This window comes from Rhizomicrobium sp. (assembly GCA_037200045.1).
Taxonomy (GTDB): domain Bacteria; phylum Pseudomonadota; class Alphaproteobacteria; order Micropepsales; family Micropepsaceae; genus Rhizomicrobium.
The window spans coordinates 1,028,668-1,084,694 of sequence record JBBCHM010000001.1; the positions used below are offsets into that span (position 1 = coordinate 1,028,668).

Annotated in this window: 58 protein-coding genes and 1 riboswitch (2 of these 59 only partly in view); of the genes, 30 read left to right on the forward strand and 28 right to left on the reverse strand. The window is 67.0% G+C overall.

Annotated features, from left to right (window positions below; all coding sequences use genetic code 11):
* Positions 1–229 carry the 5' portion of a GFA family protein gene (locus WDM86_04535; GenBank protein MEI9989285.1) on the reverse strand. The gene continues 125 nt to the left of window position 1, outside the view, so only the first 229 of its 354 coding nucleotides appear in the window; the start codon lies at positions 227–229; its stop codon lies beyond the left edge, outside the window.
* Positions 230–285: 56 nt separating this feature from the next.
* Entirely contained in the window at positions 286–1,689 is a 1,404-nt protein-coding gene (gene ahcY, locus WDM86_04540) for an adenosylhomocysteinase (GenBank protein MEI9989286.1), read from the reverse strand.
* Positions 1,690–1,890: 201 nt separating this feature from the next.
* On the opposite strand from ahcY, the gene WDM86_04545 reads away from it, so the two are divergent.
* Complete coding sequence (locus tag WDM86_04545; protein ID MEI9989287.1) at positions 1,891–2,406, forward strand: DinB family protein; 516 nt, start codon at positions 1,891–1,893, stop codon at positions 2,404–2,406.
* A 36-nt stretch (positions 2,407–2,442) separates the two neighbouring features.
* Positions 2,443–3,093: an ankyrin repeat domain-containing protein gene (locus WDM86_04550; protein ID MEI9989288.1), complete on the forward strand. Its 651-nt coding sequence runs from the start codon at positions 2,443–2,445 to the stop codon at positions 3,091–3,093.
* A gap of 38 nt (positions 3,094–3,131) precedes the next feature.
* On the opposite strand, the gene WDM86_04555 is transcribed toward WDM86_04550, so the two are convergent.
* The 5 genes from WDM86_04555 to WDM86_04575 form a co-directional block, all read right to left on the reverse strand.
* Complete coding sequence (locus WDM86_04555) at positions 3,132–3,407, reverse strand: HPr family phosphocarrier protein (GenBank protein ID MEI9989289.1); 276 nt, start codon at positions 3,405–3,407, stop codon at positions 3,132–3,134.
* Complete coding sequence (locus WDM86_04560) at positions 3,404–3,814, reverse strand: PTS sugar transporter subunit IIA (GenBank protein ID MEI9989290.1); 411 nt, start codon at positions 3,812–3,814, stop codon at positions 3,404–3,406. Before WDM86_04560 ends, WDM86_04555 begins: the two co-directional genes overlap by 4 nt.
* Before the next feature lie 55 nt (positions 3,815–3,869).
* The gene (locus WDM86_04565) at positions 3,870–4,334 is read right to left on the reverse strand and encodes an HPr kinase/phosphatase C-terminal domain-containing protein (protein MEI9989291.1); all 465 of its coding nucleotides are present in this window, start codon (positions 4,332–4,334) and stop codon (positions 3,870–3,872) included.
* Complete coding sequence (locus tag WDM86_04570; protein ID MEI9989292.1) at positions 4,331–5,902, reverse strand: stimulus-sensing domain-containing protein; 1,572 nt, start codon at positions 5,900–5,902, stop codon at positions 4,331–4,333. The genes WDM86_04565 and WDM86_04570 overlap by 4 nt, the downstream gene beginning before the upstream one ends.
* A 193-nt stretch (positions 5,903–6,095) precedes the next feature.
* Entirely contained in the window at positions 6,096–6,623 is a 528-nt protein-coding gene (locus tag WDM86_04575; GenBank protein ID MEI9989293.1) for a response regulator transcription factor, read from the reverse strand.
* A 497-nt stretch (positions 6,624–7,120) separates the two neighbouring features.
* Between WDM86_04575 and WDM86_04580 the strand changes: the two genes are divergently transcribed.
* On the forward strand, positions 7,121–7,387 hold the full coding sequence (locus WDM86_04580; GenBank protein ID MEI9989294.1) for a BlaI/MecI/CopY family transcriptional regulator: 267 nt from the start codon (positions 7,121–7,123) through the stop codon (positions 7,385–7,387).
* An 808-nt stretch (positions 7,388–8,195) separates the two neighbouring features.
* Here WDM86_04580 and WDM86_04585 read toward each other — a convergent pair.
* The gene (locus tag WDM86_04585) at positions 8,196–8,516 is read right to left on the reverse strand and encodes a hypothetical protein (GenBank protein MEI9989295.1); all 321 of its coding nucleotides are present in this window, start codon (positions 8,514–8,516) and stop codon (positions 8,196–8,198) included.
* Positions 8,517–8,566: 50 nt separating this feature from the next.
* Between WDM86_04585 and WDM86_04590 the strand changes: the two genes are divergently transcribed.
* A complete protein-coding gene (locus WDM86_04590; protein MEI9989296.1) occupies positions 8,567–9,070 on the forward strand; it encodes a hypothetical protein in 504 nt (167 codons plus the stop codon).
* Positions 9,071–9,296: 226 nt separating this feature from the next.
* Here the strand turns inward: WDM86_04590 and greA are convergent, their stop codons facing one another.
* The 7 genes from greA to WDM86_04625 all read right to left on the reverse strand — a co-directional run bounded on the left by greA (position 9,297) and on the right by WDM86_04625 (position 19,365).
* Complete coding sequence (gene greA / locus WDM86_04595; GenBank protein MEI9989297.1) at positions 9,297–9,770, reverse strand: transcription elongation factor GreA; 474 nt, start codon at positions 9,768–9,770, stop codon at positions 9,297–9,299.
* Positions 9,771–9,961: 191 nt separating this feature from the next.
* The gene (gene carB / locus WDM86_04600) at positions 9,962–13,300 is read right to left on the reverse strand and encodes a carbamoyl-phosphate synthase large subunit (protein MEI9989298.1); all 3,339 of its coding nucleotides are present in this window, start codon (positions 13,298–13,300) and stop codon (positions 9,962–9,964) included.
* 287 nt (positions 13,301–13,587) lie between these two features.
* Positions 13,588–14,664 carry an aromatic ring-hydroxylating dioxygenase subunit alpha gene (locus WDM86_04605; GenBank protein ID MEI9989299.1) on the reverse strand — a complete coding sequence of 359 codons (1,077 nt, stop codon included), beginning with the start codon at positions 14,662–14,664 and terminating at the stop codon, positions 13,588–13,590.
* On the reverse strand, positions 14,661–15,746 hold the full coding sequence (locus tag WDM86_04610; protein ID MEI9989300.1) for a DUF4340 domain-containing protein: 1,086 nt from the start codon (positions 15,744–15,746) through the stop codon (positions 14,661–14,663). Before WDM86_04610 ends, WDM86_04605 begins: the two co-directional genes overlap by 4 nt.
* A 7-nt stretch (positions 15,747–15,753) precedes the next feature.
* A complete protein-coding gene (locus WDM86_04615; protein MEI9989301.1) occupies positions 15,754–17,673 on the reverse strand; it encodes a Gldg family protein in 1,920 nt (639 codons plus the stop codon).
* A gap of 4 nt (positions 17,674–17,677) precedes the next feature.
* Positions 17,678–18,412 carry an ABC transporter permease gene (locus WDM86_04620; GenBank protein ID MEI9989302.1) on the reverse strand — a complete coding sequence of 245 codons (735 nt, stop codon included), beginning with the start codon at positions 18,410–18,412 and terminating at the stop codon, positions 17,678–17,680.
* Positions 18,409–19,365 (reverse strand): ABC transporter ATP-binding protein, encoded by a 957-nt coding sequence (locus WDM86_04625; GenBank protein ID MEI9989303.1) that lies wholly within the window; start codon positions 19,363–19,365, stop codon positions 18,409–18,411. The genes WDM86_04620 and WDM86_04625 overlap by 4 nt, the downstream gene beginning before the upstream one ends.
* A 267-nt stretch (positions 19,366–19,632) precedes the next feature.
* On the opposite strand from WDM86_04625, the gene WDM86_04630 reads away from it, so the two are divergent.
* The 13 genes from WDM86_04630 (at position 19,633) to WDM86_04690 (ending at position 30,459) form a co-directional block, all read left to right on the forward strand.
* Positions 19,633–19,995, forward strand: coding sequence for a hypothetical protein (locus tag WDM86_04630; protein MEI9989304.1), 363 nt, complete (start codon positions 19,633–19,635; stop codon positions 19,993–19,995).
* Between the two features lie 64 nt (positions 19,996–20,059).
* A complete protein-coding gene (locus WDM86_04635) occupies positions 20,060–20,425 on the forward strand; it encodes a hypothetical protein (protein ID MEI9989305.1) in 366 nt (121 codons plus the stop codon).
* 70 nt (positions 20,426–20,495) lie between these two features.
* Positions 20,496–21,152 carry a class I SAM-dependent methyltransferase gene (locus WDM86_04640; protein MEI9989306.1) on the forward strand — a complete coding sequence of 219 codons (657 nt, stop codon included), beginning with the start codon at positions 20,496–20,498 and terminating at the stop codon, positions 21,150–21,152.
* A gap of 22 nt (positions 21,153–21,174) precedes the next feature.
* Entirely contained in the window at positions 21,175–21,606 is a 432-nt protein-coding gene (locus WDM86_04645; GenBank protein ID MEI9989307.1) for a DUF2794 domain-containing protein, read from the forward strand.
* 80 nt (positions 21,607–21,686) lie between these two features.
* Complete coding sequence (locus WDM86_04650; protein ID MEI9989308.1) at positions 21,687–23,243, forward strand: acetyl-CoA acetyltransferase; 1,557 nt, start codon at positions 21,687–21,689, stop codon at positions 23,241–23,243.
* Between the two features lie 135 nt (positions 23,244–23,378).
* On the forward strand, positions 23,379–24,515 hold the full coding sequence (locus tag WDM86_04655) for a serine hydrolase domain-containing protein (protein MEI9989309.1): 1,137 nt from the start codon (positions 23,379–23,381) through the stop codon (positions 24,513–24,515).
* 40 nt (positions 24,516–24,555) lie between these two features.
* Positions 24,556–25,110, forward strand: a complete 555-nt coding sequence (locus WDM86_04660) for a histidine phosphatase family protein (GenBank protein ID MEI9989310.1) — start codon at positions 24,556–24,558, stop codon at positions 25,108–25,110.
* 130 nt (positions 25,111–25,240) lie between these two features.
* Positions 25,241–26,647, forward strand: coding sequence for an amidase (locus tag WDM86_04665; GenBank protein ID MEI9989311.1), 1,407 nt, complete (start codon positions 25,241–25,243; stop codon positions 26,645–26,647).
* Between the two features lie 77 nt (positions 26,648–26,724).
* Positions 26,725–27,468 carry an SDR family oxidoreductase gene (locus WDM86_04670; protein ID MEI9989312.1) on the forward strand — a complete coding sequence of 248 codons (744 nt, stop codon included), beginning with the start codon at positions 26,725–26,727 and terminating at the stop codon, positions 27,466–27,468.
* Entirely contained in the window at positions 27,468–28,079 is a 612-nt protein-coding gene (locus tag WDM86_04675; GenBank protein ID MEI9989313.1) for a 2-hydroxychromene-2-carboxylate isomerase, read from the forward strand. Before WDM86_04670 ends, WDM86_04675 begins: the two co-directional genes overlap by 1 nt.
* 117 nt (positions 28,080–28,196) lie before the next feature.
* Positions 28,197–28,721, forward strand: coding sequence for an invasion associated locus B family protein (locus WDM86_04680; protein MEI9989314.1), 525 nt, complete (start codon positions 28,197–28,199; stop codon positions 28,719–28,721).
* 165 nt (positions 28,722–28,886) lie between these two features.
* On the forward strand, positions 28,887–30,026 hold the full coding sequence (rlmN, locus tag WDM86_04685) for a 23S rRNA (adenine(2503)-C(2))-methyltransferase RlmN (GenBank protein ID MEI9989315.1): 1,140 nt from the start codon (positions 28,887–28,889) through the stop codon (positions 30,024–30,026).
* A 4-nt stretch (positions 30,027–30,030) separates the two neighbouring features.
* On the forward strand, positions 30,031–30,459 hold the full coding sequence (locus tag WDM86_04690) for a hypothetical protein (protein ID MEI9989316.1): 429 nt from the start codon (positions 30,031–30,033) through the stop codon (positions 30,457–30,459).
* A 25-nt stretch (positions 30,460–30,484) separates the two neighbouring features.
* Here WDM86_04690 and WDM86_04695 read toward each other — a convergent pair whose 3' ends face one another.
* A complete protein-coding gene (locus tag WDM86_04695; GenBank protein MEI9989317.1) occupies positions 30,485–31,174 on the reverse strand; it encodes a glutathione S-transferase family protein in 690 nt (229 codons plus the stop codon).
* 168 nt (positions 31,175–31,342) lie between these two features.
* Between WDM86_04695 and WDM86_04700 the strand changes: the two genes are divergently transcribed.
* On the forward strand, positions 31,343–31,915 hold the full coding sequence (locus tag WDM86_04700; GenBank protein ID MEI9989318.1) for an AAA family ATPase: 573 nt from the start codon (positions 31,343–31,345) through the stop codon (positions 31,913–31,915).
* A 39-nt stretch (positions 31,916–31,954) separates the two neighbouring features.
* Here WDM86_04700 and WDM86_04705 read toward each other — a convergent pair whose 3' ends face one another.
* On the reverse strand, positions 31,955–32,542 hold the full coding sequence (locus WDM86_04705) for a 2-hydroxychromene-2-carboxylate isomerase (protein ID MEI9989319.1): 588 nt from the start codon (positions 32,540–32,542) through the stop codon (positions 31,955–31,957).
* 192 nt (positions 32,543–32,734) lie between these two features.
* On the opposite strand from WDM86_04705, the gene WDM86_04710 reads away from it, so the two are divergent.
* Genes WDM86_04710 through WDM86_04725 form a run of 4 tightly spaced genes read left to right on the forward strand, consistent with a single transcriptional unit; the run spans position 32,735 to position 35,538 of the window.
* The gene (locus WDM86_04710; GenBank protein ID MEI9989320.1) at positions 32,735–33,970 is read left to right on the forward strand and encodes an argininosuccinate synthase; all 1,236 of its coding nucleotides are present in this window, start codon (positions 32,735–32,737) and stop codon (positions 33,968–33,970) included.
* Between the two features lie 34 nt (positions 33,971–34,004).
* Complete coding sequence (locus WDM86_04715; protein ID MEI9989321.1) at positions 34,005–34,325, forward strand: type II toxin-antitoxin system RelE/ParE family toxin; 321 nt, start codon at positions 34,005–34,007, stop codon at positions 34,323–34,325.
* Between the two features lie 10 nt (positions 34,326–34,335).
* Positions 34,336–34,650, forward strand: coding sequence for a transcriptional regulator (locus WDM86_04720; protein MEI9989322.1), 315 nt, complete (start codon positions 34,336–34,338; stop codon positions 34,648–34,650).
* Positions 34,651–34,704: 54 nt separating this feature from the next.
* Positions 34,705–35,538, forward strand: coding sequence for a class I SAM-dependent methyltransferase (locus WDM86_04725; protein MEI9989323.1), 834 nt, complete (start codon positions 34,705–34,707; stop codon positions 35,536–35,538).
* A gap of 16 nt (positions 35,539–35,554) precedes the next feature.
* Here the strand turns inward: WDM86_04725 and WDM86_04730 are convergent, their stop codons facing one another.
* The 7 genes from WDM86_04730 to aroQ form a co-directional block, all read right to left on the reverse strand.
* Positions 35,555–35,956, reverse strand: a complete 402-nt coding sequence (locus WDM86_04730; protein MEI9989324.1) for a DoxX family protein — start codon at positions 35,954–35,956, stop codon at positions 35,555–35,557.
* A 35-nt stretch (positions 35,957–35,991) separates the two neighbouring features.
* On the reverse strand, positions 35,992–36,726 hold the full coding sequence (gene eutC, locus WDM86_04735) for an ethanolamine ammonia-lyase subunit EutC (protein MEI9989325.1): 735 nt from the start codon (positions 36,724–36,726) through the stop codon (positions 35,992–35,994).
* Positions 36,723–38,108: an ethanolamine ammonia-lyase subunit EutB gene (locus WDM86_04740; GenBank protein ID MEI9989326.1), complete on the reverse strand. Its 1,386-nt coding sequence runs from the start codon at positions 38,106–38,108 to the stop codon at positions 36,723–36,725. The genes eutC and WDM86_04740 overlap by 4 nt, the downstream gene beginning before the upstream one ends.
* 46 nt (positions 38,109–38,154) lie before the next feature.
* Positions 38,155–39,135, reverse strand: a complete 981-nt coding sequence (locus WDM86_04745; GenBank protein ID MEI9989327.1) for an alpha/beta hydrolase — start codon at positions 39,133–39,135, stop codon at positions 38,155–38,157.
* Positions 39,102–40,454, reverse strand: a complete 1,353-nt coding sequence (accC, locus tag WDM86_04750) for an acetyl-CoA carboxylase biotin carboxylase subunit (GenBank protein ID MEI9989328.1) — start codon at positions 40,452–40,454, stop codon at positions 39,102–39,104. The genes WDM86_04745 and accC overlap by 34 nt, the downstream gene beginning before the upstream one ends.
* A gap of 150 nt (positions 40,455–40,604) precedes the next feature.
* Positions 40,605–41,099 (reverse strand): acetyl-CoA carboxylase biotin carboxyl carrier protein, encoded by a 495-nt coding sequence (gene accB, locus WDM86_04755; protein MEI9989329.1) that lies wholly within the window; start codon positions 41,097–41,099, stop codon positions 40,605–40,607.
* Complete coding sequence (gene aroQ, locus WDM86_04760) at positions 41,096–41,536, reverse strand: type II 3-dehydroquinate dehydratase (protein ID MEI9989330.1); 441 nt, start codon at positions 41,534–41,536, stop codon at positions 41,096–41,098. Before aroQ ends, accB begins: the two co-directional genes overlap by 4 nt.
* A gap of 160 nt (positions 41,537–41,696) precedes the next feature.
* Positions 41,697–41,801: riboswitch (TPP riboswitch) on the forward strand.
* Here aroQ and thiS point away from each other — a divergent pair.
* From thiS to WDM86_04775, 3 genes are all read left to right on the forward strand, one after another.
* Positions 41,794–42,792 carry a sulfur carrier protein ThiS gene (gene thiS / locus WDM86_04765; GenBank protein ID MEI9989331.1) on the forward strand — a complete coding sequence of 333 codons (999 nt, stop codon included), beginning with the start codon at positions 41,794–41,796 and terminating at the stop codon, positions 42,790–42,792. (Overlaps the previous riboswitch by 8 nt.)
* 40 nt (positions 42,793–42,832) lie before the next feature.
* Positions 42,833–43,108, forward strand: coding sequence for a hypothetical protein (locus tag WDM86_04770; GenBank protein ID MEI9989332.1), 276 nt, complete (start codon positions 42,833–42,835; stop codon positions 43,106–43,108).
* Positions 43,105–43,512, forward strand: a complete 408-nt coding sequence (locus tag WDM86_04775) for a type II toxin-antitoxin system VapC family toxin (GenBank protein ID MEI9989333.1) — start codon at positions 43,105–43,107, stop codon at positions 43,510–43,512. The genes WDM86_04770 and WDM86_04775 overlap by 4 nt, the downstream gene beginning before the upstream one ends.
* A gap of 6 nt (positions 43,513–43,518) precedes the next feature.
* Here the strand turns inward: WDM86_04775 and WDM86_04780 are convergent, their stop codons facing one another.
* On the reverse strand, positions 43,519–44,274 hold the full coding sequence (locus WDM86_04780) for a thioredoxin domain-containing protein (protein MEI9989334.1): 756 nt from the start codon (positions 44,272–44,274) through the stop codon (positions 43,519–43,521).
* 14 nt (positions 44,275–44,288) lie between these two features.
* Positions 44,289–45,608: a M48 family metalloprotease gene (locus WDM86_04785; GenBank protein MEI9989335.1), complete on the reverse strand. Its 1,320-nt coding sequence runs from the start codon at positions 45,606–45,608 to the stop codon at positions 44,289–44,291.
* A 208-nt stretch (positions 45,609–45,816) separates the two neighbouring features.
* Here WDM86_04785 and WDM86_04790 point away from each other — a divergent pair, with 208 nt between their 5' ends.
* The gene (locus WDM86_04790) at positions 45,817–47,274 is read left to right on the forward strand and encodes a gamma-glutamyltransferase (protein ID MEI9989336.1); all 1,458 of its coding nucleotides are present in this window, start codon (positions 45,817–45,819) and stop codon (positions 47,272–47,274) included.
* A 41-nt stretch (positions 47,275–47,315) separates the two neighbouring features.
* Entirely contained in the window at positions 47,316–47,654 is a 339-nt protein-coding gene (locus WDM86_04795; protein MEI9989337.1) for a metalloregulator ArsR/SmtB family transcription factor, read from the forward strand.
* A 419-nt stretch (positions 47,655–48,073) separates the two neighbouring features.
* Here the strand turns inward: WDM86_04795 and WDM86_04800 are convergent, their stop codons facing one another.
* The gene (locus WDM86_04800; protein ID MEI9989338.1) at positions 48,074–48,214 is read right to left on the reverse strand and encodes a hypothetical protein; all 141 of its coding nucleotides are present in this window, start codon (positions 48,212–48,214) and stop codon (positions 48,074–48,076) included.
* Entirely contained in the window at positions 48,211–50,973 is a 2,763-nt protein-coding gene (locus WDM86_04805) for an Rne/Rng family ribonuclease (protein ID MEI9989339.1), read from the reverse strand. Before WDM86_04805 ends, WDM86_04800 begins: the two co-directional genes overlap by 4 nt.
* A gap of 998 nt (positions 50,974–51,971) precedes the next feature.
* On the opposite strand from WDM86_04805, the gene WDM86_04810 reads away from it, so the two are divergent.
* The 3 genes from WDM86_04810 to WDM86_04820 all read left to right on the forward strand — a co-directional run.
* Positions 51,972–52,769 carry an N-acetylmuramoyl-L-alanine amidase gene (locus WDM86_04810; protein ID MEI9989340.1) on the forward strand — a complete coding sequence of 266 codons (798 nt, stop codon included), beginning with the start codon at positions 51,972–51,974 and terminating at the stop codon, positions 52,767–52,769.
* Positions 52,770–52,858: 89 nt separating this feature from the next.
* Positions 52,859–55,291, forward strand: a complete 2,433-nt coding sequence (locus WDM86_04815; GenBank protein MEI9989341.1) for a penicillin-binding protein 1A — start codon at positions 52,859–52,861, stop codon at positions 55,289–55,291.
* Positions 55,292–55,552: 261 nt separating this feature from the next.
* Positions 55,553–56,027 carry the start of a ParA family protein gene (locus WDM86_04820; protein ID MEI9989342.1) on the forward strand. 578 nt of this gene lie beyond the right edge of the window, so the window shows 475 of its 1,053 coding nt (coding positions 1–475); the start codon lies at positions 55,553–55,555; its stop codon lies beyond the right edge, outside the window.

Genomic DNA, 56,027 nt, shown 5'->3' on the forward strand with positions numbered 1-56,027 from the left:
AATGGGTGACGCAGCCGCATTCCGCGCAGCGATGGAAGGCGAGCGCGTGATCGTCCCAGCGATAGGTCTCAGTCGCCACCGCTTCGGTGATCCGTACCTGATCCGGCGTGTAGTAGGCCCAGAGCGCGCCATAGCGGCGGCAGATCGAGCAGTTGCAGTCGGTCACTTCGTCCGGCGCGGTATCGATCTCGATCCGGACCTTTCCGCAATGGCAGCGTCCTTCGACCATCGGGACCTCGCGAAGAAAATCGGGCGGCACGCCGCAGGCGCACCGCCCGTTTTGACTTAATACCGGTAGTGGTCCGGCTTGTAGGGGCCGGCCTGCGGCACGCTGATGTATTCGGACTGCTTGGGCGAAAGCTCGGTCAGCTTGGCGCCGATCTTCGCCAGATGCAGCCGCGCCACCTTCTCGTCCAGGTGCTTGGGCAAAGTGTAGACCTTCTTCTGATATTTGCCCTGGTTGGCGAACAGCTCCATCTGCGCCAGCGTCTGGTTGGTGAACGATGCCGACATCACGAAGGACGGATGCCCCATCGCATTGCCGAGGTTCACCAGCCGGCCTTCCGACAGAAGGATGATCTTGTGCCCGTCGGGGAACTCGATCTCGTCGACCTGCGGCTTGACGTTGCTCCACTTGAAATTGCGCAGGCCCGCGACCTGGATCTCGGAATCGAAGTGGCCGATATTGCACACGATGGCGCGATCCTTCATCGCGCGCATGTGCTCGACCGTCAGCACGTCGACATTGCCGGTCGCGGTGACGAAGATGTCGGCGCGGGGCGCCGCTTCGTCCATGGTCACGACCTCATAGCCTTCCATCGCCGCCTGCAGGGCGCAGATCGGATCGATCTCCGACACCATCACGCGGCAGCCGGCTTGGCGCAGCGAGGCCGCCGAGCCCTTGCCGACATCGCCGAAGCCCGCGACCATCGCGACCTTGCCGGCCATCATCACGTCGGTGCCGCGGCGGATGCCGTCGACCAGCGACTCGCGGCAGCCATAGAGGTTGTCGAATTTCGACTTGGTCACGCTGTCGTTGACGTTGATCGCCGGGAAAAGAAGCTTGCCTTCCTTCTCCATGATGTAGAGCCGGTGCACGCCGGTGGTGGTTTCTTCCGAGACGCCCTTGATGTTCTTGGCGAGCTCGGCGAACCAGCCCGGCTTTTCCTTCAGCGTGCGCTTGATCAGCGCGAAGAACACCTCCTCTTCCTCGTTGCCGGGCGTGTCGAGGAACGCGGTGTCGCCCTTTTCGGCGCGCAGGCCGTGATGGACCAGCATCGTGGCGTCGCCGCCGTCGTCCAGGATCATGTTCGGCGTGCCGCCGTCATGCCATTCCAGGATCTTGCGGGTGTATTCCCAATAGTCCTTCAGGCTTTCGCCCTTGATGGCGAACACCGGCGTGCCGCCGGCCGCGATCGCCGCCGCGGCGTGATCCTGCGTCGAATAGATGTTGCACGACGCCCAGCGGACGTCGGCGCCCAGCGCCTTCAGCGTCTCGATCAGGACCGCGGTCTGGATCGTCATGTGCAGCGAGCCCGCGATGCGCGCGCCCTTCAGCGGCTGGGCCTTGGCGAATTCGGCGCGCGTCGCCATCAGGCCGGGCATCTCGACCTCCGCGATCGCGAGCTCCTTGCGCCCCCAATCGGAAAGCGAAATGTCCTTGACGACGTAATCGGGAGCGGCAGCCATGGGGCAGGGGTCCTCTGTAAGAGCCGGGGCGATATAGCAGCGCGCCGAGGCCCCCGCAAGAAGCATATAAAGGAATATGCATGTCTTTATCTGCTGGCCGCCGGCGCGCGGCGGAGCGGCGGGCAAGCTGGCATTTTTTCGTCCTAGGATGAGGAAACGCCGTATGCGAATCGCGCGGCGTCGCAAGAGAGAGCGAACCGGATGTCGGCGAACTACCTGGCACGCCAGTTCGAAACGGCGTGGAAACTTGCCTTCTATCATCTCGACGGCCTGACCACGGCGGAGTGCCTGTGGCGTCCCGCGGACAAGGGCTTGCATGTGCGGCAATCGGCGGACGGCCTCTGGCGCGCCGACTGGCCGGAGCGCGAGGACTACGACATCGGCCCGCCCAGCATCGCCTGGCTGACCTGGCACATCGTCTTCTGGTGGTCGACGGTGCTCGATCGCTCGTTCGGCGAAGGGCGCCTGTCGCGCGAGGACGTGACATGGCCGGGCACCGCCGCGGAGGTGCGCGAGCGGATCGGCGGCTTGCAGGAGCGTTGGCGGGATGTTGTCACGCGGATCACGGATGAGGAGATGCGCTCGGACCGGCGGACGCAATGGCCGTTCAAGGATCGTCCGTTCGGCGATGTGATCGCCTGGGTCAATATCGAATTGACGAAGAACGCCGCCGAGATCGGCTATGCGCGCTTTCTCCACAGCCAGCGACCGCGCTAGCATCGTCGGTATGCCCCGCTGATGGAAAGAGCTGCGATGACCGGCGCGAACGACGTGTTTTCCCTTGTCACCGCCGGCGATATGCAGGCTCTTGCGGCGGCGCTGAAGGCTGCCGACCTGACGCGTCTGCACAACGACGCCGGCGAGTCGCTCTACCGTTTCGCGCTGTTCCACGGGCACGCCAAAACCGCCGAGGCGATCAAGGCGCGGGGCGGGCTGGGCCTTCACGACGCGGCGCTGGTCGGCGACGTGGACCGGCTGGACGAGCTGCTCGATGCCGCGCCCTGGGCCATCGATCTGCTGTCGCCCGACGGCTGGACGGCGCTCCACCTCGCGGCATTCGTCGGCGCCGATGAAACGCTCGGGCGCCTCTTGGCGCGCGGCGCCAATGCCCGCATCCTGGGCCGCGCCTTCGAGCAGAATTTGGCGATCCATGCCGCCGCCGCCGGCCGCCGCATCGGCAAGGCAGCCTACGCCGCGCTTGTCGCCGCGACCGGAAATCCCGATGCGTTGCGGAAGCAGGGCTACACCGCGCTCATGATCGCGGCGGCCAACGGCTTCGCGGACGCCGTCGACGTTCTCCTGGAGGCCGGCGCCGACCGCGCGATCAAGCAGGCGGACGGAAAGACCGCAGCGGACTTCGCGGCGGAACGCGGACATCCGGAACTTGCGGCGCGGCTTGCATAGCCGAAAGACCTGGACGCCGCGCCAAGCCGCCTGACGGCTTATTCCTCGCCGAATTTGGCTTCGGCGAGCGCGACGATGGCGATCATCGCCTCCGCCGCGTCGGGACCCTCGGCCGTCACCTCGATCTCGGTGCCCAGGCTGGCGGCCAGCATCATCAGTCCCATGATGGAGCGGGCATTCACCGCCTGGCCGTCCTTGGTCACGGTGATCTCGGATTCGAATCGCGCCGCGGCTTCGACGATCTTCGCCGAAGCGCGGGCGTGCAGGCCTCGCTTGTTCGCGATCCGGATGACCGCGGACTTTCGCGCGCTCATTCCTTGGCGACACCGGCGAGGTCGGACGAGCCGGCCCGCATGTATTTCCGCCCCGCCTCGATCGCCAGCCGCACCGCTTCGTCGAGCGGCAGCTTGTTGCGCACGTCGATCAGCTTGATCAGGCTGGGAAGGTTGACGCCCGCCAGCACCTCGATCTTGCCCCGTTCCAGGACGGTCAGCGCCAGGTTGCATGGTGTGCCGCCGAACATGTCGGTGGCGATCACGACGCCGCGTCCGCAATCGACGGATTTCGCCGCGGCCGCGATCTCGCGCTGGCGGCGCTCGATATCGTCCTCCGGCCCGATGCAGACGGCGCGCAGATGGGTTTGCGGCCCCACCATATGCTCCATCGCGGCAATGAATTCTTGCGCGAGGCGGCCGTGGGTGACGAGTACGATACCGATCATGGAATGCCCCAAATGTGGGTGGAACGATAGCAAGGTTCAAGACCCATGCCAGACCTCAATTCCGCTTGACAGCGCGCCGCCGCCGGCCTTTGCCGAAAAGGCCGAGCACTGCGGCGATTTTGTCGGGCGCCGACTCCTCGAAGGCATTGAGGACGATCAGCGGCGGCTGCGCGGATTGTCGCAAGGCGAGCGGCGGAACATAGCGCGCCGGTTCCGGCATGCGCACCATCTGTCCTGACAGATCGACGGCGAGCACAACCGGTGCGCTCGGCGCATGCGGAAGCTCGACAATGCCGATGCCGCGAACTTCGAGCAGTCCGGCGATCGTTGCCGGCGGCCTCGCCACGAGCAGGCCGTTCTCGATCGACAGATCGCAGCGGTCGTCGGCGACCAGCTTGGCGTCGCGCCCGATCAGCCTGAGCGCAAGGTCGGATTTGCCCGATCCGCTCTTGCCCAGCAGCAGCACGCCGCGGCGTCCGAAGCAGACGCAGGTCGCGTGGATGTTGACGCTTTCGCTCATGCGCGCGCCAGCGGCAGTTCGACGATGAAGCGCGCCCCGCCGCCCTCGCGGTTCTCCGCCCAGATGCGGCCGCCGGCCGCTTCCGCGATCTGCCGCGCGATCGAGAGGCCGAGGCCCGAATTGTTGCCGAAATTCGCGGTCGGCCGCTCGGTGTAGAAGCGCTCGAAGATGGTTTCGAGATTGTCCGGCGGAATGCCCGGTCCGTCGTCCTCCACAAGCACGCGCGCCACGCCGTTCTCCGCCGTCGCCGTCACGGTGACTTTCCCGCCCTCCTTGCTGAACGACACCGCGTTGTCGATCAGGTTGCGGAACACCTGGCCGAGCCGCTCGTCGCGTCCCAGCACGCGCGCCTGCGGCGGCAGCTCGACGGAGAGCGCGACGTCGATCCCCTTCGATATCTCGGTGAAGCGATAGACCTCGATGATGGTCTCCAGCAGATGCGCCAGATCGACCGGCTCGCTGGTCTCGCGGCTGAGTTCGGCGTCGAGGCGCGAGGCGTCGGAGATGTCGGTGATCAGCCGGTCGATGCGCTTGACGTCGTTGCGCACGATGCCCATCAGCCGCGCCCGCTGTTCGTCGGTGTCGGCGCGCGCCAGCATCTCGACCGCGCTCTTGAGCGAGGTGAGCGGATTCTTCAGCTCATGCGCCACGTCGGCGGCGAAGCGCTCGATGGCGTCGATGCGGTCGTAGAGCGCGCGCGTCATCGCCGAGAAGCTGCCGGCCAGCGCGCCGATCTCGTCGCGCCGCTCCTCCATCGCCGGGATCGTGCTGCGCCCGGCATGACCGCTACGCACCGCGTCGGCGGCGCGCGCCAGCCGCTGGATCGGCTCGGCGATGAAGCGCGCCAGGAACAGCGAGGAGATCACCATCACCGCCACCGCCACCAGGAACACCTGGATCAGCGTGGCGCGTTCCTCGCGCAGGATGTCGTCGATGTCGCCGCCCTCGGTGGAGACCAAGAGCACGCCATAGATCGCCTTGAAGCGCTGGATCGGCACCGCGACCGAGAGCACCAGCTTGTTGCGCTCGTCGACACGCTCGGCCGTCGCGCTGTCGCCGCCGAGCGCGGTCGTCACTTCGCCATAGACCCGCCCGTCGTCGCCGGCCTCGAAATAGGGCTCCAGGCTGGAGAAGGGCCTGACCCCCATCACGCCTTCATAGACGCGCGTCACCTCGTCCTTGAAATGGTCCCACCAGTCGATCGGCGGCAGGTCCTGGATCTGCACCACGTTGCGCGCCAAGAGGTAGCGCGAATCCACCAGCAGCCGTCCATTGGTGTCGTAGAGCCGCGCGCGCAGCCGCGACGGCGCGATGAGCTGGCGCAGCAGGGGCTTGGCCTGGCTGACGAACACCATGTGGTTGTACTCGTCGGTCGAATATTCGGCGAGGGTGGAGGCGACGATCTGCGCCTGCTGCTGGATGCCCGACAGCCGCTCGTCGACCAGGCTGGCGCGGTTGGACTGGACGGCGAGCACGCCGGCGATCAGCACCACCAGCGCGAAGCCGTTGAACAGGATGATGCGCCGCGACAGCGCGGAAAAACGGGGGCGCCGTTCAAAGGTTCTCACGGGCCGCCCGTACAGAGCGCAAAGGACAAACCCAACTTGTCATGGCCCGCGAATGCGGGCCACCCAGTTGAAAGCGGTAGCGTGCCCGCAATTTTCGTGACTCGATTTTGCAGGTCCATGCCGTCGTCATCTGGGTGGCCCGCATTCGCGGGCCATGACACCGAGAGGGGAATGGGCATGAGCGCCGCTACTTTCAGCCCTCCCGGTATCGATAGCCGACGCCGTAGAGCGTCTCGATGGCGTCGAAATCGTCGTCCACCACCTTGAACTTCTTGCGCAGCCGCTTGATGTGGCTGTCGATCGTGCGGTCGTCGACATAGACCTGGTCGTCATAGGCGGCATCCATCAGGCTGTCCCGGCTCTTCACGAAACCCGGCCGCTGCGCCAGCGCCTGCAGGATCAAAAATTCGGTGACGGTGAGTCGCACCGCCTTGCCGTCCCAGGTGCATTCGTGGCGCTGCGGATCGAGCGCCAGCTTGCCGCGCACCAGCGCTTCCTTCTTGCCCTCCGGCCCCGGCGCGATGCCCTTGTTGCCCTCGGCGCGGCGGAGCACCGCTTTCACCCGCTCCAGCAGCAGGCGCTGCGAGAACGGCTTTCGGATGTAATCGTCGGCGCCGGCGTTCAGGCCCATCAATTCGTCGATCTCTTCGTCCTTGGAGGTGAGGAAGATCACCGGCAGGTCGGCCGTCTGGCGCAGGCGGCGCAGCAGTTCCAGGACCATCCATCCGGGGCATTTTGATGTCCAGGATGGCGAGATCGGGCGGATTGGCCGACAGCGCGGTGAGCGCCGAGGCGCCGTCCGAGAAGGTGCGGACGTGATAGCCTCCTGCTCGAGCAGCATGCTGACCGAGGCGAGGATGTTCTTGTCGTCGTCCACGAGCGCGATATTGGCCATGATTCGAAAGCCCTAGCAGCGTCGCCTAGTATAAGGTGCCCGGAGCCAAAGCAAAGCCGGGGTCTCATGAGCCAGGACAGCTTCAATCCGCGCCGGTTCCGCACCACCGTGCCGTATTATGCGCGCTACCGGCTGGCCTATCCCGACGCATTGGTCGCGCGGCGGGCCTGACAATCGCCACGCTGGGGCGGAGTCCGGCGGGCGGCGCTTGCGTCCTCGAACATCCTGTAGTAATTACTACTACACATGTAGTAGTTCTGACGGATGACCGCGATGGCGCAGATAAAGCTCAGCAAGCTCGAACTTCAGATCATGGAGGCGCTGTGACGCACGGCGCCCTGTCGGTGCGCGAGGTGCTCGAACGCTTTCCGGAACGCAAGCGTCCCGCCTACACCACCGTCCAGACCCTCATCTATCGGCTGGAGGCCAAGAAGGCGCTGCGCCGGGGCCGCAAGATCGGCAACGCGCATATCTTCGAGGCCCTGATCTCTCGCGGCGCGGTACGCGCGCGGCTGGTGGATGAATTCCTGGAGATGTTCGGCGGCGGATGCAGCCCGTCATGGCGCATCTGGTCGAGACCGGGAAGCTGACGCTGGACGACGTGCAGGAAGCCGAAAAGCTGCTGCGCGATCTGGCCAAGCGGAGCGAGCGCAAATGATGGCGATGCTGCTCGATCATCTGTGGCAATCGACGCTGTTCACGGCGGCCGTGGGGTTGCTCACCCTTGGCCTTCCGCGGCCACGGCGCGGCCATCCGCCATGGCCTGTGGTTCGCCGCCTCGCTCAAATTCCTGGTGCCGTTTTCGCTGCTCGCCGCGCTGGGCGAGCGCTTGCGTGCGCGGCCGAGCCGGCGCTGTCGCCGATGCTGTTCGTCCTGCAGCCCGCGACGCGGCCGTTCGTCGCCGCGTCGTCTCTTCCGGTCCTGTCCGATGGCGGTCCGGATATCGCGCCATGGCTGCTCGCGTTGTGGGCGTTGGGCTCCGTGGCGGTGCTGGCGGTCTGGCTGCTGCGCTGGCTGCGCCTGCGCGCGAGCATCGGCGCGCCGATGGAGTTGGCGATTCCCACGCCGGTGCCGGTCAGGGCTTGCACACTTTCGCTGGAGCCCGGCCTGGTCGGAATCTGGAAGCCGGTGCTTCTGATGCCGCGCGGGATCGCAACCCATCTGTCGCCGCAGGAGACGCGCGCCGTCCTGGCGCACGAGCTTTGCCATCTGCGCCGCCGGGACAATCTGACGGGCGCGGTGCACATGCTGTGGAGGCGCTGTTCTGGTTCCACCCTTTGGTGTGGTGGCTGGGCGCGAGACTGGTCGCGGAACGCGAGCACGCCTGCGATGAAAGCGTGTTGGCCGAGGGCAACGATCCGCACGCCTATGCGAGGGCATCCTCAAGATCTGCCGCTTCTATCTGAGTTTACCGCTTGCCTGCGCGGCCGGTGTGTCAGGCGCAAACCTCAAGAAAAGGATGGAGACGATCATGGAAAACAAACGCATCTTTCGCCTGAATGGGCACGGAAATTCCTGCTGGGCGCGCTCGCCGCCGCGGCGCTCGCAACGCCGGTGCTTTGCGGCCTGGCGACGGCGGCGCCCGAAGGCGGTACGCCGGCCGAGGTCGCGCGCAATCTCGCCGAGCAGGCGCTGCCGCGCAAAGAGGTTTCGATCGACCCGCGCGCGTTCGACCGCTATGCCGGCTACTATCGCATGGCGTCGAACCTGATTTTCCACATCAGCCGCGACGGCGACCGCTATTTCGAAGGCGTCATCGGCGAGACTCCGTGCGGATGTATCCGGAGAGCGACAGCAAATTCTTCCTCAAGGGGCTTTCGCTGCCCGCGCAATTCAGCTTCGCGACCGACGCCGCCGGGCAGGCGACGGAAATGGTGCTGCACCAGAGCGGCGAGGAGCAGCATGCCGCACGCATCGACGACGCCATCGGCAAAGAGGCGGAAGCCGGCCTGGCACGCCGCATCGCCGCCAACGTACCGAGTCCCGGAACCGAAGCGGCGCTGCGCCACGACATCGAGGGTTTGGCGAACGGCCGGCCTGACTACGACAAGATGGTTCCGGTCCTCGCCGCGGGCACGCGCCAGATGCTGCCGGCCCTGCAAGCGAAGCTGACGAAGTGGGGACCGCTGCAATCGGTCGCCTTCACCGGCGTCAACCGCGACGGGATGGACGTCTACGTCGTGACGTTCCGCAACGCCCGCTCGGAATGGGAAATCGCGCCGCTGACGGAAGACGGAAGAATCGCCGGCATCTTCTTCGGCGAGAAATCCTGATCGCCCGGATCGCACTCCCGGCGGCCTTGGCCGCCGGGAGATGTGGCTCTAACGGTTCGGACTCTGGTGTCCTGAACCAGAAGTTCGCTGAATTCAAAACAAAGGTGTCATGGCCCGCGACTGCGGGCCACCCAGTTGAAATCTGCTGCGGCGGTGCAGATTTCAGCTGGGTCCGCCGCATTCGCGGCGGATGACACCGAGTGGGGTGAACTTCTGGCTCGAGACTCTAAACGAACTCGACCTTCAAAATCTCATACGACCGCGCGCCGCCGGGGGTGGTGACTTCCACCGTGTCGCCCTTGCCCTTGCCGATCAGGGCGCGCGCGATCGGCGAGGACAGCGAAATCCTGCCGCGCTTCACGTCGCTCTCCACGTCGCCGACGATCTGGTATTTGCGCTTCTCGTCGGAATCCTCGTCGACCAGCGTCACGGTCGCGCCGAACTTCACGGTGGCGCCGCTCAGCTTGGAGACGTCGATCACCTCGGCGCGGCCGATCTGGTCCTCGAGCTCCATCACGCGGCCCTCGATGAAGCTCTGGCGCTCCTTGGCGGCGTGATACTCGGCGTTCTCCGACAGATCGCCATGGGCGCGCGCTTCCGCGATCGCCTTGATGATCTCGTGGCGTTCGACGTTCTTGAGGTGGTTCACCTCGTCTTCGAGGGCCTTGTAGCCCGCGGCGGTCATCGGAATGCGTTCCATGTCACGTCGTCCTGCAATCGACAATAAAGCTCCGCCCGGACCCGCTTCTCGCGGATTGGCCGGTCGCGGAGGTTAAGGAGGTTTCCTTAAGTCCTTGTTACGCCTTGATTAACTCGTCCCAAACGGGGGCGCCAACACGCAAAGTGTAGGATCGGAAGAGGGCGACTTCAAGGCCACCGCACAACCCCAGGTCAGGCATAGCTCTGGAGCGGCCGCACATCGAGCTCGCCGTGCTGCAGCGAGGCGATGGCTTCGGCGGCGGCGGCGGCGCCGGCCATGGTCGTGTAGTAGGGCACTTTCAGCGTCAGCGCGGTGCGCCGGATCGACATCGAATCGGCGAGCGCCTGCGAGCCGTCGGTGGTGTTGAAGACGAGGTGGATCTCGCCGTTCTTCATCGCGTCGACGACATGCGGGCGCCCCTCCAGCACCTTGTTGATGCGCTTGACCGGAACGCCGGCGGCTTCCAGCGCGTCGGCGGTGCCGCGCGTCGCCACGATGTCGAAGCCGAGCGCGATCATCTGGCGGGCGGGACCGACCGCGTGCGCCTTGTCCGCGTCGCGCACCGAGATGAAGACGCTGCCGGACAGCGGCAGCTTGAGGCCGGCGCCGATCTGGCTCTTGGCGAAGGCGCGCCCGAAGCTCGCGTCCAGGCCCATCACCTCGCCGGTGGAGCGCATCTCCGGTCCCAGCACCGGATCGACGCCGGGAAAGCGCGCGAAGGGCATCACCGCTTCCTTGACCGAGACATGCGGCGACTTGGAGGGCGTCAAGTCGAACGCCGCGAGCTTCTCGCCCGCCATCACCCGCGCCGCGATGGCCGCGACCGGCAGCGCGATCGCCTTGGCGACGAACGGCACGGTGCGGCTGGCGCGCGGGTTCACTTCGAGGACATAGATGTCGTCGCCCTGTACGGCGTATTGCACGTTCATCAGGCCACGGACTTTCAGCGCGCGGGCCATCTCCACGGTCTGCCGCTCGATCTCGCGCACCGTCTCCGGCTTCAGCGAATGAGGCGGCAAAGCGCAGGCGGAATCGCCGGAGTGCACGCCGGCTTCCTCGATATGTTCCATGATGCCGGCGATGAAGACCTGGCCGTCGTGATCGCAGATCGCGTCGACATCCACTTCGGTGGCGTGGTGCAGGAAGCCGTCGATCAGCACGGGATTGTCGCCGCTGATGCGGAACAGCTCGCCGGATTGCACCTGGGTCTTGAGGCTCGCCTCGTCGGCGCACACCACCATGCCGCGTCCGCCGAGCACGTAAGAGGGGCGCAGGATCACCGGATAGCCGATGGTCCGCGCGGCCGCGATGGCGTCTTCCGCCGTCAGCGCGGTGGCGTTGCGCGGCTGGCGCAGGCCGAGCTCGTTGAGCAGGACCTGGAAGCGCTTGCGGTCCTCCGCGAGGTCGATGGCGTCGGCGCTGGTGCCCAGGATCGGCACGCCTTCCTCGACCAGCGTGTTGGCGAGCTTGAGCGGCGTCTGGCCGCCGAACTGCACGATCACGCCGGCGAGCGTGCCGTTGGACTGCTCGATGCGCACGATCTCCAGCACGTCCTCCGCCGTCAGCGGCTCGAAATAGAGCCGGTCGGAGGTGTCGTAATCCGTCGACACGGTCTCGGGATTGCAGTTGATCATGATGGTCTCGTAGCCCCGGGCGGACAACGAGAACGCCGCGTGGCAGCAGCAATAGTCGAACTCGATGCCCTGGCCGATGCGGTTGGGCCCGCCGCCCAGGATGATGATCTTCTTCTTGTCCGTCGGCTTGGATTCGCACTCGGCGGCGCCGCCGAACGGCGTCTCATAGGTCGAGTACATATAGGGCGTCAGCGCGGCGAATTCCGCGGCGCAGGTGTCGATCCGCTTGAAGACGGGATGCACGCCGAGCGCGATGCGCGCCGCGCGTACCTCCTTGGCCGTCTTGCCCGTCAGTTTCGCGAGCCGCGCGTCGGAGAAGCCCATCTGCTTGAGCAGGCGCAGCGCGGAGGCTTCGGTCGGCAGGCCGGTGTGCCGCACCGTCTCTTCCATCGCGACGATGGCCTCGACCTCGCCGAGGAACCAGGGATCGTAGCGCGTGATGCGCTCGATCTCCGACATCGCGAAGCCCAGCCGCATCGCCTGGGCGACCAGGCGCAGCCGGTCCGGCGTGGCGCGGCCGAGCGCGGCGCGGATCGCGTTGGGATCGTTGGCCAGCTCGATCTCGTCCAGACCGGTCAGCCCGGTCTCCATGGAGCGCAGCGCCTTCTGCAGCGATTCCGCGAAGGTGCGGCCGATGGACATCGCCTCGCCGACCGATTTCATCGAGGTCGTGAGCAGCGGCTCGGCGCCGGGGAATTTCTCGAAAGCGAAGCGCGGGATCTTGGTCACGACATAGTCGATGGTCGGCTCGAACGCGGCCGGCGTGACCTTGGTGATGTCGTTGGTGATCTCGTCCAGCGTATAGCCGACCGCGAGCTTGGCCGCGACCTTGGCGATGGGAAAGCCGGTGGCCTTCGAGGCCAGCGCCGAGGAGCGCGACACGCGCGGGTTCATCTCGATCACGACCATGCGGCCGTCCTGCGGGTTGACTGCGAACTGGACGTTCGATCCGCCGGTCTCCACCCCGATCTCGCGCAACACCGCGATCGAGGCGTTGCGCATGCGCTGATATTCCTTGTCGGTCAGCGTCAAAGCGGGGGCGACGGTCATCGAATCGCCGGTGTGCACGCCCATCGGATCGACGTTCTCGATGGAGCAGATGATGATGGCGTTATCGGCTTTGTCGCGCACCACCTCCATCTCGAATTCCTTCCAGCCGAGCACCGATTCCTCGATCAGCACCTCGTTGGTCGGCGAGGCTTCGAGCCCCTGGGCGACGATCTCGTAGAATTCCTCGCGGTTATAGGCGATGCCGCCGCCGGTGCCGCCGAGCGTGAAGGACGGCCGGATCACCGCCGGCAGGCCGACCAGCGTCAGCGCGTCCTTCACCCGCGCGGCGGATTCGGCGGCCAGTTCCATGATCGCCGCGCCGCGCGAGTCGAACATGAACTCGCCATAAGGGTCCTTCTTGTGGCGCAGCTCGCCCTTCAGCGTGACGCCCTTGGGGACTTCGAGGCCGATCTTGATCATGGCGTTGCGGAACAGTTCGCGGTCTTCCGCCTTGTCGATGGCGTCGGCGCTGGCGCCGATCAGCTCGACGCCGTATTTCTCCAGCGTGCCGCGCTTGCGCAGCGAGAGCGCGGTGTTGAGCGCGGTCTGCCCGCCCATGGTCGGCAGCAGCGCGAATACCCGGCCCTCCGGCACGTTGGGCTTTTCGCGCGCGATGATCTTCTCGACGAATTCCGGCGTGATCGGCTCGATATAGGTGGCGTCCGCCATGCCGGGGTCGGTCATGATCGTGGCGGGGTTGGAGTTCACCAGCACGACGCGGTAGCCCTCGGCGCGCAACGCCTTGCAGGCCTGGACGCCGGAATAGTCGAACTCGCAGGCCTGCCCGATGACGATGGGCCCCGCGCCGATGATCAGGACGGTGTGGATGTCTTGGCGTTTGGGCATCGTCTCTCGCGCGCGCAAACGGGCCGGCGCGGAAGTGCGCTTCGAGGCGGCCGGATTGCAGGTTAAGGGGACCGTTTAGCGAGGAGTCGGGGTGGGGGCAACCCTCGTGAATCGCATTCCATCTCCCCCGCAGGGGGAGAGGGTAGGGTGGGGGGGCGTTTCAGCGCGGGAAGCTGTGGATCGTGTGCTTTGCAGATGCCGTTGCGCAGGAAGGCGCGTTCGCCGCTTCGCTTTGCCGCCCCCTCACCCCGCCCTCTCCCCCACTTCGTGGGGGCGAGGGAGTTTCCTTAACTCCGCCAGCGCAGCGTCCGTGGCTTTACCGGGTTCACGAAGGGCGCGCCTGTCGCGACCGATTCGGCCCAGGCCTTCTTCAGCCGGTGGTACCACATCGCCGGCATGTCCGAATCCTGGATCAGCATCAGCGGCGGATTGAACTTCAATCCCTCCTTCTGGAGCTCCACGATCCGGCGGTCGTCGCCCAGGAAGGTCGGGCCCAGCGCCAGGAAGAACGGCTTGATGAAGCCCAGCCAGGCCGGCCAGTAGAAGATCTGCGTCACCTCGGTGGTGTCGGCGTCGCGCGGCGTGCAGGTGGTCAGCCCCACCACGGCGATGCGCCGCCCGAACAGCGTGCCCACGATGTTCTCGAAGCGGATCGAGGGCAGTTCGAAGGTGATCTCGGTCGAGACGTCGGCGCCCAGGATGCCGTACATCGGCTTGGTCGGCTTGTGCCGCGTCATCACGAAGCCGGTCGCCAGCGGGGCGTAGTTCTTGGTCTTCTCCTTCGGCCGCACCCGCCACCACCAGCGGCCATGGACGTAGGGCGCATGCGCCGGGTCCATCAGGCCGATGACGGCGTGGTCGATGCCGCAATGGAAGAGCTGGCTCTCGTGCCAGCGCGGGCGGGCGTCCGGCACGCCGACGCGCGGCGGCTCGCTCTTCGGCGGCGCCGTCTCGCGGCCGGGCGCCGCCATGTAGACCCAGATCAGCCCGTCCTGCTCGCGCACCGGATAGGACTTCACCTTGATGTTCGAGGCCTCGATCGGCTCGCCGCCGACCAGCGAGGGGATCGCCGCGCACACGCCGTCGCCGCGAAAGCGCCAGCCGTGATAGGGGCACTCGACCGTGTTGTCCGCCAGCACCTTGCCGGCCGAGAGCGGCACGCCGCGATGCGGGCAGATGTCCTTCATCGCGAACACCACGCCGTCGCGGCCGCGCCCGATCAGCACCGGCTCGCCCAGCATCATCTCGCGGCGCAGGCCGGCCTTGGCGATCTTCTCGGAGAGGCATCCCATGTACCAGCAGTCGCGCAGGAACAGCGGCACCGCCTCGGCGGTCCCCGGAACGGCGGCGGCTTCGGCGGTCATGGCTGGGCGGGAGCCGGCGGGGCCGGCGGCGGCTTGAGCAGGCTATCGAGCGTCGTCATGAAAAGCTGACCCTTGAACGCCGGCAGTTTATACGCCCATCCGGAGGCATGCGCATTGATCGCCGCCGCTTCTTTTGCGGCGTCTTGTGTGCTAGGCGCCAGCGCTTCGGCCGAAACCTGGGCCCAGTAATCCGCGCCGGTCTGGACGACGTGCACGGTCACGACCAGGCCGTCGAAGGTCTTGGTGACCAGCCGCGACGCCTTGGCGGGGTCGTTGAAATCCAGCTCGCGGGCGGGGCGCACGTCGTCGAAACCGAAATCCACCACGGCGGAGGCGACGCCGTCGGGAACCGTGGGATCGCTCACGGCCTTGCCGGCGGGGATGTCCGCCAGGGTGAAGTCCGGATCGCTCGGCCGCGCGCGGGAGACGACGAAGGAGGGGCCATCGGTCGGATCGGCGTCGACTTCGCGGATGCTGGCGCGGTCGACGTCCATCACATGCTTGTCGAGCCAGTCCGAGATCGCCGGGCGCGGATCCATGACCGAGCGCGCCAGCCAGCTCTGGTTCTCGCCGGGGCGGCGCACGAACAGTCCGGTCGCGCCGGTGGCATCGCCGATGTCCTCGCTCTTGCCGGCGATGACGGCGCCGAGCGGACGGCCCTTGTCGTCGCTGACCGCGATCAGGACGCCGTCGCCCTGCGGCGGGGTGTCCAGGTTCAGGAAATGGAGCCAGTCCGGCCGCGCCGTCTTGGGCTCGATTGTGCGCAGCGCGCCCAGCCCGACCAGCGTGCGATGCACCAGCTCGATCGACGCCGGATAGTCGTTGCGCTGGCGCACGACCCAGCCCTTTTCGGGACCCAGCACGACATCGAAGGCGCCGCTCTTGGACCCGATGTGGATGCGCGCCGCCTCGCTTTCATGGGCGGCGAAGCCGGGGAGGAATTCGGCCTGTGCCGGCGCGGCGCCTTCGCTCGATTCCTGCCACAGCGCGGCGATGGCGAGCAGCAGGCTCACCAGGGCCAAGGCGGCCAGCACCGCGAGGGTGCGGCGGCGGGGATCGGCGAGGATTTGGTTCAGGTCCATCGCGGCCTCACTGCGCCATCGCGCGGGCGCGGTGCCGGCGGCGCAGCACCGCCAGCAGGATCGCGAAGCCCGCCACGAACAGCGGCACCAGCGCGATGTTCACGAAGGCCAGGATGTCGCCCAGCGTGTCGACGTCCTTGCGCAGGCGGTGCTGCACGTCGCGCAGCCGGGTGCGGATATCCACCAATTGCTTCTTGAAGCGGTCGATCTCGGCCTGCTGCGCGGCGGAGAGGCCCTGCGCGTTGGTCGGGTTGGCGCCGCCGCCCTGTTCAAGATCGTGCAGCCGCTGCTGCACGGCGGTCATCTGGGCCTGCAAGGCTTCGGCCTCAGCCTGGAAATCGGCCTGGGCCTGGGCCTGCATGCGCTTGACCACGACGAACGGCCGGTCGTTGGTGGCGCGGGTGCGCAGCGAGATCAAATCGCTCGAGCCCGACAGGTTCTCGATCGCGTTCAGCACGAAGGCGCCGTTGTCGGCGAAGGGCGCGGCGACGCGCTTGCCGTAGAGATTGTCCGTATGCACCCAGAAACGGTCGTCGAAGATGTCGGCGTCGGCCATCACGATGACGTTGATCGGTCCCGCCGAGTCCTTGACCTGCGGCGGCAGTGGCGCCGGCGGCGGCTGGCCGGCGGCGGTCAGCGGCGCGGGCGGTCCCGCGGGGAAGGCGGTCTTGGCGGCGCCGGTGACGCGGGCCGCGATGATGAAGTGCTCGCCGGTCGGGTTGATCGCCGCCAGCAGATCCTCTGGGCGAGGATTGAAGCGGATGGATTCCACGTCCACCAGCGAGGCCTGGTCGGAAGAGATGACCAGCGGCAGGAAGGTCGTGGTCGCGCCCTTGAGCGGATGCAGCGCGCCGACGCTGGCGAGGTTCAGCGTCTGCATCGAGGCGGTGACCGGATCCTTGGCGTCGAAATCGGCCTGGGTCAGGTGAAGCCAGATCGGATAGCTCGCCACCGGGTTGCGCGGATCGGCGGAGACCTGCACGCGCTGCGCCAGTTCGCGGTCGGCGATCACCTTGGCCGGCGAGTAGCCGACGCCCCAGGCATGGAAAAGCTGCGGCAGGTCGGAGGTCGGATTGCCGCCGCCGCGCGGGTCCATGCCGCCGCCGGCCTGCGCCAGCTCGGCGTTCGGATCGACGAAGACGAGCGCGTGGCCGCCCTTCAGCACGAACTGGTCGATGGCATAGAGCGCCGCCGCGCTCAGATTGGTCGGATGCACCACCATCAGCACCGAGACGCCAAGCGGGATGCGATCCGCGGCGGGATCGAGCATCTGCGTCGCATAGGTCTGGGCAAGCTCGGAATAGATCGCATAGGGCTGCGCGTTGCCCTGCATCGCCGCCTGCACGCCGCCCGCGCCGGTGTCGAGCGGCAGGCTCGACAGGATGCCGAGCACCGGCTTCTGCGGCTGGATCAGGTGATAGATCAGCGTCGTCAGGTCTAGTTCGAGATATTGCTCGCGCTCGGTGCTGAAGTAGGGGATCGTCTCCTTGCCGTCGATGCGGTTGGTGCCGACCAGGCCGAAATAGACCGTGTCGCCGCTGTCGGTCGGCGCGCCGGACAGCCCGTTCGCCGTCGCCTCGTCCTCCGCCGCGGTGAACGGCTCGGGATCGACGGTCTTGAGGAGGATCTTGCCGTGGCTGATCGAGGCGTATTCCTCCAGAAGGTCGTGCACCCGCGTCGCATAGGCCTGGGTCTGGGCGTAGTCGGCGGCGATCTTCTTGGAGAAGTAGAATTTCAGCGTGATCGGCTCGGGGATGGAAGCGACGATGTTGCGCGTGCCCTGCGCCAGGGTGAACTGGCCGGTCTGGGTGAGGTCGAGCCGCGCCGTGGTGATCGCGGTGTCGGCCGCGATGTTGACGCACACGAAGATCACGACGGCGAGCGCCAGCGCGGCGACGGCATAGATCCGGCGGGACAGCGGCTTCATCGTCTCAACCGCTCTTCTTCAGGTCGACGACCACGACATTGGCGGTCAGGAACAGCGCGATCAGCGTGACGAAGAACACCAGATCGCGCAGGTCGATGACGCCGCGGCTGATCGCGGTGAAATGGGTGAGGAAGCTGAACGACGAGACCGCGTTGACCAGCACCAGCGGCGCCCAGCCGCGGAAGAAGTCGAGCACCAAAGGCGCGCCGGCGATGGTGAACAGGAAGCAGACCACCACCGTCACCACGAAGGCGATGACCTGGTTGCTCGTGGTCGCCGAGATCGCCGCGCCGATCGCGAGATAGCCGCCGGCCATCAACAGGCTTCCGATGTAGGAGGCGACGATCACGCCGTTGTCGGGATCGCCGAGATAATTGACCGTCAGCCAGATCGGGAAGGTCAGCGCCAGCGCCACCGCGATGAACGCCCAGGCCGCGAGATATTTGCCGACCACCGTCGCCCACAGCGGCACGGGCAGGGTGAGCAGCAGCTCCATCGTGCCGGTGCGCCGCTCCTCCGCCCACAGCCGCATGGCGATGGCCGGCACCAGGAAAAGATAGAGCCAGGGATGATAGCCGAAGAACACCGACAGGTCGGCGATGTTGTTGTCGTAGAAACGCCCGACATAAAAGGTGAAGGTGCCCATCGCGAACAGGAAGATCACGATGAAGACATACGCCAGCGGCGTCGCGAAATAGGCGGCGAATTCTCGCTTGAAGATCGGCCAGACCTGGTTCATGCGACGGCCTGGCGCTTGGCGTCATGCGTGGTGATGGCGCGGAACACTTCGTCCAGGCGCCCCGCCTCGGCGTATAATTCCTTCACGTCCCAATTCTCGCGCACGGCGAGCGCGCTGACGTCCTCGATGGGGAGCGCGCCGATCTTCGGGAAGGCGGTGATCTCCGCCATGCCGTCGTCGCGCGCGGCGGCCTCCACCGCGGACACCGAGGCGAGCGCCTGGAGCTTCGCCACCGCCGCCTCGCGCTGCGCCGCCGGCAGGGTCAGCGTCACCGCGTTGTGGTAGCGCGAGCGCGCCAGCAATTCGGCCGGCGTGCCGTCGGCGACGATCCGGCCGCGGTCGATGATCACCGCGCGGGTGCAGATCGCCTCGACCTCTTCGAGCAGGTGGGTCGAGACGATGATCGCCTTTTCCTTGGCCATGCCGCGGATCAGCGTGCGCACCGAATGTTTCTGGTTGGGGTCGAGCCCGTCGGTCGGCTCGTCCATGATCAGCACCGGCGGATCGTGCAGGATCGCCTGCGCCAGCCCGACCCGGCGCTTGAAGCCCTTGGACAGCGTCTCGATCGGCTGGTCGAGCACGCCTTCGAGCTCGGTCCTGGCGACCGCGATGGCGACCTTGGCCTTGCCCTCGGCGCCCTTGAAGCCGCGGATCTCGGCGATGAAGGTCAGGAACTGCCGGGCCGTCATGTCGCCATAGGCCGGAGCGCCCTCGGGCAGATAGCCGATGGAGGCCTGGGCGGCGAGGGCGTCGGTTTCCAAATCGTGGCCGCAGACCACGGCGCGGCCGGCATCCGGCGCGAGAAAGCCGGTGATCATCTTCATGGTGGTGGACTTGCCGGCGCCGTTCGGCCCCAGGAAGCCCAGGACCTCGCCCTTGGCGACCCGCAAAGACAGGCCGGCGACGGCGGTATGGGCGCCGAAACGCTTGGTCAGTCCCTCGATCTCGATCATGGCGCCCGGGGTGCGGAAATCGAGGGTTTGCTTAGAGAAATGTCCCCCGGCCCGCAAGTTGCGCGGCACTTAAACTTCGGTCACCGGCTACACGGTCCGTTGAGGCCGCCTTCGGCCGCCCGGCGGCGATGCCTGGCGACCACGCCTCGCGGCTGGCGATATCGGCCATGGATGCGGGCCGCAAATGAGATATCCTGGAGTGCCTGGATGCCCGCCCGCGCGGGCATGACAAGGTTTAAAAAAGATAATCGAACAGGGGAGGAAACAATGTTCGATACGAAAATGCTTTCGACCGCGACGGCCATCGGCACGGGCCTGCAACTCACCATGGTGATCGCCGGTCATTTCGATCCGTTCGCCGCCGACAACGCGTTCCTGCTGGGCGGCATGGGCATCGCGGCCTTCGCCGGACTTCTATGCGGCCGCGGCATGGACGGTTATGGCGGCGCGGCGCTGGCCGGCGCGGTCGCGGGCGGCGTCGGCGCCTTGCTCGGCATCGCCGTATCCGTCGCTCTCGGCGATACGCAGCCCGCAATCCTGGTCTTCGGCACGCTGAGTTCGGCCGTCGCCGGCGCGGTTGGCGGTGTCATCGCGCGCGCCATGATGGGAACCCGCGCCGCCGCGGCGTAAACGCGCCGTTGATCCGCCACGATTGCGGCCTAGAGTCGAAGTGCAATCCAAGGGCGGAGCTTGTGTGTTCGACGGCAAGCTTGTGCAGCGCGCGGCGATCACCGGCATCGCGCTGCAGGTGACGATGGTGGTCGTCGCGCACTACATTCCCTGGGTGCGCGCCAACGTGTCGGAATTCGCCGCCATGATGATCGCCGGCTTGGCCGGCCTGTTCTATGGCCGCGACTATGCGCGCGGCTACGCAAGGGGCGCGCTCGGTGGCGCCATCGCGGGCGGCACAAGCGGGCTCATCGGCATCGCGGCCGCGAACATCCTGGGCGACGCGGCGCTGATCGTGCTGCCGGTCGGCACCGCGATCACCACGCTGACCGGCGCCGTCGGCGGGTTGTTCGGCCAGATGGACGCGAACATCCGCAACCTCAACGCCTGAGCCGCAGGCTGGCGCCGGCGGCACGGTCTGCATAGGCTCGGCGCCGGACAATCCAGGATGGGCGGGCGCCATGGGAAATTTCGTTCAGGCGACGGACGCGGTGATCGCCTATCTGAGCGAGGTCGGCGCGCGCGAGACCCCGGCGCAGATCCGCTGCCGCGAGGAGACCCAGAAGCATCCCGCCGCCATCATGCAGATCGCGCCGGAGCAGGGCGCCTTCCTCCAGGTCCTCGCCAAGCTCACCGGCGCCAAACACTATCTGGAGATCGGCGTGTTCACTGGCTACAGCGCGCTCAGCGTGGCGCTGGCGCTGCCCAAGGACGGCAAGGTCGTGGCGCTCGATGTCAGCAAGGAGTTCACCGATCTGGCGCGCGGCTATTGGAAGGAGGCCGGCGTCGATACCAGGATCGACCTGCGGCTCGGCCCCGCGGTCCCGGCGATGGACGCGATGATCGCCAAGGGCGAGGGCCCGTTCGATTTCGTCTTCATCGACGCCGACAAGCCGGCCTATGACGCCTATTACGAGCGTGCCCTCAAGCTGGTGCGGCCGGGCGGGCTGATCGCGCTCGACAATGCGCTGCTGTTCGGCACCGTCGCCGACGCATCGGACGCCTCCGTCATGCCGAGCGCGCTGCGCGCCCTGAACGCCAAGATCCAGGCGGACGACCGGGTCGACATGGCGCTCGCCACCGTCGGCGACGGCGTGATGCTGGCGGTCAAACGCTGATTTTCGCCCTTGCGACAATCGCGTGACGGGACCACACTTCCTTCCGATGGCGGAAGAACCCATAGCGTTCGTCCGTGCAGGCCACGCGCCGGCCGCACGGACGAGTTACCAGGGCGGGCAGGGCAGGTCGGCTGCCTCCGGCGTCGTCGCGCAGGTGCGGTTCGACCGCGCCGAACTCAATCGCATCCTGACGCTGTACGGCCGCATGGTGGCGGCCGGCGAATGGCGCGACTACGCGATCGATTTCCGCGACGAGGCCGCGGTGTTCTCGATCTACCGGCGCGCGTCGGAGATGCCGCTGTTCCGGGTGGAGAAGCGGCCCAAGCTGCGCGACAAGCAGGGCCTGTACGCGGTGATCGCCGCGACCGGGCACATCCTCAAGCGCGGCCACGACCTCGCGGCCGTGCTCCGGGTATTCGACAAGAAGCTGCTGAAGGCGCTGGCGAGCGAATAGCGCTTCCCCAACGTAATCCGCCGCTTTGAAATCCGCCGTCCTGCGTGCTGTCATCGCGCCAGCGACATTAGGCAGGCCCCATGACCGACATCGACCCGCGCACGCCGATCCTCGTCGGCGGCGCGCAGTTCACCCAGCGCACGGCGAAGAGCGACATCCGCGCCAGCCTCGGTCCCGTCGAGATGCTGGCGAAGGTTTCGGCCGACGCGCTCGCCGACACCGGCGCCAAGAATCTCGCTTCCGCGATCGATACCGTCGCCGTCGTGCGCTTCACCGCGGATTCGCCGGGCGACCAGGGCCGCCTGCCCAAACGCATGTTCCGCAATCCGCCGCTCAGCCTGGCGAACCGCATCGGCGCCGCGCCGCGCCGTGCCTTCTACACCGCGACGGGGGGCAACACGCCGCAATGGCTGGTCAACCGCACGGCGGAGGAGATCGCGAACGGCATCTGCGACGTGGCGCTACTCGCCGGCGCCGAATACATCGCCTCGCTGCTCGGCGCGATGAAGCAGGGCGTCGATCTCGGCTGGACGACCGGCCCCGACGCCGATCCCGGCTCCGACCCCGAAGAGATCGGCGACATGCGCCCCGGCACGACGGACTACGAACGCCGCCACGGCCTCGCCTTTCCGGTCAACGTCTATCCCTTGTTCGAGAACGGCCTGCGCGGCATGAAGCGCCGCTCGCCGGCCGAGCACCTGAAATGGCTCGGCGAATTCTTCTCGCCCTTCACCAGGGTCGCGGCGGAGAATCCCTATTCCTGGTTTCCGACCTACCGTTCGGCGGAAGAGATTTCGACGCCGACGGACAAGAACCGCTTCGTCGGCTTTCCCTACACCAAATACCTGAACGCCGTGATCGAGGTCGACATGGCCGCCGCGGTGGTGATGACCTCCGTCGCCAAGGCGCGCGAACTCGGCATCCCGGAATCGAAATGGGTCTTTCTGCACGGTTGCGCCGATGCCGCCGACATCTGGAACGTCTCCGAGCGGGTGAACTTCCATTCCTCGCCAGCGATCCGCGCCGTCGGCAAGAAGGCCTTCGCGATGGCGGACCTCGATGTCGGCGACGTGTCCTTCATCGACCTCTATTCCTGCTTCCCGAGCGCGGTGGAGATCGGCTGCCTCGAACTCGGCATCGCGACCGACGATCCGCGCGGCCTCACCATCACCGGCGGGCTTCCCTATTTCGGCGGCCCGGGCAACAATTACGTGATGCACTCGATCGTGCAGATGGCGGACAGGCTGCGCCAAGCGCCGAGAAAATTCGGCCTCACGACCGGCAATGGCTGGTACGTGACCAAGCATTCGGCCGGCATCTATTCGACAAATCCGACCCGCGGAAAATGGCAACGCGAGGATCCCAAGACCTACCAGAAGGACATCGACGCCATGGCGCATCCCGCCGTCGTCGAGGCGCCGCAGGGCGCGGCCACCGTCGAAACCTATACGGTCGTGCTCGACCGTCGCGGCAAGCGCTTCGGCATCGTGGTCGGGCGGCTCGAAAACGGCGGCCGCTTCCTCGCCCACACGCCGGACGACGATGCGACGCTGGATCGGATGATGCGCGACGAAGTTCTCGGCAAGCCGGGCACGGTGGCGCCGGGAGAGGTCACGAATTTGTTCAGGTTTTCATGAAGTGCCGTCAACAAAAAAGATTGTCATGGCCCGCGAATGCGGGCCACCCAGGTGACACCTGCGCCGCCGGTGCAATCGTCAACTGGGTCCGCCGCATTCGCGGCGGATGACAATGTGAGGAACGAGGAAGCGCTCATGCCCGAAGTCCACGGCTTCGCCCACGACAAATACGCGGCGGTGAAGAAATTGTTCGAAGAGAACATCGCCAGCGGCGCCGACATCGGCGCCTCGTTCTCAGCCACCGTGGACGGCGAGACCGTGGTCGATCTGTGGGGCGGCCATGCCGATCCGGCGAAGACGCGGCGCTGGGAGAAGGACACCATCGTCAACGTCTATTCGACCACCAAGACGATGACGGCGCTGACCGCGCTCCTGCTCGCCGACCGCGGCCTGCTCGATTTCGACGCGCCGGTCGCGCGCTACTGGCCGGAATTCGCCGCCAACGGCAAGGCCGACATCAAGGTCAGCCATCTGATGAGCCATTCCGCCGGCCTTTCCGGCTGGAAGGAGAAGATCGCCAAGGAGGATCTCTACGATTGGCGGAAGGTGACCGCGCTGCTCGCCGCCCAGGCGCCGTTCTGGAAGCCCGGCACCGCGCCCGGCTATCACGCCCTGACGCAGGGCTATCTCGTCGGCGAAATCATCCGCCGCATCACGGGAAAGTCGGTGGGCACGGTGTTCCGCGAGGAGATCGCGACGCCGCTGGGTGCCGATTTCCACATCGGCCTTGCCGCGTCCGAAGACGACCGCGTCGCCGAACTGCTGGCGCCGCCGCAGGGCGATGCGGTGGCGGACGGGCCGGCGATGAGCGAACTCATGGCCAATTTGGCGACCAATCCCGGCATCGACGTGTCGGAGACCACGAAGCGGGCCTGGCGCGGCGCGGAAATCCCGGCGGCCGGCGGCACCGGCAATGCCCGCTCCATCGCCCAGATCCATGCCATCCTGGCCAATGACGGCGTCGCCCAGGGTCGCCGATTCCTGTCCAAAGAAGGCGTCCGCAAGGCGCTCGAGCCGCAGATCGAGGGCACCGATCTGATCATGGGCGTGCCGGCGAAGTTCGGCCTGGGCTTCGGTCTTCCCGGCGGATTGATGCCGCTGCCCAATCCCAATGCGATGTTCTGGGGCGGCTATGGCGGCTCGATCGCCGTCATCGACATGGATGCGAAGATGAGCATCGGCTACGCGATGAACCGCATGGCGGGCACGACCACCGGCGACATGCGCGGCATCGGCATGGCCTTCGCCATGTGGGACGCGCTGAAGGCCTAGCTGCTGTAGTCTCGATCGTCTTCGAACCTCGGAATCTCCCATGCCCCGCATCTACATGGTCCGCCACGGTCGCGCCGCCGCCGGTTTCGGGGAGGACATGGACCCCGGCCTCGACGATCTCGGCCGCGGCCAGGCCGAAGCGGTCGCCGGCCGGCTCAAGAGCATCGGCCCGCGCCTCATCCTCTCCAGTCCGCTCCGCCGCACCCAGGAGACGGCCGTCCCGCTGGCGCGGGCGTGGGGCCGGACGCCCGTCATCGAACACGCCGTCGCCGAGATACCGTCCCCGAAGGGCATGAGCCTCGAAGAGCGCGTCGCCTGGCTGCGCGGGCTGATGGCCGGCTCGTGGCGCGACGTGCCGCCCGACCTCGCGCAATGGCGCGAGGCCTGCGTCGCGGCGGTGGCGTCGCTCCGGGAAGACGCGGTGGTGTTCTCGCACTATGTCGCGATCAACGTGCTGATGGGCTCGGCGCAGGCCGACGACCGCGTCGTGGTCTTCTCGCCGGAGAACTGCTCCGTCACGATATTCGACAATGACGGCGGCAAGCTGCGATTGTTGGACAAGGGCAGCGAAGCCGCGTTGACGAAGGTGAATTAGCCCTTGTGTCATCGCCCGCGAATGCGGGCGACCCAGGTGACGCAAGGAAATTCCCGACGGGGAAGCGTCAACTGGGTGGCCCGCATTGGCGGGCCATGACAGTCTTGTTTTGGAAAGCCGAGTGATCGCCATGTCCAAGGAACCCCACGAACTCACCGCCTCGGAAATGTCCGCATTGTTCGCGGCGCGGGAATTGTCGCCGGTCGAGGTCGCGGACGCCTGCCTCACCCGCATCGAGGCGCTCGACGCCGAGATCAACGCCTTCTGCCACCTCGATCCGCACGCCAGCCAGACGATGGCCGAAGCCTCCGAGGCGCGCTGGCTGGCCGGCGAGCCGCTGTCGCCGCTCGATGGCGTCCCCGTCGCGGTGAAGGATTTGCTGGTGACCAAGGACTGGCCGACGCGGCGCGGCTCGCTCACCGTCGATCCCCACGCCTATATCGACACCGACGCCCCGACCGTCGCGCGCCTGCGCGAGGCGGGCGCCGTCTTGATCGGCAAGACCACCACGCCGGAATTCGGCTGGAAGGGCTCGACCGACAGCCCGCTCACCGGCGTCACGCGCAATCCGTGGAACAAGGCGAAGACGCCGGGCGGTTCTTCCGGCGGTTCCAGCGCCGCGCTGGCGGCGCGGTTCTGCCCGCTGGCGCTCGGCACCGACGGCGGCGGCTCGATCCGCATCCCGGCGAGCTTCACCAACACCTATGGCCTCAAGCCCAGCTTCGGCCGCGTGCCGGCCTATCCGCTGTCGCCCTTCGGCACGCTCGCCCATGTCGGCCCGATGAGCCGCACCGTGCTCGACAGCGCCATGCTGATGAACGCGATCGCGCGGCCCGACGCCCGCGACTGGTATTCGCTGCCGTATTTCCCGACCGACTACGCCGCCGAGATCGAAGCCCCGCTCGCCGGCAAGCGCATCGCCTTCAGCCCGCGCATGGGCTTTGCCGCCCGCGTCCTGCCCGAGATCGAGACGCTGGTGGCCGCCGCCGCCAAGCGCTTCGAACGGCTCGGCGCCCATGTCGAACAGGTCGATCCGCCCGGCGGCGATCCGGCCCTGACCTTCCGCACCCTGTGGTGGTCCGGCGCCGCCAGCCTGCTCGGCGACTACACGCCGGAGCAGATGGCCAGGCTCGATCCTGGCCTGCGCCGCATGGCGGAAGAGGGCATCGCGATCTCCAAGAAGGACTACATGAACGCGGCGCTGGCGCGCGGCGCCTATGGCAGCGCGATGCGCCAATTCATGGAGACATACGACTTCCTGCTGACGCCGCAGCTCGCCACCACCGCCTTCGACGTCGGCAAGCTCACGCCGCTCGACGACGACGGCAATGCCTGGATGGCATGGACGCCCTTCACCGTGCCGTTCAACCTGACCCAACAGCCCGCCGCCAGCGTGCCCTGCGGCTTCACGCGCGACGGCCTGCCGGTCGGCCTGCAGATCGTCGGCCGCATGTTCGACGACGCCGGCGTGCTGGCCGCGAGCTACGCCTATGAGATGACCGATCCGCATTTCGACCGGGTGCCGAAGGGGTTCTGATCCGAAGGACCTGTCACGGGCCATGACAGCGCGCGGCGGTTATATTATACCCATCATGTAATTCCCGAGGGTTCCTCATGACGCTCCGCAACGCCACCGCCGCCGTGATCGGCGCCGGCGACTACATCGGCTCCGCCATCGCGCGGAAATTCGCGCGCGAAGGCTACACGGTCTTCGCCGGCCGCCGCACCGCCGACAAGCTCGCCCAGCTCAAGGCCGACATCGAATCCGGCGGCGGCCATTGCGAGGCCCGCGCGCTGGACGCCCGCAAGGAGGAAGACGTCGCCGCCTTCCTCGCCGAGGCCGACGCGCACGCCCCGCTGGACGTCTGCGTCTTCAACCCCGGCGCCAACGTCAACTTCCCGATCCTGGAGACCACCGAACGGGTCTTCCGCAAGGTGTGGGAGATGGCCTGTTACGGCGGCTTCCTCACCGGGCGCGAGGCCGCCCGCCTGATGCTGGCGCGGGGCAGGGGCACGATCCTGTTCACCGGCGCAACCGCGAGCCTGCGCGGCGGCAAGGGCTATGCCGCCTTCGCCTCGGCCAAGTTCGGCCTGCGCGCCGTGGCGCAGAGCATGGCGCGCGAGCTCGGGCCGCAGAACATCCACGTCGCCCATCTCATCATCGACGCCGGCGTCGACACCGCCTTCGTCAAGGAGCGCATCCGCGCCCGCGGCGGCGACGCGGCGGTCGCCGCCATCGAACCGGACCAGCTCATGAACCCCGAATCGATCGCCGACGCCTATTGGTACCTGCACACGCAGAAGCGCGACGCCTGGACCTTCGAACTCGACGTGCGGCCCTACAAGGAGAGCTGGTGATGCCCCCAAAGACGGAGCAAGTGGAATTCCTGTTCGATTTCGGCAGCCCCAACGCCTTCTTCGCCAACCGGGTCATTCCCGGAATCGAACAGCGCACCGGCGCGAAATTCGAAGTCGTTCCCGTGCTGCTCGGCGGTATCTTCAAGGCGACGGGCAACCAGTCGCCGATGCAGGCGTTCGGCCACATCAAGAACAAGATGGCCTACGAACAGCTCGAGACCCAGCGCTTCATCCGCCGCCACCACATCGACGACTTCACGTTCAATCCTTTCTTCCCCATCAACACGCTGAACCTGATGCGCATGGCGGTGGCGGCGCAGAACGAAGGTTACCTGCCGCGCTACATGGATACCGTGTTCCATAACATGTGGATCGCGCCCAAGAAGATGGACGATCCCGAGGTCGCGAAGGCGGCGCTGGCCGCCTCCGGCCTCGACCCGGCGCTGTACGAGCGCGCCCAGGCGCCCGCGGTGAAGGCCGGGCTGATCGCCAACACCGAGGCCGCCGTCGCCCGCGGCGTCTTCGGCATCCCGACCTTCTTCGTCGGCGACGAGATGTTCTTCGGCAAGGACCGGCTCCGGGACGTGGAGGAGGCGATCGGGGGCCTCTGACGATTGCCGTGGACCTGCGCCGCCCACATCCCTATTCTCGCCTCCGAAATTCAACGCCACCACAGAAGTGCCTGAATCCGCTGCCATAAGGGGCTCAGGCTTTCGGAGCAAACCTGCATGATTCGGCCGTCTCTTCTTGCCGCCCTTATCGGCGCCGCCGTCCTCGCCGCCGGTCCGGCCGCGGCGGACGACGCGCTTCTCCTCGGCGTGTCGAGGGACTGGTCGGCGTTCAGCACCGGCACCGGGGCGGACAAGACCTGCTACGCAATGTCCAAGCCCACGGCGAGCACGCCGCGCAAGATCAAGCGCGATCCGATCTACTTTCTGATCACCGACTGGCCCGCGCGCAAGACCAAGTCCGAGCCCGAGGCGGTTCCCGGCTACCAGTACAAGGACGGCAGCACCGTCACCGCCCAGGTCGGCGGCGCCAGTTTCGAGTTCTTCACCCAGAACGACGGCGGCGCCGGCGCGGCCTGGATCAGGAAGCGGACCGACGAGGTCAAGCTGGTCGAGGCGATGCGCAACGGTCAGTCGCTGGTCGTCACCGGCACGTCCAAGCGCGGCACGCTGACCACGGACACCTATTCCCTGGCCGGCCTCGGCGACGCCCTGGACCGGATCCACAGGGCCTGCGGGCTGTAAGCACACTTGTCATCCCCGCCGAGGCCCGCCATGTAATGGCGGGCCGAGGGAGCCCGTAGCGACAGCGTACGGGCGAGCCAGGCGTCGGGTTCGTCCGTACGCTGCCGCAACGGACCCCCTCGCGTCGCTTGCGCGACGCTCGGCCGGGAATGACAAGTGAACGAAATGACCGCCTCCACCCTCATCGGCCTTTCCCCCGACGCGCTGCAGACCGCGCTGCGCGACGCCGGTCTTCCCGAGAAGGCCGCGCCGATGCGCGCCCGCCAGGTGTGGAACTGGATCTATGTCCATGGCGCGAAGGATTTCGCGGCCATGTCCAACCTCGCCAGGGATGTCCGCGTCACCCTGACCGACAGCTTCACGCTCGCCCGGCCCGAGATCGTCACCGAGCAGATTTCGAACGACGGCACGCGCAAATGGCTCCTGCGCACCGGCCCCGGCATCGAGTTCGAGACCGTGTTCATCCCGGAGCCGGGCCGGGGCACGCTCTGCGTTTCCTCCCAGGTCGGCTGCACGTTGAACTGCCGCTTCTGCCACACCGGCACGCAGAAGCTGGTGCGCAACCTCACCCCCGCCGAGATCGTCGGCCAGGTGATGGTCGCCAAGGACTCGCTGGCCGACTGGCCCTCCACCAAGGAAGAGCGCCGCGTCACCAATGTGGTGATGATGGGCATGGGCGAGCCGCTCTACAATTTCGACAATGTGAAAGCCGCGCTCGCCATCGTGGCGGACGGCGACGCGCTGGCGTTGTCGAAGCGGCGCGTGACTCTGTCCACCGCCGGCGTGGTGCCGATGATCCCGCGCGCCGGCGCCGAGATCGGCTCCTCGCTGGCGATATCGCTGCACGCCGTGCGCGACGACATCCGCGACATCATCGTGCCGATCAACAAGAAATATCCGCTGAAGGAATTGCTGGAGGCATGCCGTACCTATCCCGGCGTCTCGAACGCGCGGCGCATCACCTTCGAGTATGTGATGCTGAAAGGCGTGAACGACAGCCTGGCCGAGGCGCGCGAGCTGGTGAAGCTCATCAAGGGCATTCCGGCCAAGATCAACCTGATCCCGTTCAATCCGTGGCCCGGCGCGCCCTATGCGTGCTCGGATTGGAGCCAGATCGAGAGCTTCGCCGAGATCGTGAACCGCGCCGGTTATGCGAGCCCCGTCCGCACTCCGCGCGGCCGCGACATCATGGCCGCCTGCGGCCAGCTCAAGAGCGAAAGCGTGAAACAGCGCGCCAGCGAACGCCTCGCCGAAGAAAAGATGGCGCGGATGCGATCCGCCGAACTGGCGCGGATGCCGTCCTAGCGCGATGGGCGATCGGCTCGGCGACCCGCGGCGGCTGACAGGATTTCTCATCCTCGCGCTGTGGCTCCTCTCCCTGATCCTGCCGGTCTTCAGCACCTGCAGGCCGGGCTACGACCATGTCGGCGGCTGGTTTGTGCTGCTGTTCGGCTGGTTGGGATTGCTCGTGCTCATGCCGGCCTGGCTCGCCAACGGATTCATCCTGGGCGTCGGCCTCGCGCTGGCCTTCGGTAAGCGGCCGCCGATCTGGCTCGGCGTGCTGGCCGGCGGCCTGGCCGCCACTGCCTGGTGGTGGACCGCATGGCAGGACGACACCGGGTCGGTCCCGATTTGCCATTATCATGCCGGCTACTGGCTCTGGCTGGCCACCGCCGCCCTCGCCCTGATCGCTCCGATCGTCATGCGCCGGATTGCGGCGCCGCGCGGACAAGCCTGACGCCGCGCGCCCGACATCTCGGGCGTTAGCGTGAAGTGTGCACCGGCAGCGGCATCTGGCGGAGTCCTTCCGCCAATTTCGCCGTCTCGCCGAAGCTGCGTTGCATGATGCTGCCGGGATAGCTCGGCCGCGCCCGCATCCGCGCCAGCCAATCCGTGGCGCCCTTGTACTGCGCGAGCAGCGCCGCGCCTTCCGTGGTGAGCGAGAAGAACAGCAGGTTGGGAAAGAGGAAACAGTCCGCGATGGTCAGCCGGTTGCCGACCAAGAAGCCTTCCGCGCCTGCCGCCTCGTCGATCAGCCGCACCTGCAATTCGAGCGGCGCCTTCGCCGTATCGACGAACGCCTGATCCGTCTCGAAACCCCAGGCGGGACGCACGATCCGCTCCTTGAAGAAGCGGTTCATGACCGGAAATACGTAGGAATTCACGATGCTGATCCAGCGCAACACCTGCGCTTGTCCAAGCGCGTCGCGCGGTTGCAGGGGAGGGCCGTCGAACGCCTTGTCGATGTAATGCGCGATCGCCAGCGACTCGTAGAGAATGACCTCGCCATGCTGCAACACCGGCATCTTGCCGAAGGGATGCAGCTTGAAGTGTTCCGGCGAATGGAGCGTCGGGACCTTGAGCTCATAGGGCACGCCTTTTTCGTCGGCGATCTGCATGACGCTCCATAGATAGGAGCTTCCCTCCATCGAATGAAAGACGATCCCGGCCATGGCGCACCTTCCTTGCGCGCATCCTGCCCGCGCCGGGCGCGCTGTCGTTGAGGCGGATCAAGATCGGCTTGACGCCTGGGCGCGGCGCGGGCACCCTTGCGCATCTCCCCGAAAATCCATCCATCCGCCGCGCGGCCGCGCCGTCGCGTCCGCGCGCGACGAGGCCTCATGCTGCGAAACAATTTCCACATCCTCTCCGGCGGTCCCGGCGCCGGAAAGACCACGCTGCTCGAAGCGCTGCGGGCGCGCGGCCATGTCTGCGTCGACGAAGCGGCGCGCCGCATCCTGAAGGAGCAGGCGCGCAGCGGCGGCAACGCCACCCATGACGGCGACCGCGCCCGCTACCGCGATCTGATGCTGGAGCAGGGCCTGCGCGACTACCGCGCCTTCGCCGAGACCGCGGCGCCCATCTTCTTCGACCGCGCCATTCCGGAGCTTTCCGGCTACGGCAACGTACCGGGCGAAGGCGATCCGCCGGCGCTGTCCAGGACGATTGAGGAGTGCCGCTACAACCCGCGTGTCTTCCTTTTTCCGCCCTGGGAAGCGATCTACGTCCATGACGACCTGCGCAAGCACAGCTTCGCCCATGCGATCGAGACTTTCGAGAATTGCCGCACCGCCTATCGCCGCCACGGCTACCGCATCGTCGAAGTGCCGAAGGCCGCTGTCGACGCGCGCGCCGATTTCATCCTTCGCGAAATCGACAATGATTCACGCGGAGACGCGGAGAACGCGGAGTAGGGGGCGAAACTCCGCGGCCTTCGCGTCTCCGCGTGAATCTCATGTTCGCGCCGCCCACGCGATAGCTTCTTCCAGCCGGTCGTTCCCCCAGAACAGTTCGTCGCCCACAACGAAACTCGGCGCGCCGAACACCCCGCGCGCGATGGCGTCCTCGTTTTGCGCCCTCAGCTTGGCCTTGTTCTCGGGCGTGTTCGCGGCAGCCAGTGTGGCCGCCGGGTCGGCGCCGACCCGCGTCAGGATCTCGGCCAGCACGCCGTCATCGGCGATGTCCTTCCGCTCGGCGAAATTCGCCGAATAGACCGCGCGCGCGAAATCCGGCATCCAGCCTTCGCCTTCGGCCGCCAGCGCGATGCGCGCCGCCTTGAGACCGTTCTGCGGAAAGCGCAGCGGCGGGAGCGTCAGCGGCAAGCCTTCGCGCGCACAGATGCGCTCCAGGTCGCGCCACATGTAGCTGCCCTTCACGGGATAGAGGTTGAACGGCGAGTCGTTCCACCCCTGCGAGGAAAAGATCGGCCCCAGCAGGAACGGCCGCCAGCGCAGCGTCACGCCCGCCGCCTTGGCGAGCCGCTCGACCCGCATCGCCGCGGGATAGGAATAGCTGCTCGCGAATTCGAACCAGAAATCCATGACCGCTCCGCGTCGCCCGCCGCCATCCATAGCGCAAGTCGTTTCCGCGATGGCGCATTGCCATCGCGCCGCGAACGCATACCGCGCCGCTTGACGACCGCGCGGGCCGGCTATCTAACCGGCGTGCGGTCCACACCGTTCGGTCGGGCGTGGGCCGGAAACGACTAAACCATTGATTCTGCGAGACAAGTCATGGCGCAAAAGGGCGTGAAGAAAGTCGTGCTGGCCTATTCGGGCGGCCTCGATACCTCGGTCATCCTCAAATGGCTGCAGACCGAATACGGCGCGGAGGTCGTCACCTTCACCGCCGATCTGGGGCAGGGCGAGGAACTCGGTCCGGCGCGCGAGAAGGCGCTCTTGCTCGGCATCAAGCCGGAGAACATCTACATCGAGGACGTGCGCGAGGAGTTCGTGCGCGACTATGTCTTCCCGATGTTCCGCGCCAATGCGCAATACGAGGGCGTCTATCTACTCGGCACCTCCATCGCGCGGCCCTTGATCGCCAAGAAGCAGATCGAGATCGCCGAGAAGGTCGGCGCCGACGCGGTCAGCCACGGCTCGACCGGCAAGGGCAACGACCAGGTGCGCTACGAGCTCAGCTATTATGCGCTCAAGCCCGACATCAAGATCATCGCGCCGTGGCGCGAATGGGATCTCACCAGCCGCACCAGGCTGCTCGAATTCGCCGAGAAGCATCAGATCCCGATCGCCAAGGACAAGCGTGGCGAGGCACCGTTCAGCGTCGACGCCAACCTGTTGCACTCCTCCTCGGAGGGAAAGGTCCTGGAAGACCCCTCGGTCGAGGCCGACAGCATCGTCTATCAGCGTACCATTTCCCCCGAAGAGGCGCCCGACAAGGCGACGGTGGTCGAGATCGGATTCGAGAACGGCGACGCGGTCTCGGTCGATGGCCAGGCGCTGTCGCCCGCCACGCTTCTTGCCAGGCTCAATGAACTCGGCAAGGCCAACGGCATCGGCCGGCTCGACCTGGTGGAGAACCGCTTCGTCGGCATGAAGTCGCGCGGCATCTACGAGACGCCGGGCGGCACCATCCTGCTCGCCGCCCATCGCGCGATGGAATCGATCACGCTCGACCGCGGCGCCGCGCATCTGAAGGACGACCTGATGCCGCGCTATGCCGAGCTGATCTACAACGGCTTCTGGTTCACGCCGGAGCGCGAGATGCTCCAGGCCCTGATCGACAAGAGCCAGCATTTCGTCACCGGCACGGTGCGGCTCAAGCTCTACAAGGGCAACACGATGGTGATCGGCCGGTCGTCGCCCACTTCGCTCTATGCGCAGGATCTGGTGACCTTCGAGGATGACCAGGGCGCCTACGACCAGCGCGACGCCACCGGCTTCATCAAGCTCAACGCGCTCCGGCTGCGAACCCTGGCGATGCGCAAGCGGAAGGCGGAGACGAAGTAGGCTTGTCTTTTGGTAACATATTTGGTACCAATCGATGTATGACGTGCGGCAGTACAAGGACGAGCGAGGGCGCAATCCGTTCACAGCTTGGTTCGACGCGCTCGACGGAGTTGCGGCAGTGCGGATCGAAAGGTCCCTGTTGCGATTGGCGCGAGGCAACACCTCGAACGTTAAATTCGTCGGGGACGGCGTGAGCGAGTTGAAGATGGATTTCGGCCCCGGCTATCGGGTTTATTTCGGTCACGACGGACAAACGATCGTCGTTCTGCTCGGCGGCGGAACGAAGAGGCGGCAGGACAGCGATATCGCGTCGGCGAAGGAAAGATGGGCCGACTACAAAAGCCGGAAACGTTGAGGGACATGGCATGCCGTTGACGGTTGCCTTCAAGGACACGGTGTTGGCTCGCCTCGAGCGCGACCCGGGATTTGCGGTCGCCATGCTCCGCGAAGGCATAGATGCGTTGCTGAACGGCGAGCCGTCCATCGGTCGCGAGATGCTGCGCGACTATATCAACGCCAAAATCGGATTCGAGAAGCTGAGCAAGAAGGTGGGCATTCCGCCAAAGAGCCTTATGCGCATGTTCGGCCCAAAGGGTAATCCGAGTTCCAACAATCTTCTTTCCGTTATCTGGGCCTTGAAGGCTCACGCCGGCATCGAGCTGCATCTTGCCGCCGAATGATCGCGGGCATCGTTGTGATGCGCCTGATCGCCGCCGCGCCGGAGCAACACTGACATGAGCGCCAACGCCGACCAGATCGAATATTGGAACGGGCTCGCCGGCCAGCGCTGGGCGCAGGCGCAGGACACGATGGACCGCACCATGGCGTCCATCACCGCGGCGCTGGTCCCCTTCGTCGCCGCGAAACCGGGCGAGCACATTCTCGATATCGGCTGCGGCTCGGGCGGAACGACGCTGGAATACGCCAAGGCCGTCGGCGGTGCCGGCCGAGTCCTGGGCGTCGATATATCCAAACCCATGCTGGACGTGGCCCGTGCGCGCGCCGCCGCGCAGGGCTCGGCGGCGGAGTTCATCGAAGCCGATGCCGCGGTCCATCCCTTCGCGCCGGAGTTCGACGCGGTCGCCTCGCGCTTCGGCGTGATGTTCTTCGCCGATCCGCCGTCGGCCTTCGCGAACATCCGCAAAAGCCTGAAGCCCGGCGGCCGGCTCGCCTTCGTGTGCTGGCGCACCATGCCGGAGAATGCGTGGGCCTCCGCGCCCTTCGCCGCCGCGCGCCCCTTCCTTCCCGAACAGCCGCCGCCCGACCCGCTCGCGCCCGGCCCCTTCGCCTTCGCCGATCCGGCTCGCGTGAAATCCATCCTGGAGACGGCCGGCTTCAAAGCGGTCGAGACGAAGAAGCTCGACACCGCGATGCACGTCGCGCAAACCGCGGCGGACGCGGCTCAGTTCTCGCTCAACATCGGCCCCCTGTCGCGCGCCGCGAGCGGCCTGGACGACGCGACGCGCGCCAGGATCGCCGAGGCCGTCACCGCCGCGATGGCGAAACATGAAACCCCGCAAGGCGTCTCCCCGCCCGCCGCCTGCTGGCTGGTCGCCGTTCGGGCTTAAGACGACCCGCGTTCGATCAGAGCTTCTCGGACCGGCTGAGCGCCCACGGACCCGGTCCCGCCGCCGCGATATAGAGGAACGCGAAGCAGAACAGGATCGCCGCGTCGCCCTGGTTGTTCGCCGGAAAGAATCCGCCGCGCGCGAAATGCACCATCCAATAGGCCACCGCCATCTGGCCGGCGCAGATGAAGGCCGCGAGCCGCGTGAACAGCCCGATCGTGATCAGCGCGCCGCCGACCAGCTCGATGATCCCGGCCACCACGATGATCGGCATGGCCTTGGCGGCGCCCGCCGCCATCGCCGCCGGCATCGGCGGGAAGTTCAGGATCTTCTGCATGCCGTGTTCGAGGAACAGGAGCCCCGCCACGATGCGCAGGATGCTGAGCAGTTGCGGTTGGTATTTCGAGAGCCACGCCATCTGATTTCCCTTCGATTGCCGCCCCGCGAATCCTATCAGGCCCGCGCGCTTTCGTCAGTCAGCCGCTCCGGCGCGTCTTCCTTCAGGCCGACGCCGGAGGCGCCCAGCCGGCGCGCCTGCCGCGCCAGCCAGGCCAGCCGGTGCGCCGCTTCGTCGAGCGGCAATCCGTCCGGCCGTACGTTGGAGATGCAGTTGCGGTCGGCGTCCCTGGTGACGCCCGGGCGCGGCCGCCAGGTCAGGTAGAGCCCGACCGAATCGGCCGCCGACAGCCCCGGCCGCTCGCCGATCGCCACCACCGCCAGGCTCGCGCCCAGCGCCTGCGCGATCTCGTCCCCGACGGCGATGCGCCCGTTCGTCACGACGGTCACCGGCGCCCAGGCCAGCTCCGGCAGGCTCGCGCGGATCGCCCGCGCCAGGGCCGCGCCATGCGCCCGGATGGCGGTCGCGGACAGCCCGTCGGCGACGATCAGCGCCGCGTCATAGGCGCCGCGCGCGAGCCCGACGCGCGACGCATCGCTCAAGCTGCGTCCGAGATCGGGATTGGCGAGATAGGCCGCGCGGTCCGCCGCCTTCGTCGTCAGGCACATCGCGTCCAGCTCGGCCGCCAGCGCCGCCGCGTCGAACGGCGCGTTCACCGCGTCGCGGGCCCGCGCATGGGCGAGCTGGAATTCCAGCACCCGCCGCGTCGGCAGCGCCGAACCCGCGCGCCCCAGCGCCACCCGCGCCGGAGTGAAGGCCGCCAGGGCATGCCACTCGTCCGCGCCGCTCACGGCACGAAGTCGAGCAGCCGCGCCGCCGCGCTCCCGGCAAGCCGCGGCCGCATCCGCCCGTCCGTATCCATGATTCCCATCTTCAGCAGCCACGCCTCGAACTCCGGCGCGGGCCGCAAATTCAGCGCCTCGCGCACATAGAGCGCGTCGTGGAACGAGGTGCTCTGGTAGGACAGCATCACATCGTCCGCCCCCGGAACGCCCATCACATAGGTGCAGCCCGCCACCGCCAGAAGGGTCAGCAGATTGTCCATGTCGTCCTGGTCGGCGTCGGCGTGGTTGGTGTAGCAGACGTCCACGCCCATCGGCAGGCCGAGCAGCTTGCCGCAGAAATGATCCTCCAGCCCGGCGCGCGTGATTTGTTTCCCGTCGAACAGATATTCCGGCCCGATGAACCCGACCACGCTGTTGACGAGCAACGGCTTGAAATGCCGCGCCACCGCATAGGCGCGGGTCTCCATCGTCTGCTGGTCGACGCCGTGATGGGCGCCCGCCGACAGCGCCGCGCCCTGGCCGGTCTCGAAATACATCACGTTGTCGCCGACGGCGCCGCGCTTGAGCGACAACGCCGCGTCGCGCGCCTCGCCGAGCAAAGCGAGGTCCACGCCGAAGCTCTTGTTCGCCGCCTCGCTCCCCGCGACGGACTGGAACACCAGATCGACCGGCGCGCCCGCCTCCATCGCCTTCAGCGTCGTCGTGACATGCGCCAGCACGCAGGACTGGGTCGGAATCTCCCAGCGCCGCCGCAGCGCATCGATCATCGCCAGCAGGTTGGTCACCGAGGCCACATTGTCGCTCGCCGGATTGATCCCGATCACCGCGTCGCCGCTGCCATAGAGCAGCCCGTCCACGATGGACGCCGCGATGCCCTTGGCGTCGTCGGTCGGATGGTTCGGCTGCAGCCTGACCGACAGCCGCCCCGGCAATCCGATGGTGTCGTTGAACCGCGTCACCACCGAAACCTTGCGCGCCACCGCGATCAGGTCCTGGTTGCGCATCAGCTTGGAGACCGCCGCCGCCATCTCCGGCGTCAGCCCCGGCGCCAGCGCCGCCAGCCGCTCCGCCGTCGTCCCGTGCGCCAGCAGATGGTCGCGCAATTCCCCCACCGTCATCGCCCGCACCGGCGCGAAGGCCTCCGCGTCATGGGTGTCGGCGATCAGCCGCGAGACCTCGTCGCTTTCGTAAGGCACCAGTTCGGTCTTGAGGAATTCGCCCAGCGGCAGGTCGGCCAGCGCCATCCGCGCCGCCACCCGCTCCTCGGCCGTCCGCGCCGCCAGCCCCGCCAGCCGGTCGCCCGACCTTGCCGGCGAAGCACGCGCCAAGAGCGTCTTCAGATCGTCGAAGACATGGCGGGTCGAACCGATGGCTTGCGCATAGGCCATGGCGTTAGCTAATGCGATACGAGGCCAAAGCACAAACGGTACGAAGCTAAGACAGGACCACCGTCTCGCCCGCCTGCGCCGCGCGATTGGCCGCGCCCAGCACGGCATTGGCCTCGCTTTGCCAGCGGCCCGCCGGCTCCCATCCCGCCAGCAGGAACGAGCCGTGGATATGGCCTTCCATGCTCCGCGCCACGGCGTCCACGCCGGCATCGTTCAGCCGCGCGACATAGGCCTCGCATTCGTCGCGGCGCGGGTCGAACTGCGCGTTCATGACATAGGCCGGCGGCAGCCCCTCCAGATCGGGCGCGAAGAGCGGCGAGGCATAGAGCGCCGCCCGGTCCTTCTTCGCGATATAGAGATCGAGCATGGCGAGATCGCGTTCGCGCGTCGTGTCGTGCTCGGGCAGCGGATGGCGCCAGGCATGCGAGGTCTTGGTCAGATCGACGCCCGCGATCTCCAGCAATTGCAGCATGATCTTCGGCCCGCCGCGATCCTTCGCCATCAGCGCCAGCACGGCCGCGAAATTCCCGCCCGATGACGCGCCGCCAACGCTGATCGCCCGCGCCGCGAGGCCAAGCTCCTGCGCCCGTGCCGCCAGGCCGGCGAGCGCGCGATAGCAATCCTCTACGCCGGCCGGAAACGGATGTTCCGGCGCCAGCGCATACTCCACCGACGCCACGACGCACCGCGCCGCCGCCGCACGCCGCGACAAGAGGCCGTCCATCTCGCCCGACAGGGCCGAGCCGATCACGAAACCACCGCCATGGCAGTACAGATGCAGCGGCCGCGGCGCGTCGCTCTGCGGCCGATAGAGCCGCACCGTCACGCCGTCGATATCGATATCACTCGCCGTCACGCCCGGCGCGATCATGCGGTCCTTCTGGCTTGCCGAATAGATCGGCCGGAAGGAAACGATCCGCGCGGCGTCGATGGGGGCGGACAGATTTGCCCGCATCCGTTGCAGCATGGCCGCGACCGGCGCCGCCAGCTCGCTCACGGCGGCGTCGCCTTGCGCTTCGCCAGCCATTGTTCGAGCCAGTGGATGTTGTAGTCGCCGTCGATGATGTCCTTGTCGCGGACCAGGAGCTGGAACAGCGGGATCGTGGTCTCGATGCCGCCGACCACCAGCTCGTCCAGCGCGCGGCGCAGCCGCAGCAGGCACTCGTTGCGGTTCTTGGCGTGCACGATCAGCTTGCCCGCCAGGCTGTCGTAATAGGGCGAGATTTTATAGCCGGAATAGATCGCGCTGTCGAAGCGCACGCCGAGCCCGCCCGGCGTATGGAATTGCGTGATGGTGCCCGGCGACGACTGGAAGGTGAAGGCGTTCTCCGCGTTGATGCGGCACTCGATGGCGTGGCCGGAGAACGTCACGTCCTCCTGGCGCACTTCCAGCGCGCCGCCGGCCGCGATGCGGATCTGCTCGCGCACGATGTCGATGCCGGTGATCGCCTCGGTGATTGGATGCTCGACCTGCAGCCGCGTATTCATCTCGATGAAATAGAACTGGCCGTCCTCGAACAGGAACTCGATCGTGCCGGCGCCGAGATAGCCGAGCTTCTTGAGCGCGCGCGTCACCACGCCGCCGATCTCGTCGCGCTGCGTCGCGTTGAGGGCAGGCGAGCCCGCCTCCTCCCAAACCTTCTGGTGGCGGCGCTGCAGCGAGCAGTCGCGCTCGCCCAGATGGATGACGTTGCCGACCGCGTCGGCCAGCACCTGGATCTCGATATGGCGCGGCTTCTGGAGATATTTCTCCATATAGACCTGGTCGTTGCCGAACGCCGTCTTGGCCTCGTGCCGCGCGGTCGACAGCGCCAGCGAAAGCTCCACCTCGCTGTTCGCCACTTTCATGCCGCGCCCGCCGCCGCCGGCCGTCGCCTTGATGAGGACCGGAAAGCCGATCTCGCGCGCGATGCGCAGCGCGTCGGCGTCCTCCACCGCCCCGCCCGAGCCCGGCACCGTCGGGATGCCGAGCTCCTTCACCGCTTTGATCGCGGTGATCTTGTCGCCCATCATCCGGATGTGCTCGGGCGTCGGGCCGATGAAGGTGATGCCGTGCTCGCGCACGATCTCGGCGAAGCGCGCGTTTTCCGACAGGAAGCCGTAGCCGGGATGGATCGCCTCCGCGCCGGTGATCTCGCAGGCCGAGATGATCGCGGGGATGTTGAGATAGCTCTGCGCCGAGGCGGGCGGGCCGATGCACACGCTCTCGTCGGCGAGCCGCACATGCATCGCGTCGGCGTCGGCGGTGGAGTGCACCGCCACGGTGGCGATGCCCATCTCCTTGCACGCCCGGTTGATGCGAAGCGCGATCTCGCCGCGATTGGCGATGAGGACCTTTTCAAACATGGGCCGCGGCCCCCAGCGCTCGCGCAAGCGAGCGCAAGCAGTTCTGATTCACGCGGAGGCGCGGAGTCGCGGAGGCACGACTCCGCGTTCTCCGCGGCTCCGCGTGAATCCTCACCTTGCCCAGGCGGATGACCATCGGACCTGGCATGCCTAATTGAGGATGCAAAGGGTTTGCCCGAACTCGACCGGCTGGGCGTCGTCGACGCAGATTTCGCTCACCGTGCCGCCGCGCGGCGCCGTGATCGGGTTCATCGTCTTCATCGCTTCCACGATGAACAGCGTGTCGCCTTCCTTCACCGTCTGGCCGACGCTGACGAACGCCTTGGCGCCCGGCTCGGGCGAGAGGTACACCGTGCCGACCATCGGCGAGGGCACCGCGCCCGGATGGGGTCCGGCGGGCTTGGCCGGCGTCGCGGCGGACGCCGCCGCCGGGGCGGGCGCCGGCGCGGCGGCCATCACGGTGCCGCCGGTCTGCTTCGACACGCGCAGCCGCGCGCCGTTCGCCTCGATCTCGATCTCGGTCAGGCCGGTCTCCGTGAGGAGTTCGGCGAGTTCGCGGATCGCGCCGGGATCGACCAGCCCCTGCTTGGCCTTGCCGCCGGCGGACAGCCTGGCGCCGATCGATTTCATGTCCTTCATGTTCATGACGTGCCTTCGATGAGGACCGCCATCGCGTCGATGGCGGCCAGATAGCCCTGTTCCTTCAGTCCGCAGATCACGCCGGTCGCCACCTTGCTGACAAAGGAGCGGTGGCGGAAGGGTTCGCGCGCATGCGGATTGGAGAGATGCACTTCGATGATCGGCTTGCCCAGCGCCTTCAATGCGTCATGGATCGCGACCGAGGTATGGGTGTAGGCGGCAGCGTTCAGGACCACGCCCGAGCCCTTCTCGCGCGCCTCCTGGATCCAGTCGACCAGTACGCCCTCGTGGTTCGACTGGCGGAACACGACCGCAAGCCCATGGCTCTTGGCCCGCGCCGCCGTGCGCCGGCCGATCTCGTCCAACGTCGTCGTGCCATAGATCTCCGGCTCGCGCGTCCCCAGCAGATTGAGCGTCGGACCGTTCAGCACGTAGATCGGCAAGGCTTTGTTTCGGTTGCCGGATTTGGCCAAGAGAACTCCGGGAAGGGGGCGGATTCGCCTCTTATAGTCGCATGGGGCGCAAGCGCAAACACGGGGTTTATCGCCGCCGTCGCCGGGGCTATGGTCCAGCCGGAGCCTGCGCGAGAGCGTGAGCGACCAAGAAATGTCCCGGGGGCGCCGTTCGCGGCTGAGATGGGCATCCCGCCCAGTCCCTTTGAACCTGATCCGGCTCGTACCGGCGTAGGGAGAGGAGAACCATGAGCCTGAACGTCATCGTCAACGGCGAGCCCAAATCCTTCGACCGCTCGCTCAGCGTGCGCGGGCTTCTGGCCGCGCTCGGCCTGGACCCCAAGAAGATCGCGGTGGAGCGCAATCTGGAGATCGTGCAGCGCTCGACCTATGACGCAGTGCCGGTCGCGGACGGCGACAAGTTCGAGATCGTCCACTTCATCGGCGGCGGCAACGCGCCGGTTATTCCGCCGGTGGAGGACAAGCCCTTCGTCCTCGCCGGCCGGACCTACGCCTCGCGCCTCATCGTCGGCACCGGCAAGTACGCGAATTACGCCGACAACGCCCGCGCGCTGGAAGCCAGCGGCGCCGAGATCGTGACCGTCGCGGTGCGCCGCGTGAACCTCACCGATCCTGGCCAGCCCCGGCTGGTCGATTTCATCGATCCGAAGAAGATCACCTATCTGCCCAACACCGCCGGCTGCTTCACCGGCGAGGACGCGGTGCGCACGCTGCGGCTGGCGCGCGAGGCGGGCGGCTGGGATCTCGTGAAGCTCGAAGTCCTGGGCGAGAAGAAGCTGCTCTATCCCGACATGCTCGAAACGCTGCGCGCCACCGAGATGCTGACCAAGGACGGCTTCAAGGTGATGGTCTATTGCAGCGACGATCCGTTGATGGCCAAGCGGCTGGAAGACCTCGGCGCGGTGGCGATCATGCCGCTGGCCTCGCCGATCGGCTCGGGCATGGGCATCCAATCGACGGTCAATATCCGCCTCATCGTCGAGGACGCCAAAGTGCCGGTGATCGTCGACGCTGGCATCGGCACGGCCTCGGACGCGGCGGTGGCGATGGAGCTCGGCTGCGACGCGGTGATCTCCAACACCGGCATCGCGCATGCGAAGGACCCGGTGAAGATGGCGGCCGCGATGAAGCTGGCGGTGGAAGCCGGCCGCCTCGCCTGGCTCGCCGGTCGCATGCCGAAGAAGAACTACGGCGACCCGTCGAGCCCGATGACGGGATTGATTTGAGAGTGGCTGCACGCAGCGATTGTGGTACATTGCGTCTACCATGGATGAAACCAAGACCGTGAAAATCGAGGCGCGTGGCGGCGACCAGATGGTCCATCTGCCGGAGGAGTTTCATCTTCCAGGCGACACGGCGCGGGTGCGCCGGGTTGGAAAAAACATCGTGTTGGAACCGATCGAGGGGGAGAAACCGGCCACCCATGCCGATGTCGATGCGTGGTTTGCCAGGATTGACCGGCATGCGCAGGGCCGGTTCATGGAAGGTGGGCGTGAGCAACCGGCAATGCCTGATGACGATCCGTCGGAAATGTTCGAGTGAATTATCATTTCGATACAAACACAGCCATCGGTTTCATCAAGGGTTTTCCGAAAATTCGCCATCAAGCCGCGCAAGTGCTGGAGCGGCAATCTTCGATTTCGCTATCGAGCATCGTGCTTTTCGAGCTCTGGTATGGCGTCGCGAATGGGCACCGATTTCAGGAAGATGCGGCTGCGCTGAGGGCGTTTCTGGCCGAGCGTGTTCATGTCATTCCATTCGGCGATGCCGAGGCGAATGCCGCCGGCGAGATCCGGGCCACACTGAAGGCCGCCGGTACGCCGATCGGGCCGTACGATCTCTTGATCGCCGCGCATGCGGTGCGCCTCGGCGCCACACTCGTCACGGCCAATGTCCGCGAATTCTCGCGCGTGCCGGGCCTCAAATGGGAAGACTGGAGCGCCTGAGCGCCCTCACGTCCCCGTCATCTGCTTCAGCGTGTCCTCGTCGATCTCGCCGGAATGGACCTTGCCGTTGACGATGAAGGTCGGCGTGCCGTCGACACTCACCCGCTTCGCCAGCGCCCGCGCCGCCGCCAGCGTCTTGTCCGTCGCCGGGTCCTTCATGTCGGCGATCAGCTTGGTCATGTCGAGCCCGGACGCCTGCGCCACCCGCATCAGCGTCTCGAGGTCGATCGCGCCCGGCTCGCTCATCAGCGCGAAGGAGAACGGCACATATTTGTCCGGCTGCCGGCGCGCCGCGACCGCGGCCCGCGCCGCCGCCGTCGACATCTTGCCGAAGATCGGAAAATCGACGAAGGCGAAGCGCGCATTGTCCTTGTGCGCCTCGTAGAACGCCTTGATCGTCGGAAACGTGTTGCGGCAATGCACGCAATTGTAGTCGAAGAACTCGACCAGCGAGATCTTGGCGTTGGCCGGCCCCGTCACATAGGCGACCGCCGGATCGAAGAACGCCTTGGCGCCCGCCGTGTCGACCGCCGCCTGCCGCGCGCCTTCGGCGACGTCCGCCTGCCTCTCCTGCAGCGCCGCATAGCGCTCCTGGATCTCGGCGAAGATCTGCGGATGCGCCAGCAGATAGGCGCGCACCTGCCGCCCGTCGACCCGCGCCGTCGGGAAATAGCCCGTCGCCGCCGCGCCGAACACGATCCCCACCGCGATCGCCGCGCCGACCAGGGCGCCCAGCGCCGCGAACTTCCATTGTCCGGTCATGACGTCCCCGCCGCCTAGCGCTGCTGCTGCGCGCGCGCCGCGGGCATCGAGATCGCGACGATGTCGTTGGCGCGCTGCCAGTCCGGCGAGCCCTGTTCCAGGCCGTGGCGCGCCTTGTTGGCGAACATCGCCGCCGGCGCATAGGCGCCGACCGAGTAATAGCGCTCCGCCGTCGCCAGATCGGCCATCGGCTCGTTGCCCATCTGGCTATAGGCCTGCGCCGCCTCGTACCAGGCGAAGGGATCGTCGTCCTCCTGCTGCAGCGCGACCTTGAGGTTTTCGAGCGCCGGCTTGGCCAGCGCCGGCCGCTCGGTGGCGAGCTGCGCCGCGCCCAGCGCGACGCGCAGCTGCGGCGCGCTCGGCATCAAATCGACCGATTTCTGATAGGCCACGACGCCGAGTTCGGGCTTGGCCATGCTCACATAGATCTGGCCCAGCACCTCGTAGAAATAGGGATTGTTCGGCTCGTCCTTGATCAGGCTGTTGATCTCGGCCAGCGCGTTGGGCAAATCGGGCTTGCGCGAATAGGCCATGGCGCGGGCATAGCGCGCCGTCTCGCTTTTGTCGGTGAGCGGATAGCGGTTGAACACCACCGGCAGCGGCTCGACATAGCCGGCGAGCTTGGCCTGGATCATCTCGTATTCGTGCTCGACCGCCGGGTCTTCCGGCACGTCCTTGTAGGGCGAGGCCTCGACCTCGGCTTCGAGATTGGCGACGCGGTCGCGGCCCATCGGATGGTCGCTCGCGTAGGGGTCCATGCGGTCATAGGCGCGGGCCTCTTCGTCGGCGAGGCGGCTGAAGGTCGCCAGCAGCCCGCGCGGCGACTGATGCGTCTTGTTGAGCAGCTTGAGCGCGATCTGGTCGGCGGTGGATTCCTGCACCCGGCTGAAGGCGTTGAACTGGTTCTGCGCGATGCCCTGGCCGCCCATCAGGATCAGCATGCCGGCCTGGCCGGCGCCGGCCGCGATCGCCGCGATGCCGATCACCATCGACAGCAGCATCGGGATCGTCGCCTTCTGGATCGCCTCGGTGTCGCGCGACAGATGGCCGGCCACGATGTGCCCGGTCTCGTGCGCCATCACGCCCTTCAGTTCGAGCGAATTGCGCGCGAACATGATCATGCCCGACTGGATGAACATGTTCTGGCCTTCGGCGACGAAGGAGTTCACCGTTGGATCGTTGACGAGATAGATCTTCACGCCCGCCGGATCGAGGCCGCCGGCCTTGAGCAGCGGATCCTCATAGGAGCGCAGCGCGCGTTCGGTCTCGGTGTCGCGCAGCAGCATGATGCCCTGGGCCGCGGCCGGCCCGCCGAGCAGGCCGAGACTTCCCACGAACCCGACCAGAAATGCTATGGCTCGCGCGCGGCGCGACAGGAACGCTTTAACGCGCGCCAAACGGAGCGAAGGGTTGCAAAACGCCAAGGCTTGAACTCTCCTAACGGTTCGAAGCGCCCCCCGTCCGGTCGGGACCGTAGGTGGGCCGGGAACCCGCGTCAACGGACGCTTATTCAGCGTCCTTAACCATCAAGGATTTGTAACATTGAGGCTTCGTTCGCGGATTTTGGCTTGCGCTTCAAGCCTGCTGCTTCTGTCGGGCTGTTCCATCGGTCTCGGCTCGCTGGGCGGTGACGCCGACACCGGCGGCGCCGTCCCGGCCAGCACGCCGAGCACGCCCAGCAGCTCGGGCGGCGGCGGCATCGGCGGCCTCATCGGCCTGGGCGGCGGCGGCACGGCCGGCGCCAGGGCGCTCGCGGTCGGCGACGAGCCCTATGCGGTCAGGGTCGGCGCGTCGATCCTGCAGCAGGGCGGCTCGGCCGCCGATGCCGCGACCGCGATGTATTTCGCGCTGGCCGTGACCTATCCGGTCGCCGCGGGCCTCGGCGGCGGCGGCATCTGCATCGTGCGCGACCCGGCGACCAGCCACACGGAGGAGTTCGATTTCCTCGCCCGCGATTCCGGCGGCGGCGGCGCCTATGCGGTGCCGGGCAATGTCCGCGGCTTCGCGCTGATGCAGGGCATCTACGGCGCGCTGCCCTGGCAGCGCGACGTGGCGCCGGGCGAAGGCTATGCCTCGGCCGGCTTTCCGATCAGCCACGCGCTGTCGGACCGCATCGCGACCTTGAAGGACGTGATCCGCCTCGACGCCGCGCTCGCCGCCGAATTCCTCGACGAGACCGGCCAGGCCAAGGCGGCCGGCACCATCGTCACCAATCCCGATCTCGCCGCGACCCTTGCGATCGTCCGCACCGGCGGGCCGAACGCGTTCTATGGCGGCAATCTCGGCGCGCGCATCCTGGCCTATTCGGCGCAGCAGGGCGGCGCGATCAACGTGCGGGAGTTCGCGCGCTATCAGGCGACGCGCACCGCGCCGCAGGCGATCCAGCTCGGCAACCAATATGTCCTGCTGCCGTCGCAGCGCACCGGCGCCGGCGCCTTCTCCGGCGCCCTGTTCGAGACGCTGCAGCGCGCGATGGCGACGGACGCCGGCGCCGGCGATCTGCAGGCCGCGGTCGTCGTCGCGGTCAAGCAGGCGCTCGCGCGCTTCCACGTCACCGACCTGCCGCAGGATCTCGGCGCCACCGGCTTCGCCGCCACCGACCCGAGCGGGCAGGCGGTCGCCTGCGCCGTGACGATGAACGGCCCGTTCGGCTCGGGCCGCAATGCCCAGGGCACCGGCGTGACGCTGGCGCGCGCGCCCTCCAGCGGGCCGTCCGGCATCGCCGCCGCCTTCGTCACGCCGGTGATCGCGACCGACAGCGGCGGCGCGCTGACGCTGGCCGGCGCGGCCGCCGGCGGGCCCAACGGCACCGCCGCTTTGGGCTACGCGCTGGCGCGCCTGTCGCGCGGCGAGCAGGTGAGCCGCCGCTCCGATCTGCGCTCCACGGGCGTGGCGCCCTACGACACGATCAACGCCATCACCTGCCAGGGCGGCGCCTGCGTGGCGCTCCCCGACCCGGAATCGAAGGGCCTGGGCGCGAGCGGGGATACGGGGCGATAGCAGATGGCGCGGGCCAGCGGCCTCACGCTGCGCGAGACGCTGTGAAGGCGTCGCGGGCGCGGATCGACGGGGTGCTGTCGGCGCTGGCCGATCCGCAGCGCCGCCGCATCGTCGACCTCCTGTCGCAGCGGCCGCGGCCGGCGGGCGAATTGGCTGGGAGCGTCGGCGTCAGCGCCCCGGCGATGAGCCGCCATTTGCGCACGCTGCGCGAGACGGGCCTGGTGGAGGAGCGCCATGACGGCCTCGACGCCCGCGTCCGCGTCTATTCCTTGCGGCCCGAACCGATCGCCGAACTGAAGCGATGGCTGGAGGAAACCGAGGCGCTATGGGGCCGCCAGCTCGTCGCGCCGAAGGCGCATGTCGAAAAGCGCAAGCGGTGAGTGTCATCGCGGTTTCGGTCCGCGTCGCGGCGCGAGACCTTCGACATCTTCACCCGCGCCAAAAATATTTTCGCCGCCAATCGACCATCGTTCGCCGCATCGCAGCGCAAAACTTATCCCCGCGACAAAACGAAAACCTCCGCGTTCTCCGCGCCTCCGCGTGAAGCCTCTGTCGGATAACTCCGCCCAGGATTTATTTCCGCCGGCCCCTTGAACCGAGTCGGTCCAGGCACCAAATCTCTCAAATCCCCACAATTGCATCGACGCAAAACACGCACCGGTTTTCCGGCGCGCGCGCGTCGTGACATCGGAAGAAAAGATTCACACGAAACGGATGCACCAACTCGGACAGAGGAACCTCGCAATCGCTCGCGCCACGAGTCCGTCCGTCGTTCAATCAAGCCAGTTGTTGCGAACGCCTACGTCTTGAACGCCCGCTGCCACCAGCCCTTTTTCGGCGGCGAGGCCGGCTCGGAGGATTTCTCGTCCTTCGGCGTGGTGTCGATCTCCGCCGGATCGCTCAGCGACCAGGAAGGCGTCGACGCGGTGTTCGGGCTCACGCGCGGAGCATCGTCGCGCGGCGTGGTGTCGATCTCGTCGGGTTCGCCGAAGCGTCCCGCGCCGAACGAAGCCGGGGTCTGCGACACCGGCGCAAGCTCCGGCGCGGGCGGGTGACGGCGGCACGACGGCCGGTTCGCCCGCGGCTTCGGCGGGCTGTTCGACGTGCTCGCCGTTCGGCGCGAAGCGCTCGCGGTTGCCGCCGCGGCGGCCCCGGCGGCGACGCCGGCGGCGGCGCTGGCCTTCGGCGTCCTGGCCGGCCGCGTCGTTCGCTTGGGGTTGATGTTCGCTCGCGAACTCCTCGCCGCCCTCGGCCATGTCCTCCGGCCCGGCGGCGAATTCGCCGTCGCCGGCGTGCGGCGCCTCGGGCGCGGCCCTCGTGCGGCACCGGCGCCGGCGTCTCGCGCGGCGTGCCGGCGTCGCGCTGGTCGCGGCCGCGTCCGCTGCGATTGCGTCCGCCGCGGCGGCGCCGCCGCCGGCGGCCGTCGCCGTTCTCGGCCGGCTCGTGCTCTTCGCGCGGGCGCTGGTCTTCTTCCGGCTCGGCCGGCGTCTCGACCGCTTCGATCGCCTCGTCTTCCGCTTCGAGTTCCTCTTCCTCGACGACGTCGAGGTCCTCGTCCTCCTCGACGACCGGCGCCGGCGCATGGACCGGGCGCACGAAGTCTTCCGGATTGCGGTGGCCGACGCGGTCGATCTCGAACGCGCCCGCCATCAGCTCGGGCTTGGGCTCGAAATTGATGACGATGGAATATTCGCTCTCCAGCCGCGACAGTTCGCGGCGCTTCTGGTTCAGCGTGTACATCGCGACGTCGGCCGCGACCTTGACGGTCAGGCCCTCGGCGCGTTGCTTCTGCGCCTCTTCCTCCAGGCCGCGCAGCACGCGCAGCGAGGTCGACTCGACCGAGCGCACGATGCCCTGGCCGCCGCAATGGGGGCAAGGCACGGTCGAGCCGGCGATGACGCCGGCGCGCAGGCGCTGGCGCGACATTTCAAGAAGGCCGAACTGGCTGATCTTGCCGATCTGGATGCGGGCGCGGTCGTTCTTGACCGCGTCGCGGATGCGCTTCTCGACGTCGCGGTCGTTGCGGCCCTCTTCCATGTCGATGAAGTCGATGACGATGAGGCCCGCCAGGTCGCGCAGGCGAAGCTGGCGCCCGATCTCCTCGGCGGCTTCGAGATTGGTCTTGCGCGCCGTCTCCTCGATGGAGTGCTCGCGCGTCGCGCGGCCCGAATTGACGTCGATCGAGACCAGCGCCTCGGTCTGGTTGATGACGATATAGCCGCCCGATTTCAGCGTCACCGTCGGCTGGAACATCGCGTCGAGCTGCGCCTCGATGTGATAGCGCTGGAACAGTGGCACCGGCTCGGCATAGGGCTTCACGTTCTTGGCATGCGTCGGCATCAGCATCCGCATGAAGTCCTTGGCGTTGCGGTAGCCCGCCTCGCCCTCGACCGTGATCTCGACGACATCCTTGTTGTAGAGGTCGCGGATGGCGCGCTTGATGATGTCGCCTTCCTCATAGACGCAGGCCGGCGCGATCGAGTTCAGCGTCGTCTCGCGGATCGTGTCCCACATGCGCAGGAGGTATTCGTAGTCGCGCCTGATCTCGACCTTGGTGCGGTTCTCGCCCGCGGTGCGGATGATCAGGCCCATGCCCTCGGGCAGTTCCAGCGCCTGGGCGGCGCTCTTGAGCCGCTTGCGGTCGGCCAGGTTGGTGATCTTGCGGCTGATGCCGCCGCCGCGCGGCGTGTTGGGCATCAGCACGCAATAGCGGCCGGCCAGCGACAGATAGGTGGTGAGCGCCGCGCCCTTGTTGCCGCGCTCTTCCTTGACGACCTGCACCAGGATGATCTGGCGCCGCTTGATCACTTCCTGGATCTTGTAGTGGCGGCGGCGGACCCAGCGCTGCGACGGCTTCTGGGACTGAAGCGGCTGCGCCGGCTGGCCCTCGACGGCTTGTTCCGAGGCGGTCTGGATGTCCGGCACATTCTCGGTGACTTCGGGCACCGGCGTGTCGACATGGAAGCTTTCTTCGGCCGGCACATGCGCGGCGGAGGCGGCGACGGTCTGTTCGTCGACCACGCCGGCGCGCTGCTCGGCCTCGGCGACGGCGTCGATCTCGTCGTCCTCGTGGTTGTGATGGACGTGCTCGGGCGGCGCGGCGGCGACGGGCTCCTCGTCGTCCTCGTCGTCGTCTTCATCTTCGTCGTCCTCGATATCCTCGGCGCTGGCGACGCCGGGATGCTCGAAGACGTCTTCGTGGTCGTCCGTCGCGGCGGCCGCGACCGGGCCTTCCGGCTCCGGCCCGTCCTCGGTCGGCAGCGCGTCGGGCGCGACGTCGATCGTGCCGGCCGGCGCGGCTTCGGCGGCCGTCTCCTCCGGTTCGTCGTCTTCTTCCTCGTCGGAGATCGGCGGCTTCGGACCCGAAGAGATTTCGAACGATTCGATGTCGTCCTCGGAGCGGCGCCGGGCCTCGGCTTCCTGCTCGGCGATCAGCGCCTGACGGTCGGCGATCGGGATCTGGTAGTAGTCGGGATGGATTTCCGAGAAGGCGAGGAAGCCCTGCCGGTTGCCGCCATACTCGACGAACGCCGCCTGGAGCGAAGGCTCCACGCGCGTCACCTTGGCGAGATAGATATTGCCTTTGAGGGGCCGCTTGGTCGCGGCCTCGAAATCGAATTCCTCGACCTTGTTACCGTCGAGAACGACAACCCGGGTCTCCTCCGGGTGACTGGCGTCGATCAGCATGCGTTTGGGCATTGAACTCTCCGAGCGGCCGCGCTCGCGCACCCGCGCCGCGCCGTGGCGCGTTGCAGTGGAGGGGCCGCGTTGTTGGGGACAGGCGCCGGGCCGCCGCCGTCCGCAGGCTTGCTGCGGAATCGGGGAAAAGGGCTTGCGCGATGTCGGTCATTACAAAATTGGTCTTCAGCCGGCCGGGCCGGCGGCGGGATGCTGCTGCAATGGAGGGATTCCTGCGCTGGGCGCTCGAAGAGCCAGCCGGCGCGATCTCCGGACCACCGCACCGTCTCATCCGGTCACCCCTGTGACCGGCCGGCGCAGCACGTACATGTTGTAGGGGCCCCGTGCCGGGACGGCAAGAGAAACCCTCCGAATTCATTGTAAAGGCCGCAAGTGCTAAGGATTCGTCAATGGTTTACGGCCAGTTTCCATACATTACGGGGCGCCGCGGATGAATCGCCGTCTGGCCATGGTTTTGGGGTTTGGGGCGGCCGTCCTCCTGGTCGGCGCCGCCCTGGCCGCGTCCGACCCGTCCAGGGACGCGGACGACCTGATCGCCCATATCCTCAAGGACGACGGCCCCAAGCCCGCCCAGCCGCCCGCCGCCGGCCCCCCGGGCCAGCCGCCGGCCGCCGGTTCCCTGGCCTTGCCGGCCAAGCCGCCATCCGGGCCGGAACCGATCGTGATGAGCACCCGAATCGGCGAGCACGAGGACCGCACCCGCTTCGTCGTCGAGATGTCCGATCCGGTGAAAATGCGGGTCTTCACCCTCTCCAATCCCGACCGGGTGGTGATCGACATGCCGGCGGTGCAGTGGCACCTGGACGGCCCGCCGCGCCCCACCGGCAACGGCGCGGTGCACAGCTACCGTTACGGTCTGTTCCGCTCGGGCAATTCGCGCTTCGTGATCGACCTGAACAAGCCGATGAAGGTCAGCGACCCGCTCGTCCTGCCGCCCTCGGGCGGTTACGGCTATCGCGTCGTCATCGACCTGTTCCCGGTCCTCGCCCGATCAGTTCGTGCACAATTCCGGCTGGCCGGCCGACCTGAAGGCCCGCGAGGCTGCCGCCGAGCAGCTCGCCTCCCTGCCGCCGGCGCCGGTCGCGCCCACGGCGCAGAAGCACATTGTCGTCATCGACCCCGGCCATGGCGGCATCGATTCGGGCACCAGCGGCGTCAACGGCTTGCAGGAGAAGGATCTCGTGCTGGACGAGGCGCTGCGGCTCGGCCGCGAGCTGGTGCGCCGCGCCAACTACACCGTCCACCTGACCCGCGACACCGACGTCTTCATCCCGCTGAAGGAGCGGGTGACCATCGCGCGCTCGTGGCACGCCGACCTTTTCATCTCGCTGCACGCCGATTCGAACCCCGATCCGAACGTCAACGGCCTGTCGATCTACACCCTCTCGGAGAAGGGTTCGGACCGCGAGGCGGCCGCGCTGGCCAGCAAGGAGAATCAGTCCGACGTGATCGCCGGCGTCGATCTGGGCGGCGGCAACGCGACCGTGGCGCCGATCCTGTTCGACCTGGCGCAGCGCGACACCATGAACCGCTCCGCGCGCTTCGCGACCGGGGCGGTCGCCACGCTGTCCGCCGCGACGGACATTTTGCCGCGTCAGCCGCACCGCGCCGCGGCTTTCGTGGTGCTGAAGGCGCCCGACGTTCCCGCCGTCCTGATCGAGCTCGGCTATCTGTCCAACAATGGCGATGCCGGGCAGATGAACACGGTGCGCTGGCGCAACGGCGTCGCCAGGGCCATCGGCCAGGCCGTGGACGGGTATTTCGCGCCCGCAGTAACGGCTTCGCCCTCACCATGAGTGGGGAACAGGCAAAGACCTGAATTACCTTCCCAACGCCACAATCGGCCGATAAGAAAGCGGCCTCGAAGAGGGCTATAACAGCAGCCATGTTCCGGCGGATACTTGCTTATACGAGCTTGGCGCTCGGCGTCCTGGCGGCGGCCGGCGTGCTGGCCGCGGTCGTTGCCGTCTATCTCGTGACCCGCGACATGCCGAGCGTGGAGACGCTGCGCGACTACCAGCCGCCGGTCACCACCCGCGTCTATGCCGGCGACGGCACGCTGCTCGGTGAATATGCCCGCGAGCGGCGCATCTTCGTGCCGATCTCCTTCGTGCCCAAGCTGATCACCGAGGCTTTCACCTCGGCCGAGGACAAGAATTTCTACAGCCATCCCGGCATCGACCCGTCGGGCATCGCGCGCGCCGCGGTGAAGGACGTGTTCAACGTCTTCCAGCACAAACGCCTGGAAGGCGCCTCGACCATCACCCAGCAGGTCGCCAAGAATTTCCTGCTCAATTCGGACGTGAAGTTCAGCCGCAAGATCCGCGAGGCAATCCTCGCCATCCGCATCGACGCGACCTACTCCAAGGAGAAGATTCTCGAACTCTATCTCAACGAGATCTATCTCGGCGAGAACTCCTATGGCGTCGCCGCCGCGGCGCTGAATTATTTCGGCAAATCGCTCGACCAGCTCGACATCGCCGAGGTCGCGTTCCTCGCCTCGCTGCCCAAGGCGCCGTCGGAATTCGATCCGGTGCGCAACCACAAGGCCGCCTTCGACCGCCGCAACTGGGTCATCGGCCAGATGGAGGAGAACGGCTACATCACCGCGGACGCCGCCGTCGCCGCCAAGGCCGAGCCGCTCGTCACCCAGACCCGCGTCGCCGGCTCGCAGACCGAGGACGCCGACTATTTCGTGGAAGAGGTCCGCCGCGAGCTCTATGCCCGCTATGGCGAGCAGGCGCTCTATGACGGCGGCCTCCAGGTCCGTTCGACGCTCGACACGGCGCTGCAGAACTACGCGGTGAACGCGCTGCGCGCCGGCCTGGTGCGCTACGACCGCCGGCATGGCTGGCGCGGTACGACGAGCAACATCTCGGTGACGGGCAATTGGCAGGACACGCTGAAGGCGGTGGCCAACCAATCGGGCATCGAGACCTGGCGCGTCGCCGTCGTCCTGGATTTCGACGGCAAGGACGCGAAGATCGGCCTCGGCGACGGCACCACCGGCACCATCCCGTGGAGCGAACTCACCTGGGCGCGCCACGAGTCGAAGAATTCGCCCTATGCCGGCCCCGCGCCGGCCAAGCCCGCCGACGTCTTCAAGATCGGCGACGTGATCTATGTCGAACCGCTGGACGACAAGCCCGGCCTGTTCGGCCTGCGCCAGGTGCCGGAGATCAACGGCGGCATCGTCGCGATGGATCCGCATACGGGGCGCGTGCTCGCGCTGTCCGGCGGCTTCTCCTACGCATCGAGCCAGTTCGACCGCGCCTTCCAGGCGATGCGCCAGACCGGCTCGTCCTTCAAGCCCTATGTCTACGCCGCCGCGCTGGACAACGGCTACACGCCGGTGAGCAAGGTGCTCGACGCGCCGTTCGAGATGAACGACGGCTCGGGAAAGATCTGGCGGCCGAAGAATTTCGAGCGGCATTTCCTCGGCATGACGACGCTGCGTAGGGGCATCGAGCTGTCGCGCAACCTGATGACCATCCGCCTGGCCCAGGCCGTCGGCATGGACAAGGTGGTGCAATATCCGATCCGCTTCGGCGCTTACGATCACCTCGCGCCCTTGCTCTCGAACTCGATCGGCTCGGGCGAGACCACGCTCTTGAAACAGGTCACCGGCTATTCGGTGTTCGTGAACGGCGGCAAGCGCATCATCCCCTCGCTGATCGACCGCATCCAGGACCGCAACGGCAAGACCATCTGGCGCCACGACAGCCGCCCTTGCGACGGCTGCAATCTGGCGGACTATCAGGGCCAGGCCGAACCCTTGCTGCCCGACACCCGCGAGCAGGTGCTCGATCCGCAGACCGCCTACCAGATCGTCTCGCTGCTCGAAGGCGTCGTGCTGCGCGGCACCGGCCGTTCGGTCCTCGCCGTCGGCAAGCCGCTGGCCGGCAAGACCGGCACCTCGAACGATTCCAAGGATGTGTGGTTCGTCGGCTTCTCGCCCGACCTGGTCTGCGGCGTCTATGCCGGCTTCGACAATCCGAGGTCGCTGGGCGGCTACGAGCAGGGCGCCACGGTCTCGGCGCCGATCTTCCGCGACTTTATGAAGGGCGCGCTGTCCAACACGCCGGGCCTGCCGTTCCGCGTCGCGCCGGGCGTGGAGATCGTCAAGGTCGACTATCACTCGGGCGCGCCGTCGCCGTCCGGCATTCCCGAGGTCTTCAAGCCCAACACCGCGCCGGGCGAGCCCGACGCGCCGGGCGCCGAGATCGGCACCTCACCCTTCGCCGGCACCCTCCCGCCGACCACCCCCGGCGAAACCGGCGCGCCGACGGTCGATCCGGGGAATGGCGGGTTGTACTGACGCGGGGCGTGGCTCAGGTTGCAATCCAACCTATTCGATGAATGAGTGCGACAGCATGCCAATCAGCCCAAACTGCGATGGATGAGTGGATCAACGCGAAAATATTCAGTTGGTCCCGCCCATTCGATCGACGTACGCAGCTATGCGGCGAGATCCCCGTTCTAAAGCATCCACCAATTCCCCGTCGCGCGGCGTGACTTTTTGTAACAATAATACTTCCAGACGTGGCATAGAAAAGTTCACGGATGCAGCGAGGCTCCAATGGCGAGATATGCTTTCTGGAACAACAAAGGCGGAGTTGGAAAGAGCTATTTGACCTTTCAGGTCGCGTCTGAGTACGCGCATCAACACCCGGACCAGAACATCCTCGTCGTGGATGTTTGTCCGCAGGCAAACGCATCGAGCATGCTGCTTGGCGGAATTGAAGGCGGTGACCGCGTTTTGGACGAACTCGCTATTGGCTCGCCTCTTCGTACAATTAGCGGGTACATCGAGGACAGGATAACGAGCCCTTATGTCAATCCCCGCTCTGGAAGCGCGTATGCCTTGCGAGTGCGGTCTTACAATGGTGCCGTGCCCCCAAATGTCTTTTTGGTTGTTGGAGACGAGCAGCTTGAAATTCAAGCAGCCCGGGTCCTCGGCGCGACCACGCCCGGTCCAACGGACGCTTGGCGGGTGGTGCATCAGTGGCTCAGTGACCTAGTAACCGACATAGTCGCCGGGTGGGATCGGCCGT

What these genes read in the sequence shown, in the direction of transcription:
- ahcY (MEI9989286.1), bottom strand. Translation starts at nt 1,689, where the DNA reads ATGGCTGCCGCTCCCGATTACGTCGTCAAGGACATTTCGCTTTCCGAT.
- WDM86_04545 (MEI9989287.1), top strand. Translation starts at nt 1,891, where the DNA reads ATGTCGGCGAACTACCTGGCACGCCAGTTCGAAACGGCGTGGAAACTT.
- WDM86_04550 (MEI9989288.1), top strand. Translation starts at nt 2,443, where the DNA reads ATGACCGGCGCGAACGACGTGTTTTCCCTTGTCACCGCCGGCGATATG.
- WDM86_04555 (MEI9989289.1), bottom strand. Translation starts at nt 3,407, where the DNA reads ATGAGCGCGCGAAAGTCCGCGGTCATCCGGATCGCGAACAAGCGAGGC.
- WDM86_04560 (MEI9989290.1), bottom strand. Translation starts at nt 3,814, where the DNA reads ATGATCGGTATCGTACTCGTCACCCACGGCCGCCTCGCGCAAGAATTC.
- WDM86_04565 (MEI9989291.1), bottom strand. Translation starts at nt 4,334, where the DNA reads ATGAGCGAAAGCGTCAACATCCACGCGACCTGCGTCTGCTTCGGACGC.
- WDM86_04575 (MEI9989293.1), bottom strand. Translation starts at nt 6,623, where the DNA reads ATGGTCCTGGAACTGCTGCGCCGCCTGCGCCAGACGGCCGACCTGCCG.
- greA (MEI9989297.1), bottom strand. Translation starts at nt 9,770, where the DNA reads ATGGAACGCATTCCGATGACCGCCGCGGGCTACAAGGCCCTCGAAGAC.
- carB (MEI9989298.1), bottom strand. Translation starts at nt 13,300, where the DNA reads ATGCCCAAACGCCAAGACATCCACACCGTCCTGATCATCGGCGCGGGG.
- WDM86_04605 (MEI9989299.1), bottom strand. Translation starts at nt 14,664, where the DNA reads ATGACCGCCGAAGCCGCCGCCGTTCCGGGGACCGCCGAGGCGGTGCCG.
- WDM86_04610 (MEI9989300.1), bottom strand. Translation starts at nt 15,746, where the DNA reads ATGGACCTGAACCAAATCCTCGCCGATCCCCGCCGCCGCACCCTCGCG.
- WDM86_04615 (MEI9989301.1), bottom strand. Translation starts at nt 17,673, where the DNA reads ATGAAGCCGCTGTCCCGCCGGATCTATGCCGTCGCCGCGCTGGCGCTC.
- WDM86_04620 (MEI9989302.1), bottom strand. Translation starts at nt 18,412, where the DNA reads ATGAACCAGGTCTGGCCGATCTTCAAGCGAGAATTCGCCGCCTATTTC.
- WDM86_04625 (MEI9989303.1), bottom strand. Translation starts at nt 19,365, where the DNA reads ATGATCGAGATCGAGGGACTGACCAAGCGTTTCGGCGCCCATACCGCC.
- WDM86_04630 (MEI9989304.1), top strand. Translation starts at nt 19,633, where the DNA reads ATGTTCGATACGAAAATGCTTTCGACCGCGACGGCCATCGGCACGGGC.
- WDM86_04640 (MEI9989306.1), top strand. Translation starts at nt 20,496, where the DNA reads ATGGGAAATTTCGTTCAGGCGACGGACGCGGTGATCGCCTATCTGAGC.
- WDM86_04650 (MEI9989308.1), top strand. Translation starts at nt 21,687, where the DNA reads ATGACCGACATCGACCCGCGCACGCCGATCCTCGTCGGCGGCGCGCAG.
- WDM86_04655 (MEI9989309.1), top strand. Translation starts at nt 23,379, where the DNA reads ATGCCCGAAGTCCACGGCTTCGCCCACGACAAATACGCGGCGGTGAAG.
- WDM86_04660 (MEI9989310.1), top strand. Translation starts at nt 24,556, where the DNA reads ATGCCCCGCATCTACATGGTCCGCCACGGTCGCGCCGCCGCCGGTTTC.
- WDM86_04665 (MEI9989311.1), top strand. Translation starts at nt 25,241, where the DNA reads ATGTCCAAGGAACCCCACGAACTCACCGCCTCGGAAATGTCCGCATTG.
- WDM86_04670 (MEI9989312.1), top strand. Translation starts at nt 26,725, where the DNA reads ATGACGCTCCGCAACGCCACCGCCGCCGTGATCGGCGCCGGCGACTAC.
- WDM86_04675 (MEI9989313.1), top strand. Translation starts at nt 27,468, where the DNA reads ATGCCCCCAAAGACGGAGCAAGTGGAATTCCTGTTCGATTTCGGCAGC.
- WDM86_04680 (MEI9989314.1), top strand. Translation starts at nt 28,197, where the DNA reads ATGATTCGGCCGTCTCTTCTTGCCGCCCTTATCGGCGCCGCCGTCCTC.
- rlmN (MEI9989315.1), top strand. Translation starts at nt 28,887, where the DNA reads ATGACCGCCTCCACCCTCATCGGCCTTTCCCCCGACGCGCTGCAGACC.
- WDM86_04690 (MEI9989316.1), top strand. Translation starts at nt 30,031, where the DNA reads ATGGGCGATCGGCTCGGCGACCCGCGGCGGCTGACAGGATTTCTCATC.
- WDM86_04695 (MEI9989317.1), bottom strand. Translation starts at nt 31,174, where the DNA reads ATGGCCGGGATCGTCTTTCATTCGATGGAGGGAAGCTCCTATCTATGG.
- WDM86_04700 (MEI9989318.1), top strand. Translation starts at nt 31,343, where the DNA reads ATGCTGCGAAACAATTTCCACATCCTCTCCGGCGGTCCCGGCGCCGGA.
- WDM86_04705 (MEI9989319.1), bottom strand. Translation starts at nt 32,542, where the DNA reads ATGGATTTCTGGTTCGAATTCGCGAGCAGCTATTCCTATCCCGCGGCG.
- WDM86_04710 (MEI9989320.1), top strand. Translation starts at nt 32,735, where the DNA reads ATGGCGCAAAAGGGCGTGAAGAAAGTCGTGCTGGCCTATTCGGGCGGC.
- WDM86_04715 (MEI9989321.1), top strand. Translation starts at nt 34,005, where the DNA reads ATGTATGACGTGCGGCAGTACAAGGACGAGCGAGGGCGCAATCCGTTC.
- WDM86_04720 (MEI9989322.1), top strand. Translation starts at nt 34,336, where the DNA reads ATGCCGTTGACGGTTGCCTTCAAGGACACGGTGTTGGCTCGCCTCGAG.
- WDM86_04725 (MEI9989323.1), top strand. Translation starts at nt 34,705, where the DNA reads ATGAGCGCCAACGCCGACCAGATCGAATATTGGAACGGGCTCGCCGGC.
- WDM86_04730 (MEI9989324.1), bottom strand. Translation starts at nt 35,956, where the DNA reads ATGGCGTGGCTCTCGAAATACCAACCGCAACTGCTCAGCATCCTGCGC.
- WDM86_04740 (MEI9989326.1), bottom strand. Translation starts at nt 38,108, where the DNA reads ATGGCCTATGCGCAAGCCATCGGTTCGACCCGCCATGTCTTCGACGAT.
- WDM86_04745 (MEI9989327.1), bottom strand. Translation starts at nt 39,135, where the DNA reads ATGGCTGGCGAAGCGCAAGGCGACGCCGCCGTGAGCGAGCTGGCGGCG.
- accC (MEI9989328.1), bottom strand. Translation starts at nt 40,454, where the DNA reads ATGTTTGAAAAGGTCCTCATCGCCAATCGCGGCGAGATCGCGCTTCGC.
- accB (MEI9989329.1), bottom strand. Translation starts at nt 41,099, where the DNA reads ATGAACATGAAGGACATGAAATCGATCGGCGCCAGGCTGTCCGCCGGC.
- thiS (MEI9989331.1), top strand. Translation starts at nt 41,794, where the DNA reads ATGAGCCTGAACGTCATCGTCAACGGCGAGCCCAAATCCTTCGACCGC.
- WDM86_04770 (MEI9989332.1), top strand. Translation starts at nt 42,833, where the DNA reads ATGGATGAAACCAAGACCGTGAAAATCGAGGCGCGTGGCGGCGACCAG.
- WDM86_04780 (MEI9989334.1), bottom strand. Translation starts at nt 44,274, where the DNA reads ATGACCGGACAATGGAAGTTCGCGGCGCTGGGCGCCCTGGTCGGCGCG.
- WDM86_04805 (MEI9989339.1), bottom strand. Translation starts at nt 50,973, where the DNA reads ATGCCCAAACGCATGCTGATCGACGCCAGTCACCCGGAGGAGACCCGG.
- WDM86_04815 (MEI9989341.1), top strand. Translation starts at nt 52,859, where the DNA reads ATGTTCCGGCGGATACTTGCTTATACGAGCTTGGCGCTCGGCGTCCTG.